This window comes from Synechococcus sp. CCY 9618 (assembly GCF_019038415.1).
Classification (GTDB): Bacteria; Cyanobacteriota; Cyanobacteriia; order PCC-6307; family Cyanobiaceae; genus Cyanobium.
In genome coordinates, this window is record NZ_JAFKRG010000040.1 from 1 (window position 1) to 55,221 (window position 55,221).

Genomic DNA, 55,221 nt, shown 5'->3' on the forward strand with positions numbered 1-55,221 from the left:
CCAGAGCAGCCGCCTCCAGGGGCTGGAGCCCCTGGCGGCGGCGCTTCTCCTGCAGCGCCAGCACCTGCTGGTGCAGGTCCCAGAGGGGACGGGGAATGCGCACCATCGGCTGGCGGTCCCGCCGTTCCCGCCGCATGGCGCCCTGGATGTACGGCACCGCAAAACTGCTGAGACTGACGTTGCGGGCGGTGTCGAAGGCCTCCACGGCCCGGATCAGTCCAAGGCTGCCCACCTGGGCCAGATCCTCGAAGCCCAGGCCGGCCTCGCGGCTCTGGCGGCCGGCGATGGCGAAGACCAGCGGCAGGTTGTCCTCCACCAGGAGATTGCGCCAGCGCAGCCGGGTCTCGGGATCGGGGGCATCGGCATAGGCCCGCAGCCGGCGCCGGTTGCGCAGGCGCCGATCGACCACCGCCTCCGGATTCGTTTCGCAGTCCTGGCAACGTTCCGGCAGAGCAGGGCTCCGGTGGGTCACCAGGGGCGGGGGTGCGGGGGGAGGGGGCGGAGGGCGATCCACGGCATCCATTCCTGTGGGGTGCGTTCTTTCAGGCTCGACCCATCCAGCCCCAGGGGGATCACTCCTTCGAAGGAGAGAGCTTCACCCCATCGGGTGATCCGATCGACGCTCTGACGTGGCAGCGACCGCTTCAGGGGGCCAGGGATACGGCGGCATGGGGCTCGAGTTCAGCCCAGTGGAGCAGCGCCGGCCACTGGCGCAGGCGCCCATAAACCTGGCCGTGGCCGTCGCCGTTGAGATGCAGGCCATCGCTGCAGAGCCAGTGCAGCCAGTGGGTGTCGGCCAGCAGATCATCGAGCAGCGGCAGAAAGGGCAGATCGGCCTCCATGCAGGCCTCCTCCAGCAGGCCCTCGTAGCGGCGCACGGTGGCCAGGTCGTACCAGAGCATGTCGGCGAAGGGCATCACGGCCTCATCCACCGGCGTGAGGCCCAGCACCAGCACCGGGGCGATGGCCTGAAGCCGTGGCAGCAGCTGCTGCAGACCGAACAGGAAGGCCTCAGGGGCCAGCTGGTGGCGTCCGTCGGGGCGACCCACCCGGGCTGTGTCGTTGAGACCGATCGACAGGAGAATCCCCTGGGGTCTGGCGCGGCGCAGTTCCCCGCGGCAGACCACTTCCGCTTCGCAGCGGGCCGCCAGCCGCTCCAGGCCGTCGCCCCGCACCCCGAGGCCATAGAGCACAGGCCCCTGGGGCAGGGCCATCCAGTGGCGTCGCAGCCGCTCGCACCAGCCCCCCTGGTCCGGATCTCCCGAGCCGTAGACCCCGCTGTCGCCCAGCACGACCAGCTTCTTGGCAACCTGCATGGGCGGGATCGGGATGCAGCGATCTTCCCCCACCGGCCGAATGTGGCACCAGGGCCGGGGAATCAGAGGCTCTGGCCGAAACGCCGCAGCCGAGCCAGCCCGTCATCGATCGTGGCAGGGGAAGCGGCACAGGAGAGGCGGATGCAGCGGTCGTCACCGAAGGCGACCCCGGGCACCACCGCCAGACCCACCTCCTCCAGCAGGCGGTGGCAGAGGGTCATCGAATCCAGTCCCCAGGCACTCACGTCCGGGAAGGCGTAGAAAGCCCCCTCCGGAGCCAGCAGTTCGAGCCCGGGAACGGCCATCAACCCGTCGGTGAGACGCGCACGGCGGCGGCTGAACTCCGCCGCCATCTCCCGCACGCAGTCCCGCGGGCCGCTGACGGCCGCCAGGGCGCCGTACTGGGCGAAGCTGCAGACATTGCTGGTGCTCTGGCTCTGCAGGGCGCTGGCGGCGGCCACCACGTGCCGGGCCCCCGCCAGCCAGCCGATGCGCCAACCCGTCATCGCCCAGCCCTTGGCGAACCCATTGACGATAAAGATCCTCTCCGCCAGGTCCGGCGCCACCGCCGCCAGGCTGTGGTGGACATGGCCCGGGGAGAGCAGCATCTCGTAGATCTCGTCGCACACCACCGACAGGTCGGGATGGCGGCGCAGCACGGTGGCGATCGCCTCCAGCTCGGTGCGGCTGAGCACCATGCCGGTGGGATTGGAGGGGCTGTTGAGCACCAGCAGTCGGCTGGCCGGCGTGATCGCCGCCTCCAGCTGCTCAGGGCTGAAGCGGAAGCCACCGCTGGCGTCGGTGGGGAGACGGCGCACAACCGCACCGGCCAGATGGGCCATTTCCGGATAGCTCAGCCAGTAGGGCGCCGGCAGCAGCACCTCATCACCCGGATCGAGCAGAACCTGAAACAGGTTGTAGAGAGCCTGCTTGCCGCCGTTGGTGACCAGCACCTGATCGGCCCTGGTGGCGACGCCGTTCTCCTGGCCCAGCTTGGCGGCGATCGCCTCACGCAGCTCCGGTTCACCGGCCACCGGCCCGTAGCGGGTGTGGCCCTCCTCCAGGGCCCGGGTGGCCGCCTCCCGGATGAAGGCCGGCGTATCGAAATCGGGCTCTCCGGCGCTCAGGCTGCAGATGTCCCTGCCCTGGCGGCGCAGCTCGCGGGCCTGGGCGGTGATGGCGAGCGTGAGCGATGGCTGCAGCGCCTGCGCCCGGGCGGAGAGCGTCAACAGGGCCGGCATGGGGGGGGCGGGCACCAGCGGGAGGGGCCTTGGGCAATTCCGACATCTTGCCCCATGCCCCTGCAGCTTCGGTGCACCCGGGGGCCATCGGCACCGGTTGATGCACTGCTGTCGGCGGAGCCGCCATCCGCATGGCCGAGGATGGGGGGATGGCCGGTGATTCCCCGCAAGCGTCCCTGTTCGCCACGCCGGAGCCGACCGCCGACCTGGTCGGCCTGCGGCAGCAGTGCGAGGCCTGTCGCCGCTGCGGTCTGGCGGCCGCTCGCCAGCAGGTGGTGATCAGCCGCGGCGACCCGAAGGCCCGCCTGATGGTGATCGGCGAAGGGCCCGGCGCCCAGGAGGACGCCACGGGCCTGCCCTTCGTGGGCCGGGCCGGCCAGCTGCTCGACCAGATGCTCGCCAGCGTGGGGCTGGACAGCAATGCCGATGCCTACATCTGCAATGTGGTGAAGTGCCGGCCGCCGGACAACCGCAAGCCGACGGCCCAGGAGATGCAGGCCTGCGCACCCTGGCTGGCCACCCAGATCGCGGCGGTGAATCCCGCCGTCGTGCTGCTGGCGGGGGCGACGGCCCTGGAGGGGGTGCTGGGCATCCGGGGCGGCATCTCCAGGCTGCGGGGCCAGTGGCATCCCTGGGAGGGCCGCTGGATGATGCCGGTGTTCCATCCCTCTTACCTGCTGCGCAATCCCTCCCGGCAGCAGGGAAGCCCCAAATGGCTCACCTGGCAGGACCTCCAGGAGGTGCACCGCAGACTCGAGGCCATCGCCACGGGGGCGGAAGCGCTGCCCGGCTGAGCGGGCGTCCGGCGGCCCGGAGGGCGGGTGTGCCAAGGTTTGGCCAGATCAGCAGTGCCGCCGCGATGACCGCCGCCCAGGCCCCCAGTGCCCCTTTGGCCCCCGGCGCCGGCCAGGTTCTCCCCCCGGACTGGGCCAGCGATCCCCGCTTCGACACGGTGATCCGACGCCGCCCGACCCGCAGCGTCCGCGTCGGCGAAGTGTGGGTGGGCAGCGAGCACCCGGTGGTGGTGCAGTCCATGATCAACGAGGACACCCTCGACGTGGAGGGGGCCACCGCCGGCATCCGCCGCCTGCATGAGGCGGGCTGCGAGATCGTGCGGCTCACGGTGCCGAGCCTGGCCCACGCCAAGGCGGTCAAGGAGATCCGCCAGCGGCTGGAGGACAGCTACCGGCCGGTGCCCCTGGTGGCCGACGTGCACCACAACGGCATGAAGATCGCCCTGGAGGTGGCCCAGCACGTCGACAAGGTGCGGATCAACCCCGGCCTCTATGTCTTCGACAAGCCGGACCCGAACCGCACCGGCTTCAGCGAGGAGGAGGTGGCGGCGATCGGCGAGCGCATCCAGGCCACCCTCGAACCGCTGGTGAGCCTGTTGCGGGAGCAGGACAAGGGGCTGCGTATCGGCGTCAACCACGGCTCCCTGGCGGAGCGGATGCTGTTCACCTACGGCGACACCCCCCTGGGGATGGTGGAGTCGGCGATGGAATTCATCCGCATCTGCGACCGTCTCGACTTCCACAACATCGTCGTGTCGATGAAGGCCTCGCGGGCCCCGGTGATGCTGGCGGCCTACCGGATGATGGCTTTCCGGATGGATGCCGAGGGCTTCCCCTACCCCCTGCACCTGGGGGTGACCGAAGCGGGCGACGGCGACTACGGCCGCATCAAGAGCACCGCCGGCATCGCCACCCTGCTGGCCGAAGGACTGGGTGACACGATCCGGGTGTCGCTCACCGAGGCGCCGGAGAAGGAGATCCCGGTCTGCTACTCGATCCTGCAGGCCATGGGGCTGCGCAAGACGATGGTGGAGTACGTGGCCTGCCCGAGCTGCGGCCGCACCCTGTTCAACCTGGAGGAGGTGCTGCACACGGTGCGCGACGCCACCGCCCACCTCACCGGCCTGGACATCGCCGTGATGGGCTGCATCGTCAACGGCCCCGGCGAGATGGCCGACGCCGACTACGGCTACGTGGGCAAGACCCCGGGCACCATCTCCCTCTACCGGGGCCGGGAGGAGATCCGTCGGGTGCCTGAGGCCGAAGGGGTGGAGGCGCTGATCGCCCTGATCAAGGAGGACGGTCGCTGGGTCGACCCCTGAACGGGGAACCGAACCGATCCATGGGCGCTACGTTGGAACGACGTTCCTGACTCCTCGAGGATCCCCGTCCATGGGAAGAGGTCGCGCCACCATCGTGGTGCTTGTTGGTCTTGGTGCCTGTGCCGCCACGGCGGTCATGGCCCGGGAAATGGCGCTGTCCCCCACCGGAAGCGTGACGATCAGCGACAGCCCCAAGGAGGTGATGGACCAGGCCTGGCAGATCGTCTTCCGGGACTATCTGGACACCACCGGCAAGTACACCCCGGACCAGTGGCGCAAGCTGCGACGCAGCGTGCTGGCCAAGAGCTACTCCACCCCCAAGGATGCCTACGAGGGCATCCGGGGCATGCTGGGCACCCTCGACGACCCCTACACCCGCTTCCTGGATCCGCGGGAATTCAAGGAGATGCAGATCGACACCTCCGGGGAGCTCTCCGGGGTGGGCATCCAGCTGAGCGTCGACAAGGAGACCAAGGAGCTGGTGGTCGTCTCGCCGATCGAAGGCTCACCCGCCTCCCGGGCCGGGGTGCAGCCGAAGGACGTGATCCTTTCGATCGACGGCAAGAGCACCAAGGGGATGAGCACGGAGGATGCGGTCAAGCTGATCCGCGGCAAGGCCGGCACCACCGTGACCCTGGTGCTGCGACGCAAGGACCAGAACATCGACACCCCCCTCACCCGGGAGCTGATCGAGATCCACGCGGTCAACCATCAGGTCAACACCGCCCCCGACGGAACCAAGGTCGGCTATATCCGCCTCAAGCAGTTCAGCGCCACCGCCACCAAGGACATGCGGGCCGCGGTGAAGGATCTGGAGGCCCAGGGGGTCAAGGGCTACGTGCTCGACCTGCGCAGCAATCCCGGTGGATTGCTGGTGGCGAGCGTGGAGATTGCCCGTCAGTGGATCAACGAGGGGATCATCGTCTCCACCAAGACCCGCGACGGCATCCAGGACGTGAAGCGGGCCACGGGCCAGGCCCTCACCACCAAGCCCATGGTGGTGCTGGTCAATGAAGGTTCGGCGAGCGCCAGCGAGATTCTTTCCGGTGCCCTTCAGGACAACAACCGGGCTGTGCTGGTGGGCCAGAAGACCTTCGGCAAGGGGCTGGTGCAGTCCGTGCGCGGCCTGTCCGACGGGTCCGGCATGACGGTCACCATTGCCAAGTACCTCACTCCCCGCAACCGGGACATCCACAAGCACGGCATCGATCCGGACGTGCCGGTGAAGATGACCGAGCTGGAGGTTCAGCGGCTCAAGCTCGAGGACATCGGCACCAACCGGGACAGCCAGTACCGGGTGGCCGAATCCACCCTGCGCAAGCAGCTCCAGGCTGCGGCCGTTGTGCAGAAAGCCTTCCAACCCGCCACCACCAACCTGCCGGCAGCCCTTGCCAAGCCCTGAAGCCAGCGGAGAGGATGCCGGCGCTCCGGGAACGGGTTCAGTCTGGAATCAGAAGCCCTGGTGGTGCCAGCCATGGAGCATCCTGCTCACCGGTCTGGGCGTCATCGGAACAAGTTGGTGGATGTTCCACCTCTGGTGGATCAGCGCTGGTGTCACCGTGGTGATCACCGCCTGGTGGCTGCTGTTCCTGGTGCTGATGCCGGCGGCCTGGCAGGCCCAGCAAGCTGCTGATCAAAGGGCACTGCACTGACTGGACCGGAGGCGTCGCTTCAGGCCACCGGTTGCATCAGCCCACCGCCGGGAGAGGAGTCGTCATCGTCGTTGTTGCCTGCATCCCCCTGAAGCAGGGCGAAGCAGCCGATGCCGAGGACGCTGAGCAGGGCTGGGAGCAGCATGGGGTTCTGTACGGCACCCGACACCTCGATCAGCTCACCCATGGCGTCTCGTTACGAAAGATGTAGCTACCTTAACGAAAATTCTCATGGTTGGGGCCCGGTCCCATGAAGGGCGCTCCGACTCAGTCAAAAACGTGGCCGTGCTCGTAGCGCTCCTCAAGGCCCGCAGCTTCGGTGAGGGCGGCCACGTTCTGTCGCGTGAAGAAGCCGTCGTAGCCCATGCAGCGCTCCACGTATTCGGTGATCAGCAGGGAGTAAGGAGAACTCTTCGAGAAGATCTGACGCAGGTTCGGCTGGTCACCGCACTCCCCCACGATGTCCGCCAGGAAGGAAACCCCCAGCTGACGGAGCGTCTTCACCACCACATCCACATTCTTTTCGCCGTTCACGTCACCGTCGGCCACCTCGTAGGCGATGTGATGCATGCGCCGCCCGAAGTTGCGCACGAAGTCTTCGGTGGGCATGGGCAGATTGAAGAGGGAATTCAGGTAGGACGGGGTGTTGTTGGCAGTGAACACCCGGGCCGGTGAGAGCTTGTCATCGCTCACCGTGGGATGGCGGGTGACGTTGGTCGAGGAATTCATCTCGACAATGTCGTAGGAGCCCCAGTAGTAGTAAGGAACCATCGTCAGATACTCGAGAATCGCGTCCTCCCGCTCCCCGGCCAGCACACGGGTGGCCAGATGGTCGATGCCGAGGATCCTGCCCTCCAGCCCGTGGTCGCGGTAGCGCTGGGCAGCGTCGTGAAGGGGCTGGAGGGCCTCCTCATCCAGGAGAATCCGGTCGCCCAGGTCGAGCGTCGCCAGGCCGTCCAGCGGCCGCTCGACATATCCGACCCGGTTGTAGGTGTAGTCGGAGAGGAAGGTGAAGCAGAGGTGCTCCGAGGCATAGAAAGGATTGACGGTTTCGCCCGGGTAGGCGAAGCGGATGTTCTGGGGTTCGAGGATCGCCCGCAGATCGGCACAGGAGCTCACCTGGTAAACCTCACCGATGTAACGGGCATTGGGCTTGTCGATGGAGAGGGGATACATCGCGTTCCAGCGGGTGATCTCATCCTCGAAATCGAGCGAGAGCGGTTCCAGCACGATCAGCCGCGGGAAGGCCTCGGCACCCTTGAGCAGATAGATCCGATGGGTGGCGTTGAGCCAGCACTCCTGGTAGCGGTAGGGGGTGGTGAGGCAGAGCTCGGCCAGGTAGGGCAGGGCGTTGCCGTGGTCCACCTGGATCACGATGGCCGCCATCGGACCCACCACCTGCTCGAGCCCCGAGCGGACCCGCCGTTCGTAGATGCGAGGCAGGAACTCCTCGAAGAAGGCGCTGTTGCGCTTGTCGCCCTTCGGCCGGTAGCTGGAGAGATCGACGGCCATGGGAGGAAGGGGTGAAACCATCTCCTAGCAGGATCCGGACAGCTCAGACCGCGAGCACGGCGGCGTCGCGGTTCCGCTGCTCAGCCTCCCGTTCGCCGGCGCTCCGCCCGTCGGCCTCCGGCAGCTGGGCGGCCATGGCCGTCAGCCATTCGCTCAGCTGCTCCACCTGCTGGGCAGGGCTGAGGGCCCCCAGCCCCCGTGCCAGCACCTTCGCCGTGCTGCCTGAGCCGCCCTGATACACCAGCCTGCCGTGCAGGTGCTGGGGCAGGCCCTGGCGCAGGCGCCGGAAGGCGGGCTCCTCCATGGGCGTCTCCAGGGCGATGTTGGGCTTCTCCGGCTTGATGCGCGAGAAGCCGCAGCGGCGCGCCAGCAGCTTCAGTTCCATCAGCTGCAGCAGACTCTGCACCGGGGCGGGGATGGGGCCGTAGCGATCGGTCCAACCGGCGGCCAGCTCCACCAGGGCACCCTTGCCGTCGCAGTCGGCGGCGGCCCGGTAGGCGGCCATCTTCTCGTCGGCCTCGGTGATCCAGTCGGCAGGAATGAAGGCCGTGACCGGCAGATCGATCTGGGTCTCGTCCACCGCCGGGATGTCCTGGCCCTGGATCTCCGCCAGGCACTCCTGCAGCATCTCCATGTAGAGGTCGAAGCCGATGGCCTCCATCTGGCCGCTCTGCTCCACCCCCAGCAGGTTGCCCACACCGCGGATCTCCATGTCGCGCATGGCCAGCTGGTAGCCGGAGCCCAGCTGGGCGAACTCCTGGATCGCCCGCAGCCGCTGGCGGGCCGCCTCGCTCAGGGAGGCATCGCCGGGATAGAAGAGCCAGGCGTGGGCCTGGATGCCGCTGCGGCCCACCCGACCCCGCAGCTGGTAGAGCTGGGCCAGGCCGAAGCGGTGGGCATCCTCCACCAGGATCGTGTTCACCCGTGGGATGTCGAGGCCCGATTCGATGATGGTGGTGCAGAGCATCACGTCGGCCTCACCGGCGTTGAAGGCCACCATGGCGCTCTCCAGCTCCCCCTCCGGCATCTGGCCGTGGGCCACCTGCAGCTTCAGCCCCGGCAGCATGGCCCGCAGCTGGCCCGCCACTTCCTCGATCCCCTCCACCCGCGGCACCACGTAGAACACCTGGCCGCCGCGGTCGAGCTCCTGGCGGATGGCGCTGCGCACCGCCTCCTCATCGAGGCTGGCCAGGTGGGTCTTGATCGGCCGCCGCAGCGGCGGCGGTGTGGTGATCAGGCTCATCTCCCGCACCCCCGAGAGGCTCATGTACAGGGTGCGGGGGATGGGCGTTGCCGAGAGGGTCAGGACGTCCACATCCTTCCTGAGCGCCTTGATCTTCTCCTTCTGATTCACCCCGAAACGCTGTTCCTCGTCCACCACCAGCAGCCCAAGGTCGCGGAAGCCGGTGCCCTTGCCCAGCAGCTGGTGGGTGCCCACCACCACGTCGGTGGCACCGCTGGCCAGCCCCTCAAGGATCGCCCTGCGCTCACTGGCGGTGCGGAAGCGGTTGAGCAGGGCCACCTTGAGCGGATAGGGGGCGAAGCGCTCGCTGAGGGTGCGCCAGTGCTGCTGGGCCAGCACGGTGGTGGGGGCCAGCAGGGCACATTGGCGGCCGGCCGTGACGGCCTTGAAGATGGCCCGGATCGCCACCTCGGTCTTGCCGAAGCCCACGTCGCCGCAGACCAGCCGGTCCATGGGCTGGGACCGCTCCATATCACGCTTCACCTCCACGATCGCCTTGAGCTGGTCGGGGGTGGGGTCGTAGGGGAAGGAATCCTCCAGTTCGCTCTGCCAGGGGCCATCTGGGGGAAAGGCAAAGCCCGGGGCCTGGTGGCGCTCGGCGTAGAGCTTGACCAGATCGGTGGCTACCTTCGCCACCGCCTTGCGGGCCCGCTCCTTGGCCTTGGTCCAGGCCGTGCCGCCCATGCGGTTGAGCTCCGGCGGGCTGTCGCTGCTGGCCCGGTAACGGCCCAGGCTGCCCAGCTGGTCGGCGGCCACCCGCAGCAGGCCATCGGCGTACTGCACCACCAGGTAATCGCGGGACTCACCGCCGAGGGCCAGCTTCTCCAGTTTCAGGAAGCGGCCGATGCCGTGGTTGCGGTGCACCACGAAATCACCGGGCAGCATCTTGCCCGGATCCACCGTGCGGCTGGCCGCCTTGCGGCGACGGCGGACGTAGCCGCTGGACGCCAGGCTGTGCTGACCGAAGATCTCCCGGTCGGTGAACAGCACCAGCTTCCAGGCCGGCAGCTGGAACCCCTCCAGCTCGGCGGTGCCGCGCAACTTCAGGGCCACCGGGGTGGCCTGCTCCACCAGCCGCTCAATGGCCGGAAAATCGCGGGCATTGGGCACGAAACGGGTGACGCAGTCGTGCTCCTCCAGCAACGCCACCGCCCGCGAGGGCTGGGCGGACACGATCCAGAGCTTGGCCTTCTCGCGCAGATGCCCCTTGATCTGATCGGCCAGGCGGCCGAACTGGTTGGGATGGGCCGGCACCGGCCGGCTGGCCAGGTCGAGGGCGTTGGGATGGCTGTCGCTCTCGTGCAGCTCCTCCAGATCGAAGCCGGTGAAGGCTTCCACCTCCGCCAGGGCCTTGGCGATGGGCCGGTGCAGCAGCCCCGGCAGGGGAAGAGGCGCAGCAGCGCCCTCGGCAGGGGCATTCACCACGTCGCGGTGATGCTCAGCCGCATGGTCGAACCACTGCTGGCCATGGGCGAGGCACTGGCGCCGCCCGTCGACCGCCACCAGGGTGCCGCCGGGCAGGTAATCGAGCAGGGAGGCCGGCCGTTCCCAGGCCAGGCCCATCAGCCGCCGCATGCCCTCGGGGGTGCCGCCCTCCAGCAGGAGGTCAAGGGCGTCAGGCTCCAGCAGCCGCTCCAGCCCATCGGGTATCCGCTGCCGCAGGGCCTCGGCCACCAGCGGCCCATAGCTGGTGGGGGTGAGGCGCACCTTCTCCACCACGTCGAGGGAGCGCTGGCTGGCGGGATCGAACTCCCGCAGCTTCTCCAGATCCTCGCCGAACAGCTCCAGCCGCACCGGCAGTTCGGCGCTGACCGGGAAGACATCGACGATGTCGCCCCGGCGACTCCAGGTGCCCTCCTGCTCGATCGTCGGCACCCGCTCGTAGCCCAGTCCCGCCAGGGTGAGGGCCAGATCCTCGAGGTCGATCCGATCCCCCTTGCGGAGGGTGAGGCAGCGTTCGGCCAGCACAGGGGGCGGTGGCAGGTGGGGCTGCAGGGCCCGTTCGGTGGCCACCACGGCGAAGCGGCCAGGGGATCCAATCGCGCCATCTCCGGCTCCCTCCACCAGCTCAGCGAGCACCTGAAGCTGGCCCCAGGTGATCTCCGTGGTGGGGTCGAAGGGCTCGTAGGGGGAGCCCTCGCTGGTGGGGTAGAGCTGGCAGAGGGGCCAGCCCATCAGCTCCAGCAGGGAAGCCCAGCGTCCCGCTTCCTCCAGGCTGGGCACGATCACCAGCAGAGGGGCCTCGTCGACGCCCGCCAGGGCACTGGCCACCAGTGCCCTGGCGGGCCGCCCCGCTCCGCTCAGCCGCAGACGCTCGGGCCGCAAGCAGCGCGCCCTCACCTCTGCGGTGAGGGTGGCGGCCTGCAGCTGGCGCACCAGGGCGTGGAGGGGCATCGGGACGCAGGAATGAACGGGAAGCGATCCTCGCAACCGCCGGAGCCGGTTGCGGATCCGCCGACGATTCGAGCCGCCTGCGGGACCCCCGGCTGTCCATCGGCCGACGGAAGCCTTCATGCTGGGGTCAGGTTCGTTCGTCGATGGCCCGCTTCCGCTGCACCACCTGCCGAGGTCTGCCCCTGCGGCTGCACCAGCCCTTCACGGGTCTGCCCCGCTGCGGGCGCTGCGGGGGCCTGCTGGACAGCGAGCGCCGCCGGCGCACCCCCTGGGGCCTGGCCGCCGGCGTTTCCGCCCTGGTGCTGGGCCTGGCGGCCTTCCCGGGGCTGCTGGATCGGGCAGGTTCCCTGCCCCGCCAGGCGCCGCTGGTCACCAGCCGGATCCTGGATCACTTCGAAGCGCCACCCGATCCCCGGCTGCGGCCGATGGCCCTGCTGGAGGGGGGGCTGATCGAGAGCCTCCAGGAGGCCGACCGTCAGTGGATTCCCACCACTGAACCTCTGCCGGGAGGCGGCATCCGTTTTCTCTATCGGCGCCGGGCCGGGGATCCCGAGCTCACGGTGCCCCAGCTGCAGGCCCTGATCCAGAACCCGCCGGATCACGACAGGGAGCGTCGGGCCATCAGCGACCTGCTGCGCACCTTGGAGCAGGCCGGGGTCCAGGTTCAGATGGTGGAACCCAGAAAAACCGGCGCGGCCGGGGAATGGGACCACGGAGCCCGCACCCTGCGGATCAAGCCGGCGGTGGTGGCGAAGGGCTCGGTGGACTTCGCCCAGGTGCTCAACCATGAGGCGATTCACGTGGCCCAGAGCTGCGCGGCCGGTGGCCTGCGCGCCGTTCCCAGAGAGCTGGGGCTGAGCCAGGCGGTGGCCCCCGAGCTGCGGATGCACCTGGATGACCCCCTCTACGCCGGAGCCTCCGCGACGGAGAAGACGCTGGAACGGGAGGCCTATGCCAACCAGCAGCAGCTCGAGATCGGCGCTTCCCTGGTGCGGGCCCACTGCCGGCTGCGCAGCCAGGGCTGAATCAGCGGCGACCCGGGGACGTGGGCGGCGCGGCTCAGACGGAGATGTGGCGGATCAGGTCGAGGCACTTGCTGGAGTAGCCCCATTCGTTGTCGTACCAGGCCACCACCTTGACGAAGGTGTCGGTGAGGGCGATGCCGGCGGAGGCATCGAAGACGGAGGTGCAGGTTTCACCCAGGAAATCTGTCGATACGACCGCGTCTTCGGTGTAGCCGAGGATGCCGGCCATCGGACCGGCGGCGGCGGCCCGCATGGCCGCCTTGATGGCGTCGTAGCTGGCGCCCCGCTCCAGGTTCACCGTGAGATCCACCACCGACACGTTGGGGGTGGGGACGCGGAAGGCCATGCCGGTGAGCTTGCCGCTGAGGGCGGGGATCACCTTGCCCACGGCCTTGGCGGCGCCGGTGGAGGAGGGAATGATGTTCTGGCCGGCGCCGCGACCGCCGCGCCAGTCCTTCACTGAAGGGCCATCCACCGTCTTCTGGGTGGCAGTGGTGGCGTGGACGGTGGTCATCAGACCGTCGCGGATGCCGAAATTGTCGTGGAGCACCTTGGCCAACGGCGCCAGGCAGTTGGTGGTGCAGGAGGCGTTGGAGACGATGTCCTGACCGGCATAGGTGCTGTGGTTCACCCCCATCACGAACATGGGCGTGTCGTCCTTGGAAGGAGCCGACAGCACCACCTTGCCGGCGCCGGCAGTGATGTGCGCACGAGCCCGTTCGTCGGTGAGGAACAGGCCGGTGGCTTCCAGCACCACATCAGCGCCCACATCCCCCCAGCGCAGGTTCGATGGGTCACGTTCGGCACTGATGCGGATGGAGCGGCCGTTCACCACCAGGGCGCCATCCTGGACCTCCACCTCACCGCTGAAGCGGCCATGGGTGGAGTCGTAGCGGAGCATGTAGGCGATGTAGTCGACATCGATCAGGTCGTTGATGCCCACCACCTCAATGTCCTCACGCCCGCAGGCGATGCGGAAGACCAGGCGGCCGATACGACCGAACCCATTGATGCCGATTCTGATGGTCACCGCCGCGACTCCTGAGGGAGAGAAAACCCAGGTTGCCACAGGGCATGGGCAGACCATGCGCTCCAGTGACAGCCATAGGGAACGCCCTAAAGCCGCCTTTGGTGCTGCCGATGCCTTCAGCCGGCGACGCAACCAGGGTGTCCAGCCAAAGGAAGCACCCCCACGAGCACAGGCAGGGGCCAGGAGAAACGCCCGAGGCGGGTGGGGTTGAAAGGTTTACCGTTGATCGCAGGCCTGCTGGAGGCACTGGTGCCGAAGGTGATGGGGGAGGTGTCGTTGTTATTGATGACGGTCAATGATCCATACAGATCGGCGTCATTGGCCATTGCGACGGTGCCGCGGCTGAATTGACTGCCCCTGTTGATTGCCCCTGTCATCACATTCCGGCGCGGTGTTGCTGTTCACGAGAAAAGTTGCCAGCACATTGACTCCACTGTTGAACGTCACCCCTTGGCCACTGCCTGTGAAATTCCAACCTATATTGGTGGCAACGTATGTATTCGAGATATTGAAGACAAAGAAATCGTTGGCCATACCGTTGAAATGAAGGGTCATGTCGTCTCCGAAGGAAGCGATCGCGTAGGAGTTCAGACCACCCATGCCGACGAGGTTCTGAAGGGAACTGCTGGCGAAGGAAAGGACACTTAATCTGCAGGAGACCAGAGTGATTTCAGCGCAGCCACCCTCAGCCGCGAACGTGCTGATATACACGCTGCGCGCAACAGCATCCGGGAGAGCCTCGGTTGCCCATGCATCGGCAACCTGCGTGGTGTTGTCCAGACCGTAGGACGTGCGGGTACCAATAGTGATAAAGAAAGCAGGACTCTACGGACCACCAGGAACCGTGTCGTTGCCAGTGCTTCGATAAAAGTGGGCATCGCCCCCCAGCAGCACATTCCCATCACCAAGCCTTGCAGGAGTGCTCCCGGACGAAGGTGGTGGACAGCAAGCGGTCACCGACTGGGAACTCGCACCATTGATCGTCAGACAGAGGAGATTCGTGGCCGGGTTGCCACCGCAGGAAGGCCGAACGTTGACCATGACACACCCGCCAGCACAACCCAGATAAAACCCGCCAGATGTTCAGCAGCGGCAAGGGTCGGGAGGGAGTTCTCCACGGCCAGGAGCAGGGTTCCGCCGAGAGAGCAGGCAGAACCCTCGAAAACTGAAGCCGGCGGAAGCGACGCATCCATCCCCCGGAGCTGCGACTCACAGTGCTTGTAAACACCTGAATCAACCCCTGAGCATGAGCACGGAAAGGATACTGACCCTTTTCAGCAGCAGTGCAGACAGCAGGCAAGAAGATGCAATGTCAGGGAGTTTCAAGGCAGGCGTATCAACCATACTTCTCTCTCACTTCAGCCTGGCAACGGCCAGAACAGCAAAGTAGCCAGGCACACTTAACTCAGTGGGAAACAAGGCTTCCGGCGGTCGTTAGTTGTGTAGTGCCACCAGGTTGCCGATAGATCGAATATGTTTCCACTGTTCACCGAAAAGTTTTTAAGACCAGTCTGCGGTTGTCTACAAGAGGGTTGGATCAACCTTCTAAAGGACACCTTGAGCCAGCACTGATCAGGCCCGTCAAAGGCCTATTGCCTGGGCGAGACCCTTTCGGTCGAGGCACGGGCGGGAATCGTCCCAACCGTTGTGATGCAAGGACACCACCGCACCCTCCGTGCGGCTGAGGGTGCAGGCCCTCGGTTAGATCGGGGCTGCGGCTGGGGGAGTCATGGTTTTACTGGAATCGGGGAGGGCCTCAAGGCCCATCGCCACCAATTGTGTGTCGTCACCTCAAAGGCCGGAAGCACCACCTTGCCTGCGCACTGTCACCTCACGGTCGCGACACCATAGGTGGATTCGCGGCGAAGCCAGGTAGCGAGGCAAGCGCCATTGATGAGATCGCTGTTGCCCACCACTTCAATAAGCTCGCTCCCATAGGAGATGCACAGGACCGAGAGGCCGACGGGGCAGAGGCCCTAGATGCCAATCCCGGTGGCCACCGCCACCACTCCTTGGGCGAAAGTGGCCACCAAACCGTTGTGTTCACCTGAAATGAACTGGTAGTGAATCAGTAGACAAGGCTGCTGAAATCAAACCGAAAAATAGAAATGATGCGATAGACTAAAAAAATAAAAAAGACAGTCCAGGGAAATAAAACTATAACGTTAGATCAGGAAGGGGTTTCTATTCGCATGTGTCAAGCAAGAAGCGATTGCTTCGACTGCTTCAAGCGTCTGCGCAGTCGCCGGCTCCATCCAAAAGCGGCCGCTCCACCAAGTAAGGGAACAGGGCCAGGAACCGGAACTCTGCGAAGGAGTGTGGGATTGAGGGGCTTGCCATTGATAACAGCATTAACTTGATTTTTACCGTTGCTGCTTCCAAAAGTAATGGCAGACCCGTTGTTGATAACGATCAGCGACCCCGTGATTCTGGAAGGATTATCATTCGCGCTTCGATTAAGTGTTGCCGTACCCCCACCCGTCAAGAGAAAAGTACCAAAAACATCAGATCCGGACAGGGCGAGATTTGACCCTGGTTGGGCGAAATTGAAAATGATCTTGGATGGATCCACATCTCCTTGTATACTCCAGTCCGTATTAGAAAGGTTCAGAGTCGAGGGCATGTTAAAGACATAATATTCTCTTGCTGAACCTTGAAAGTTAAGATCAACATTATTGCTTACACTGGAAACATTGTAAAAATTGATTCCACCAGTTAGCGGTAGGGCTCCACCAATATTAAGCGCGCCAGTCAGATTGATAGTTTTGTAACTGCAAGAAGTAAGAGCAGTACAATTGGTCGCATTAATTCCTGATATATAGCTAGCTACGCTTAAGGCATCGGCTTGAGCTTTGGTCGTCCAAGCATTGTCGATCTGGGTCGTTCCAGGTCCATTCGTGACAGTTGCTGAATCAGACCTGTAGATCTGGTTCGCCGTGACAGAACCAGCGTTAATGTTTGAACTTCCCCCGACAAGAACATTTCCATTCCCCGGCTGGGCAACCGTAGGAGTGCTCACACTGCAGCTTTGTGGAACGGAAGCCGTACTCCCGCCATTGATCTGGTTTGGTGAATTTGGGCTGGTGCCCAAGCTGGATACAACGGATGAGGATGTGATGTTCACCAATCCAAATCCCGCGGCGCAGCCCAGATTCAATCCATTGGCTTGCGCTTCATTCGCCCTTGCCGGGAGGGTCGTGGCCAGTGCCATCATCAAGGAACCACCAAGGCCGCAAGCAAGAGCGAAAGAAGTGCTCCAGCGATCAGACGACAAGCTGGGCCTGATGTCATGGGACCTGCCACAGGCCTGACCTTCTTGAGAGGTCGGAACCTGGATTGCGCTCGACCCTGCGCTCACCACAAAAACTCACTCATTTCCCAGAATCTTACCAGCCTCGACGGCTGTTGTCCCTCCACCCTTCAGCCACCTCCCCGGTCCGTCCCAGAAAGTCCCTGCAGCGGAGGGGTTCTGGGGCCTGGCAGGAGCAGAATTGCTGCAGAAAGACAAGTTCGCCAGGTTGTCAGCAGACGCTCATGGTTCCTTCCCCGGAGCCCCCGGCGGGGTTCCTGCATTCCTTTGACGGCTGATGGCCAACTCCGGAATGGCCTGAAGCCACCCTCACCCCGGGCAATCAGATGGCAAAAGCCGCCGGAGACCATTGCGCTGTTGCCGCGGGCAGCGGCCCCGGACCTTCCTGAGCAAGGAGAGGTTCAACGGGGCCCCGGCAGTCCTGGATCCTTGAACGGACTGGAGAGGTTTGCCGTTCTCAATCACGATCAGGGGGCCGGGGTTGTCAAGGTTGCTCAGGCCGCGGCCGCGCCATGGGTGACGAGAACCCTGCCGTAGGTGCAGGAACCTCCGAAGGCCTCAAACACATTGCCGATGCCGGCAGTCGCGCTGTTAGTGAAGAGGATGTGGGAAGGATGCACGTTCGCCTAACGGGTCCAGGATTGGTTCCTCGAGCGACCACTGGTCAGGTTGACGACGAGGTCGTCATAGGCGCTGCCATTGATGGTCATGGCAAGATTGTTCTGAACAACTGCGACCTGAAAGACATTCAGCCCTCCCTGGCCCGTGATCCTCTGGCTTCTCAGGGTGCCGATGGTGTTGCAGCAGCGGCTTTTGGACGCATTGCAGTTGTTGGCGGCGGTGCCGGCACTGCCATGGATCGACTTGTTTAGCTGGCAAGTCTGATGGCCTCCAGGCGGCCTGGGTGGTCCATTGATTATTGATGACAGCCAAAATCGGCGCACTGTTGCTGATGGCTTGCTGAACGCTTAGATCCCTATGGAACACAGGGTTGCCAGCCCCTGTTGCCCACATCCAAGGCGAACGAGACATTTCCCCACCACCAGCACACCTCCGTTGCCAGGCAGAGCCGCCACCGGATTGCTGACGCTGGAGTTGGCCAGCACGGCGGCGGCCAGTGGAGATCCAGTACAGAGTGAGGTTCGCGGACTGATCTGCCCTGAGGGCCCGGGCGCCGGCAAGCCTCAGTGCGGACGCGCCCCAGGGACAAGGGCTTCCAAGGCCCGGGGAAGGACAGAGGGCAGGAGAGAGCTCCGACGACTTCTCTGCTTCATCAGCGCAGTTCATGCAGGCATTAAGCTGCATTCAGCTTTTTTTCAACTTTCTCCCCAGCTCCTTTCAGGTCATCCAGCCGGATCCTGGCCGGAGCACGGATCGCCTGCTTGCTCAAGCGGCCCCTGCCCCACGGCAACAGACTGACCCAGCGAAGGTCGTCCCTCCCTGCCAAGCCTCCCCTATGAACCTGCATGAGCCGGAGCCCGGCCTGCGCCGGGTCAACACCGCCGATTTCCTCTCCCTGATCGCCCTGGCCCTGTTCGTCACCTATGGGGTGACGGTGCTGAACACGATCCTGCCGCTGGCGATCCTGCAGCCGGCCTGGCTGGTCACCCTGATCAGCGCCCTCCTCGACAGTTCTCCTCTGGCCCTGCTGGGCCTTGGACTGGTCCATCTGGTGGCCTATCTGGAGCCGGACGACGTCCAGGTTCAGGAGCGCCGTGATGCCGTGGCCCGCTGGGCCATCGCGGCCGTGGTCGGTTTTGTGCTGCTGCTGCCCCTGCAGACCGCTTCCGCCGTCCAGGGCTTCGATCTGGTGGCCCGCAGCCAGAGCAGCGCCCTGAAGGTGGCCACCGAACGGGCCGAGGAGTTCCGCCGGGCCATCGACGGTGCCAGCTCCGTGGCAGACCTTCAGGAAAGGATCGCCAGCCTGCAGGGCCCGGGACTCCGGCTGACGGAAAGCACCTCGCAGTCGCTGCCCGAGCTCAAGAAGGTGCTGGTCGAGCGCCTGGATGAGTCGGTGAGGAGCTCCACGGCGATCATCACCTCCCCCTGGAATCCCAACCTCTGGGCCATCGTCCAGCGCACCCTTCGCATCTTCATCCTCACGGTGATCTACGGCCTGGCCTTCGCCGCCGGCAGCCAGCGCCGGAACTCCGATCTCTCCCTGTTGAGGGAAAATCAGATGCGCTGGGACGTCCACTGGGCCCAGCGAGGCGAACGCCGCCGGGAGCGGCTCGAGAGCAGGCGGCGGCACCGGGAGCTTCAGGAGCAGGAGGAGATGGAGGCCCGCGCCCAGGCGATGCGGCAGGACAGCGCGGAGGCGGAGGAGGGCCCCGGTCTCAGGGTGCCTCCCCCGCGGGGTCTTCCCGCAGACATCGACTATTTCCACCAGCTGAGCGTGGAAGAAGAAGAGCGAAAGGATTGATCCGGACCCCCTTGGTCGGCTTCAGGTCTCTGCCCCGCCGGGCGACACCTGCAGGGTTTCCTCCTCCAGCAGCATGTTGAAGCGCAGCAGGTCCGTATCCCTGAGCTGCTGTCTGCTGCTCACTCCCAGATGCTGCTCCAGGAAGCGGCGCCCACGGCTGCCATCCCAGCCCAGCTGCTGGAGCAGCAGATCGCACTGGCGCAGCAGGTCGCTGCGGCGCAGGGGCACCGGTGCGGTGGCGGGATCGCATCCCGCCTCGAATCCCTCGAGCAACTGGAGATAGGCCATCAGATCCCCGTAGGCGGTGATGCGGTCACGGCTGGGGTGGCCGAAGCAGCGCTGCAGATAGAGGGCCTCCCGTTCCCGGTCCCAGCCGAGCCGACGGACCTGCAGATCGAGCCGGGTCAGTTCCGCACTCCAGTCCTGGGGTTCCTCCTCCGGCGGCGGTGAGGTGGCTGGGGCCGGAACAGGAGCAGGAGCAGGGGCAGGAGCCTGCGAAGGTGCCTGAAGCGCACCAGGAGACTGAGGCGCTGAAGGTGCCGGCGGCGGCGGCAATGGGGCTGGTGGCTGCGTTCCCACAGGGACTGGAACCGCCGGGCCCAGACGGGCCAGAAGACGGGCCCTGGCACGGTCCTCCGCCTCCTCGGCGTTGTCCGCTTCCCCCAGGGCACTGCCCAGGAAGCGCTCCCCCTCCCGGGCCGTGACCAGCACCACCCGGCGGCCACCATCGCAGTCGAGGAGACGGACCTGAAGTTGCATGGGAAAAGCTGGACGGGCAGGCGCTCTTCCTAGAGTGGCCCTTTGGCAGCACCACTGCCGGGCGAATCCAAGGGATGGAAGTGGAATCGGTGCAGAGCCTCACGCCCCTGCTGCAGCAGGCGGACCAGTGGGGGGAGGTGGTGCTGCTGTTGCCCCTTTTGGTGGGGCTGGAGGCGGTGCTGTCGGCGGACAACGCCATCGCCCTGGCGGCGATCTCCCGCCGCCTGCACGATCCGGTGCGCCAGCGCCAGGCCCTCAACCTCGGCCTGGTGCTGGCCCTGATCTTCCGGCTCTGCCTGATCGCCCTGGCCAGCTGGGTGCTCAATTTCTGGCCCCTGCAGCTGCTGGCCTCGGCCTATCTGCTGTGGCTCTGCGGCCGGCACCTGCTGGGTCAGGACGAGGCCGACGACGCAGAGGAAGCCAGCGAGGCGAAGGGCCTGGGGACCGGGGCCCAGGGTCAGTCGCCGGGGTCCCACGGCCACCATGACGATCACAACCAGGGCGCCTCGCTGGCGTCGATCGTGGCCACCCTGGCCCTCACCGACCTGGCCTTCTCCCTCGACAGTGTCTCGGCGGCCGTGGCGGTCACCGACCGATTGCCGCTGGTGATGGCAGGCGGCGTGATCGGCATCATCGCCCTGCGCCTCACGGCCGAGCTGTTCCTTCGCTGGCTGGAGATGTTCTCCCATCTGGAAACCGCCGGCTATCTGGCCGTGGGTCTGGTGGGCCTGAGGCTGCTGCTGCGGCTGGTGCTGCCGGCCCTGGATGTTCCCGAATGGGGACTGCTGCTGGTGGTGGCCGCCCTGTTCGCCTGGGGGTTCTCCCTGCGGGCCCAACCCGCCGCCCTGGGCGATCAGGGCAGCGGCGGTGAAGCCTGAGGCGGCCCGGGCGATGCGGATCGAACTGCGCCAGATCGACTCCGACCGGCTGATCACCACGATCGCCATCGAAGAACCCGGCGATGTTCCCCATCCCGGCCGCTGGCTCACCCTGGGAGAGCACAGCTACCTGGTGCTGCAGCGGCGCCATCGCTATCAGCTCCGGCAGGGACGCTACGAACTGGTGACCGTGGCGCTGCAGGTGAAACCGCAGCGGCAGCCTGCCGATGCCCTCTGGTGGGAGGGAGGCTGGGTGATCGGCGACCCCCAGTGCCGCTTCAACGCCCGCAGTCCCCTGCTGCGCTGCGCCGTGCTGCCGGAAGGCCCCTGCGACCGCTGCAGCCATCGCCATCCACGCTGAGGCCGGCCCTAGGTTGGGTCCAACTGAGCTCGCGCCCGATCGCCGTTCCTTCCTCCAGGCCTCCGGCCACCCCGAGCCGACGCCGAACCAGCGGCAACGGCACCGCCGTTCCTGACAGTGCGCAGCTCACCCCCAGCCGCAGCGCCACGGGCCTGAACCCTCCGGTGGCCGGGCTGGCCACGGATTTTGCCCTTCTGGGCCTGTCGGAGCCGATCCTCAAGGCCGTGGCCGCCAAGGGGTACAGCTCGCCTTCCCCGATTCAGCGGCAATGCATTCCAGCGGTGCTGGAGGGCCACGACGTGATGGCGGCCGCCCAGACAGGCACCGGCAAGACGGCGGGCTTCACCCTGCCGATGCTCGAACGGCTGCGCCACGGCCCCCATGCCCGCGCGGGGGTGGTGCGAGCCCTGGTGCTCACCCCCACCAGGGAATTGGCCGCCCAAGTGGCCGAAAGCGTCACCGCCTACGGCCGCTACCTTGACCTGCGCTCCGACGTGGTGTTCGGCGGCGTCAGCGCCAACCCCCAGATGCAGCGCCTGCGACGGGGCACCGACATCCTGGTGGCCACCCCCGGACGGCTGATGGACCTGCATCAGCAGAACGCCCTGCGCCTCGACCGGGTGGAGATCCTGGTGCTCGACGAGGCCGACCGGATGTTGGACATGGGCTTCATCCGCGACATCCGCCGGATCCTCACCCTGCTGCCGCCGAAGCGCCAGAACCTGCTGTTCTCGGCCACCTTCTCCACCGAGATCCGCCGCCTGGCCACCGGCCTGCTGCACCAGCCGGTGCAGCTGCAGGCCAGCCCGGAGAACCAGGCCGCTCCGCTGGTGGAGCAGGTGATCCATCCCTGCGACATGGACCGCAAGGGGGACCTGCTCAGTCACCTGATCCGCAGCAACGACTGGCGCCAGGTGCTGGTGTTCTCCCGCACCAAGCACGGAGCCAACCGCCTGGCGGAGCGTCTGCACAGGGAAGGTCTGGGAGCCGCCGCGATTCATGGCAACAAGAGCCAGGGGGCCCGCACCCGGGCGCTGGCGGAGTTCAAGAGCGGCGAGGTGCGGGTGCTGGTGGCCACCGACATCGCCGCCCGGGGCATCGACATCCACCAGTTGCCCCACGTGGTCAACCTGGATCTGCCCAACGTGGCCGAGGACTACGTGCACCGCATCGGCCGCACCGGGCGGGCGGGGCAGAACGGCCATGCCATCTCCCTGGTGGCCGCCGAGGAACACGAACTGCTGCGGGCGATCGAGCGGGTGATCGGCTCGCCCCTGCCCCGCCAGGAGGTGCCGGGCTTCGAACCCACCGTGCTCTCCGCTCCTCCCCTGGACCTGAGCGGCGGCAGGGGCCGCCGCAGCCAGGGCCCCCGCCAGGGCCAGGGGCACGAGCGGGGCCGGCGACGGGGAGGACGCTGAACCCGGCAAGCCGGGGTGGCGCGGGGTGAACAGCAGTGGTTGTGACAGCCTCCTGCGCCGCCCTACGGTGAACTGAGGATCAGCTTCCTTCCGTCATGCCCTACGAACCCGGATCCACCCAGTGCCGCGTGCTGATCGACTGCAAAGCCCAGATCGAGGGCATGCTCCTGTCCCTGGAGCGCATTGAGAACAGCCGCCACATCCGTGATCAGCTGGTGGCGGTGCACAACCAGCTCGAGGGGCTGCACGAGCTCCACCGGAGCCATCCCGAAGGCCTCACCTCCGGCAGCGGTGCCACAGGCTGAGCCGGCATCCGCCCCGGGGTTCAGGCGCTGGGATTCATTTGATGCCCGTTGCGGCGCTGCCCTGGGCACGCTGCTCCCACCCGTGGCAGGCCGCGTAGGCGCCGGCCAGGGTGGGAGTCATGGCCCGCTGCCCAGGGGACCGTTGATGGCTCACCACATAACAGCCGGACGTGTCCCGGAAGATCTCACAACCGGACCCCGTGCTGTTGACAAAGGAAAGATCGCTCCCCATGACATTCGCCCCGATCACTGGATGCTGTCTAATACCTGGACCAGACATCCAGGCCTGAGATTGGAGCAATAACACAAAACGTTAAGTCCTCTTGTCGGGGGCGGCACTCAGGAGGTATTAAGGCTGATCTGATCGCCCGGGGTCAGGCCCAGCTGCTGAATCAGGGCCTGGCCCTCGCTCCCACGCCGACCCGGCAACTGGGCCTGGCGCAGCAGCACCGGGCACCCCCCTGTGGCGATCACCAGGCCCACCCCCTCCAGCACCTCGAGCACCGTGCCGGGCTCCTCCCGGGGCCGTTCAGCCTCCTGGGTGCCTGCCCAGCGGGCAGCCAGGGCGGCACCCGCCGGCGTGAGCTGCCCGGCCAGGCGGTGCACCAGGGGTTCGGTGGCCAGTAATTTGAGCCGCTCCCCCCGCCAATCGCAGGCGGCCGCCGGGTGGAGACCCATCACCCGGCGATGGATGGCAAGGGCAGGGGCGTCCCAGGTCACCTGGGTATCCGCCTTGGTGAGCAGACGGGCATAGGTGGCGCCGGCCTCCGGCTGGGGCCGCACCCCGAGGCGGGTCAACCGTTCCGGCTCCGGGCCGGGGCCCGCCGCCGCGATCCTCGGCATGGCCTCCACCAGCAGTTCGCCGGTGAGTCGGGCCAGCCGTTCGCCCAGCTGGACGGCGTTCTGCAGCAGGGGGATGGGGAGCGCTCGCTCCAGCAGCACAGGCCCGGTATCCAGTCCCTCCTCCATCGCCATGATGCCCACCCCGGTCTCCGTGTCCCCTTCCAGCAGAGCCCACTGAATCGGCGCCGCTCCGCGCCAGCGGGGCAGCAGGGAGCCATGGCCGTTCCAGCAGCCCAGGGGGGGCTGGGCAAGCACCTCCGGCGGCAGGATCTGGCCGAAGGCCACCACTGCATACAGCTCTGCCCCCAGGGCGGCCAGGACCTGCTGACAGGCCGGGTCCCGTCGGATGCGTTCGGGGGTGAACACCGGCAGGCCCAGCTCCAGGGCCCGCTGTTTCACCGCCGAGGGCACCAGGGCCTTACCCCGGCCCCGGCGCCGGTCCGGCTGGCTGACCACCCCCACCAGCTCATGACCCGCCTCCACCAGGGCATCCAGGCTGGCCACCGCGTAGGTGGGGGTTCCCCAGAAGAGGATCCTCAAGCGTCGCCGGTGATCGAGAGGCCCTCCACCCACACGTGGGGGCAGAGCCCGTCGGGGGTGACCTTGGCCGGACCCTCGAAGCCGACGATGCCCTTGAGGACGGTGCGGATGTCGCCCGCCACCGTGGCCGCCTCGATGGAGCGGGGGCTGCCGTCCTCCACCAGCCAGCCGTCAAAGGGCAGGGAGAAGGAGCCCTGGCTCGCCTTGACGCCGGCGTGGAGGGCCGAAAGGGAATCGATCACCACCAGGCCGCGATCCTCACCCCGGGTTCCGCTGCCGAAGCGGTCGAGCCCGGTGGCGCCAGCATCGCTGCCGGGGGTGGGCCCGATTTCAAACCAGTCCGGACCCACCGACACCTTGGCCCCCATGCCCGCATGGCCGGTGGGGGGGACGCCGAAGGCCCGGGCGGTGGCCTCCGAATGCAGGAAGTGGCGCAGCACGCCACCCTCCAGCAGGCTGAGCCGGCGGGTGGGTGTACCTTCGCCGTCGAAGGCCGAGGCCCCCACATTGGCGGGATGGAGACCGTTGTCCGCAAGGGAGAGAAAAGGAACCGCCAGCTGTTCGCCCAGGGAGTCACGGCGGCTGAGGCTGACCCCATCGAGAACGGCCCGGGCGTTGAACATGCTGCTGAAGGCGCCGATCAGGTCGAGGAAGGCCTCGGGACTGAAGACGCAGGTGTAGCGGCCCGTGACGATGGGGGCGTAGTCGAGGTGGGAGATGGTGCGCTCGGCCGCCTCCTGCACGCAGCCGGCCACATCCAGGCCGGCGGCGCCGTAGGCCAGGCGCACGGCGCCGGCGCTGCGAGGCTTGCGGCCCGCCTCCTCGGCCCGGGCGTAGAGGTAGAGGGAAGCGGTGCTGAGGCGTTGCTGGCGGCAGGCCCCGTTGCTGTTGATGTAAAGCCGGTCGCTGCTGCGCTGGGCCAGGCCGTTGTAGGGGACCGTGCCGATGGCGGGATGGCGGCCCAGCAGATCGCGCTCAGCCTGCTTGAGGGTGTCGAGCAGGGTGAGGATGCTGAGTGGGGCGCTCAGGGGCTGGTCCAGCTGCGGCAGAGGGGCGGTGGCCAGGGGCGAGAAATCGGGAACCTCATCGACGTTGCCGTAGGCGCTGGCATCCCGGGCGCCGGCCAGGGCCCGGGCCAGGCCGTCATCGGAGAGATCGGAGGTGCTGGTGATGCCCACCAGGCCGTCCTCGTTCCAGACCCGCAGGGTGATGGCGCTGCGCTGGGCGCCTTTCATCTGCTTCGCTTCACCCCGGTCCACCTGGACGGAGGTGTCGGTGCTGCAGGAGGCGCCCAGATCCCAGCGGCGCACGCCTTCGCTGGCGGCGAGGGCCTCCAGGCGGCCGCGAAGGACCTCTGCGTCGAGCACGGCTTCGCCAGTGGAGGGGGCCGCGGCGGTGGTTGTGGTGTCCATGCTCAACGGCCCCCCACGGTGATGCTGTCGACCTTGATGTGGGGCTGGCCCACCGTCACGAAGATGCTGCCGCTGACGGAGCCGCAGAAGCCCGCCGCCAGCTCCAGGTCGTTGGCGCACATGGAGATGCGGGGCATCACTTCCTTGGCATCGCCGATCAGGGTGGCGCCCTTGACGGGCCTGGTGAGGGCTCCGTTCTCGATCAGATAGCCCTCTTCGACGGCGAAATTGAACTGGCCGGTGGGTCCGACGCTGCCGCCGCCCATCGATTTGCAGTAGAGGCCCTTGTCGACCGAGGCGATCAAGTCCTCGGGGCTGTGGGGGCCGGCGGCGATGTAGGTGTTGCGCATGCGGCTGGCGGCAGCGAAGGCGTGGCTCTGGCGCCGGCCGCTGCCGGTGCGGGCATGGCCGGTGCGGCGCTCGCCGGCCCGGTCGCTGAGGAAGCGCTGCAGGATGCCGTTCTCGATCAGCACCGTGCGCTGGGGCTCCATGCCCTCGTCATCCATGGAGAGGGAGCCGAAGGCCCCGTCGGTGAGGCCCTCATCGACGGCGGTGAGCGCCTCATGGGCAATGGGCTCGCCCACCATCGCGGCGAAGGGGGTGGTGCCCCGCTCCACCTGGGTGGTTTCCAGCAGGTGGCCGCAGGCTTCATGGAAGATCACGCCGCCGAAGCGGTTGGCCAGCACCACCGGCAACTGGCCCGCTTCCACGTAGTCGGCGTACAGCATCGTGGCCGCACTGGCGCAGACGTCGGCGGCGGAGGCCTCCGCATCCCAGCGACGCAGGTCGTCGGGGCTGTCGGAGGTGCCGTAGCGCCGGCCGAGGCTGGCCCGGTGGTCACCGTCGGCCGCCAGGACGTTGAGGCCCACCGACTGGTGCAACCGCACGTCGCGGGCGAAGGTGCCATCGCTGGCAGCCACCAGCACCTCCTGCCAGTCGCGGGCATAGCTGCCGCGGCGCACCTGCAGATGCTGGCCGTGGCGCTGCAGCCGGTCGGTGCCTTCCAGCAGCCGGCCGGTGGCCTCTCCGAGGGATGGACAGGCCCGGAGCCAGCCATCCTTGGCGGCAGCGAAATCGCGCAGGTTCGGCAGACCATCAAAGCCGCCGGCCCGCGCCGGCAGCAGCAGCCCGAGCATGCCGAGGGCCTGCTCCAGGGCCAGGCGCAACCCGGAAGGGCTCAGATCGTTGGTGGAGACGAAACCATCCCGCTCTCCCAGGAACACCCGGATGCCGGCCCCGGCCCCGAAGGAGGGGCTGACGCTGGTGATGGCGTCCTGCTCGGCCAGGAGACCGAGGTGGTCGGAGCGTTCCAGGAACACCTCCACAAGATCGGCCCCGGCCGAGCGGCCACCGGCCAGCAGGGGTTCGAGAACGGAACGCCAGGCCGGATCCCCCAGGGCGGCGGGGGAGGCGGACTTTGTCACGGCATCCGCGGCGCCGGAGGCGGCGGGAGGGGAGACGACCAAGTGGTGAACGGGAGAACTGACAGGATTCTGACGGTTCCGCTCAGCGCACGGCGGGCTGGAAGCGCTCGCTGCGGATGGGTGCCATCAGGAAGAGACGGGCCATCTGGACACCGTTGCCGATCCAGTGGGGCAGCTTGCGCAGGGCCCGCACCGGTGCCGGAGCGCCGGAGCGCTCGGCCCGATCCAGGGCGGCGTTGTTCCGCACCAGCTTCTCCAGCCGCTCGTAGAACTCGGGATGATCGACGTTGAGCACGACCGGGAAGACCCGGGCCGAGGTTTCGTTGGTCTTGGCGATCACGTACTTGTCGTACTCGCGGGCATCGAGGCCGAGGGCCTCGTAGAACTCCTTGCGGGCCACATCTCGCACGTACATGGTGGCGAACACGGCCAGCAGGAAGAAACGGCACCAGAGACGCGCCGTGAAGCCGCGCACCGTGTCCGGCTGGGCCTTCATGAGGGCATCAAAGAAATCGCCGTGGCGGTTTTCGTCCTGGCACCAGTTCTCGAAGAAGTTGAAGATCGGGAAGATCTTGCTCTCGGGGTGCTTCTGCAGATGGCGATAAATGGCGATGTAGCGCCAGTAGCCGATCTTCTCGGAGAGGTAGGTGGCGTAGAAGATGAATTTGGGCTGGAAGTGGGTATAGGCCTTGGTGGCGGTCAGGAAGCCCAGGTCCAGCTGCAGCCCGAAATCGGCCATGGACTTGTTGAGGAAACCGGCATGGCGGGCCTCGTCGCGGGCCATGTGGGCAAAGCACTCGGCCAGCAGGGGGTTGCGCTGCTTGATGCGGCGGCTGAGCTCCTTGTAGAGCAGGAAACCGGAGAATTCCGACGTGCAGCTCTGCTCCAGGAACTCCACGAACACCCGGCGGGTCTCGGGATCAAGCTTGTCGGCGGCACCCTCGAACTGGGCATCGCGGACGAAGTGGTGGCGGTTGTAGTCCTTGCGGAACTCCTCGCAGATCGCCTCCAGCTCCGCCTCGTTGGGCCGCAGATCCATCGCCGCCATGGCGTCGAAATCCGTGGTGTAGAAGCGCGGCGTCAGGATCGTGTCCCTGACCGGATCCTTGGTGACGGGGGCATCGGGGGTGCCCACCCGGGGGGCGGTGGGGACTTGGGTGGCGGGAGGCACCATCGCGCGGGCGTTCAGAGAACTCGGCAGTCATCGTAGGCACCGATCCGAACGCCGGGCCGGGATGTGAAGCCAGCGAAGGGTTTGAACAGCAGGAGCCGGCCCGTCTGGGTCAGTTGGGGCCCAGCCACTTCTGGCCGTTCAGCCGCTGCACCACCCGTGACACCAGCAGGGGCAGCGTCGTCTTCCTCTCGTCGATCATGAACGACTCCAGCAGGCTCGGCGTTCCTCGCCCTTCAGTGATGGCGATGGTCTTGGCGGAGCTGATGTCGGCCTCGGTGAAGCAGAGCCAGAAGCGCCGCTCACCGGGAAGGCTGCCGCGCACCATCCAGCAGTCGGCCCCCACCACGGGCATGGGGCCCTGCTCGAAGGCCAGTTCGGGGGCGGGGCCTCCATAGGTCTCGATCTCCCGGCTGAGAGCCGGCAACAGCTCCTCCGGAATGAAGGCCGCGAAAGGCTTGTCCTCCGGGGCCGGAGGCTTCGCCTTGGCGGCGGCAGGTTTGGCGCCGGAGGCAGGGGCGGGAGCGTTGCTGGGGGTCTCGGTCACCGGTGCGATCCCTGGGGCGCGATGGTGGGGGAACTTTAATCAGGGCCGGTGGAGCGCAGGTGTTCACGGAAACGGCCCTCACCACTCCTCGCTCTCCGGCTCACCCCAGTCCCCTTCCTCGTGGGCCACGGCCTGTCCCGGCCCGCTGACGGACGCTGGCGGCGGTGGGGGAGAGGAACGGGACTGGACCGTCTCCTGCGGGGCAGGGCGATGCAGCACCCGGAACGGCACCGACACGGTGGGGGTCGGATCCCCCGGGGCGCGGCTCGGACCCGCCGTGGCGGGGCTCACGGGGGGGGGGTCCGGTTCGGCGCGAGCGCTCCGGGGGGGCTCCCAGGCCTGCGGGTCCCACACCTCGCTGCGACGGACGGTGCGGCGCCGCGGCAGCCGGGCCCCCTGGCGCAGGGCGAGGGCAGTGGCAGCACCGCTCAGGGCCGCGCCACCGCCGGCCGCCAACGCCATCCACAGGCCGATCGGCAGCGGGGAGGTCTGCCAGGTGAGCAGGCGCAGCCTGACGGACGGACGGAGATTGATGGCCGCCACCAGCAGCGTCACCAGCAGCGGCGAGAGCAGGGGGAGCAGCAGCAGGCGGTGCAGCACGGTCCGGGAGGTCAGGGGATGGCGGCCCCGTCCGAAGCGGACCGGGCCGGGGGACCCTGCCAGCGGTTGAGGGACCCCAGCTGGAGCCCGAGGGTGTCGAAGACGCGGATCACCAGGAAGTCCACCATCTCACCGATCGTGCTGGGCTGGTGGTACCAGGCGGGCACCGGCGGCGCGATGCGGGCCCCCGCTTCGGCCAGACGGGTGAGATTGCGCAGGTGCACCAGATTCCAGGGCAGTTCCCGAGGGGCGATGACCAAGGGCCGGCCCTCCTTGAGATGCACGTCCGCGGCCCGTTCGATCAGATCGAGGGCCACGCCGGAGGCGATACGACCGACCGTGCCCATGCTCGCCGGCAGGATGACCATGCCGCGGGTGAGATGGCTGCCGCTGGCGATCGCGGCGGCCTGATCGTTCCAGCGGTGACAGATCAGCCGGCCGGAAGCGCAGCCGGTGCGCTGGCGCCAGAAGCTCGCCTGGGCCTCGGGATCGGAGGGCACCCGCAGCCCCATCTCCGCCTGCCAGACACCGATGGCTCCCCGGCTGGTGACCATCTCCACCGGCAGATCGGCCTCCAGGAGCAGCTGCAGGGCCCGTTCCGCCAGGGGCTGGGCGGAGGCACCGGACACCGCCAGGACCACGGGAAGCGACGGTGACGGCATCCTTTCGCTCAGCCCTCGGCCGCCGACAGGGCCGGGCTTTCACTGCTGTCTGGAGCATCGTCGCCGGAGCCGTCATCCTCGCCGGCCTGGTCAAAATTCTCTGGCTGGAGCACCACCAGGTCGATCTGGTGACGCAGGGCATCCACCTTCTGGATCTCCACGTCGACCCTGTCCCCCACCATGTAGGTGCGACGGAACTTGCGTCCCACCAGCCGGTTCTGCCTCGAGCGGTACTCGTACCAGTCGTCCTTGAGCGAACTGACGTGCACCAGACCCTCCACCTGGGAGGGGGGAACCTCGACGAAGAAACCGTAGCTCTGCACGCCGCTGATCACCCCGGGCAGGGTGCGGCCCACCAGGGGCTCGGTGTGCCGGGCCTGGGCCAGGGCCAGGGCGTCGGCCTTGAACTCCTGCAGGAAACGGCTGCGGCCATTGAGGCGCTGGGCCAGACCGTGCTCCAGGGCCTGCTGGTAGGGCGCCAGCTGACCCGGTGTCAGCAGGGGCCAGTCGGTGGTGCCGTGGCAGGTGTCGCTGGCCAGGTCGGCGCCGATCTTGTGGCGCACGCTGGGACGGTCCTTGCCATCGACCAGCAGGCTCACCAGCAGGTGCTGGTTCCAGAGGTCGGCGTAGTGGAGGCCGGGACAGCACCAAGGGGCGACGGCGGTCGGCTCACCCGCCACGGCATTGGATCCGGCGGTCGCGGTGAGCTGGACCGGGCACAGGGCCTCCCGCAGCTGCTGCTGGAGGGGCCGGCCCCTGTCGGTGGCGGCGAAGGCGGCGGCCAGTTCGGCGGCGCTGGCATTGCCGTCGGCACTGAGCTCCATGGGAATCTCCAGCGCCAGTGCGGCCTTGGCCACATCGTTGATCTCACTCGCCTCGGGCGCCGGATTCACGGCGTAGAGGGCCGGCAGTTCCAGGGCCAGCAGATGGCGTCCCAGGGCCCGCTGGGCCACCAGCACGGCCTCCCGCAGGATCGCCACCGGATCGCCTGTGGGCCGTTCCACCAGCCAGCCCTGGTGGGCGGCATCCGGCGAGGGAATCCGCAGGTCGCCCAGGCTGTCGATGGCGGGCATCGGCAGGTCGAGATCGATGGACCCTGCCGCCAGCCGTTGCTGGCGCAACAGACCGCTCAGCTGGACCAGCTGCTCCACCAGGGGCAGGTGCGCCTTGAGCGGTTTGAGGGCCGCAGGAACGGTGCGGGCCTTGGGCTTGCGTTCGGCCAGGGCCGCCATCGCCGCCTGGTCCACCCTGGCGTCAGGGGTGATCTGGCTGAGCGTGAAGCGAAAGTGCTCCAGGCTCCCCGCGGCGTCCAGGTCGAGGCAGACGGACAGGGCGCTCTGGGATTCACCGGCACGCAGACCGCAGGCCTTGGTGAGAGCCGCCGGCAGCAGGGGCAGCCAGCGACGACCCAGACAGATCGCCTCCCCCTGCTCCCGCAGCCAGGTGTCCAGGCTGTTGCCCATGCCGATGCGCTCCGCCACTGCGGGGCTGTGCACCCACAGCCGCCAGCCCCCCTCCCGCTCCTCCAGGGACAGGGCCGGCAGCACCGGGGCTTCGGCGGTCTCCCAGATGTCGAAGATCAGGGTCGGCAGGGCCGTCAGATCCGCACGGCCCTTGGCGACCGGCTGTTTCAGGGTGGCCCGGGGGGAGGCGGGGCGTTCATGCAACCGATGCTTGGCCTGGAGCAGGTCGGTGTCGGCGGTCTCACCGCCGTGCACCGGCAGACTGCGGACCACATGGCCGGTCGGACCGAACTGGGCGACGGGGAAGCGGTCGATCGTCACCTCCACCACCGCCTCTTCCGACGGCTCCAGGTGGGTCGCATCCGATTCGGGCAGGGCCACGGTGGTCAGCAGCCGGTCATCGAGGGGAACGGCCACGAGCTGTCCGTCCTGGCGTTCCACCTGGGCCAGCAGGCTGGGGGTGTGGCGCTCCAGGATGCACTGGACACCACCCTCAGGTGACCGGCGACGGCCCCCTTCCCGGGTGATCTTGACCAGGACCCGGTCGCCGTTCCAGGCGTGATTGAGCTGGTGGTCACGGATGTAGATGTCCTCGCCGCCGTCTTCCCGCAGAGCGAAGCAGAAGCCCTTGCTGGAGCACCGCAGCCGGGCGGCGATCCGGTCGGAGGAGTCCAGCGAGCGGAGACCCTCGCCTTCTTCCTCCACCAACCCGAGCCTCGCGAGGGCGTCGAGGCCGATGCGCAGTTGCTGCTTGCAGGCCTTGGTGGTGAGCCCCAGGGACTTCTCCAGCTTGGCGAGGGCCACCGTGTCGGTCGTGGAGAGGTGATCGAGCAGATCGGCGACCGTGAACTTCATCAGGTGGGGGTGGCGCAGAGGATGGCGCTGGACGGGCAGCGCGGTGGCGGGGGTGGGGCGGACACCGTCGCGACGGACGGAACCCGGCGACTCTAAGGAGCGGTGGTCTCGCCGGCCTCCCCGGCAACGGTGGGGGAACCGCCCGATGCCCCTGCCTCGGCCACCGCCGGCTCCTGCCGGGAGCGCAGGATCAGACGGGTGCCGATGATCAGAAAGCCGCCGGCGGCGGCCAGCTGGAGGGCGTCGGTGGGAACCACGCTCGAAAGCGATCCCCCCGCTGCCGCTCCCACCAGGCTGGCCAGCACCAGGGCGAAGGCACTGCCGGCGAACACTGCCCCGGGGCGGCTGGTGGTGCCGCTGATGCTGACGATGGCCAGCTGGGTCTTGTCGCCCAGTTCCGCCAGGAAGACGGTGGCGAAGGTGGAGGCGAGCAGGGCGAGCTGCATGGAGGTCAGGGGTTGGGCAGGGAGAGGGGCGCCAGATGCAGCACGGCCTGGCGACCGAGCCACAGGCCCAGGGCGACCATCAGCAGGCCAGCCGCCCGCTCCAGCTGATGGGCGGGCATGACGGTGGAGAGCCAGCGGCCCAGCAGCACGCCCACCAGGCTGGAGCAGATCAGGGCGAGGGACGCCCCGAGGAACACGGTCACGGGTTGACCGGACTGGGCCGAGAGCAGCAGGGCGGCCAGCTGGGTCTTGTCCCCCAGTTCGGCCAGGAAGACGGTGGTGGCCGTGGTGAGAAAGACGCTGACCCAGCCGCTGGGGGCCGGCTGGGGGGGCGACGGTTCCAGGGCCTCAGGCGCACTGCTCATGGCTGAAGACGGATCGTGCGCAGGAAACGGTGCATCACCTTGTCACGACCGCCCAGCTCGGCACGGATCTGCTGCTTGCAGGAGGCGATCGCCAGCACATCGGGATCGTCGCCGGGATGGCCGAACAGGTTCACCAGCTGGTCGACCCGGCAGAAGTCGGGCCGGTCGTCATAAACGCGGCAACGGCGGGAGCCCGTGTCGAAGTGGATGCACCAGCCGTCAGCTCCCACCATGGCGAGGTAGCGCTGCCGCTGGTCGGCATCGAGAGCCTCGATCGCGTCGCCGCGCAGGGCCGGATCGAGGCGGCAGCACGAACCGCAGCCGCTGATGCACTGCCAGTGCTCGGAACGGGGCAAGGGGGGGACGGCGTTCCTCTCCATTCACTCACACCCCCCGCCATCACAACCGATCACAGGAGCTGGGCCGACCCCCCCACAGCGGACCTACACTCCATCCCGATCGTCCCTTTCCCCGGCAGCCGCATCATGGGTATCGACTTCCATCTCATCTCCAACTTCGGCGCCCTGGCCCTGATCACCCTGGCCGGACCGGCGGTGATCTTCATCCTCTTCTACCGCCGCGGCGCCCTCTGACTGATCCGCCGCCAGGAGGTCGGCCAGGGCGTGGTACACGGGCCGCTGCTGCACCTTCTGGCCCACATAGGTGGCGATCGCCGCTGTCGCCACCAGCCCCGCCATCATCTGCTGGTCCCCGGCCATGCGGACGGCGAAGGCGATCGTCATCACCGGGAGCTGGGTTGCCCCGGCCAGACCGGCGGCCATTCCCAGGGTCAGACCCAGGTGGGGATCGCCCGCCAAGGCCCGGACCACACCGGCCCCGAAGACCCCGCCAAGGGCGAAGGACGGATCGATCAACCCCCCGGGCACCCCGGCCGACAGGGCGAGCACCGGCCCGATCAGCCTTGAGCCCACCACGCCGAGCCAGGTCCAGTTGATCGCTGTGTCTGCGTCCTGCCTGAGGATCATTTCCATCAGCCGCTCCCCGTCCCCGCCGCTGGCGCCGCCGGTGATCAGGGCCAGCAGGGACAGCCCGAGGCCTGCCGCCAGCCCCACCTGCAGGGGCCGGAGGCGGGCCAGAGGGGTCAGCCAGCGGGTGGCCAGCACCAGCAGCCGGGCGAAGCTGGCTCCCAGCAGACCGCCGCCCAGGCCGATCGGGATGGCCCAGAGGAGCTGTTCGGTCTCCGACACGGGGCTGATGTTGATCCCCAGGGCAAACATCGGCTGGCCACCCAGGTTGCTCACCAGGGCGGCACCGCTGGCCATCAGCAGGGCGGGCCACACCAGCCGTTCCTGGAAGCTGCGGGTGAGTTCCTCCACCACGAACAGCATGCCCATCAATGGCGTGTTGAAGCCACCGGCCAGGCCGGCCCCGGCCGCCCCCGCCAGCAGGTGACGATGGCTGGTGTGGCGCAGCACGGCGGGCCAGCGACGCAGCACGGCCTGACCGACCGCCGCCCCCAGCTCGACCACCGGACCCTCCCGGCCCAGGGGCAGGAGGGCCAGACTCGCCGCCCCCCAGAGACCCACCCGCTCCAGGGTGGGCGGGGCGGTGAGCAGTCTGGAGGCCCGATGCGGGTTCTCCAGGCAGAGCATCACCTGGGGGATGCCCGAGCCGACGCCGCGGCGCAGGGGGCCGTGCTGAAACCAGAGCAGCAACGGCATGAACAGGGTCGGCGCCAGGATCAGCACCAGGCCGGCGCCCGTCCAGGATCCGCCGTGGAACGCGGGAAGCAGCGACAGCAGCCGGTCCTGCAGCAGGTCGATGCGGTTGAGGGGCCAGCAGGCGGCGCCCACCAGGCCCCCCAGCAGGACCAGCAGGATCAGGGAGCGGCGCGAGCCGGTGAGATGGAGACTCATCGGCCCTCCATGCCCAGGGCCATGGCGGCATCCCGCAGCAGGGACTGGACGTAGGGATGGGACGCCCCAGGATCAACGCCATCCCCATCCACCCCATCGGGATCCCCCCGGGAGCCGGAGATGACGGAACGCAGCTCCTCGCCGGCGGCGTTGCGGATCACCAGGGTGTCGCCCTGACGACGGCACCAGTAGGTGCGATCCCGCCGCTGCAGCACCACCCCATCGCCGCCGCTGCTGCGGATCGCCTCCAGTTCCAGCTGGAGACGCTCCACCCCCTGCCATTCGTCGCGGCGCAGCCGGTAGGCCACATCCACCTCACCGATCCAGTGGCTGGGCCCCTGCCAGCGCCAGGCGATCGCCCGCAGCCGGGCCTCCCCCTGGGCAAGCAGCAGCTGCAGGTGGCCGCCCCGCAGCAGTTTCTGCTCCACCACCCGGCAGCGGCTGCTCCAGAACAGGGGCGTGGGATGGCCGATGCCGAAGGGCGCCAGCCGCTGCAGCTGCTGCCAGAAGGCCCGGTCGATGCGCTCCAGCCGCAGCAGGGCCTCGGGCTCCACCGCCAGGCCGTCGCCCGTCCCCTCCAGCCAGCCGCGGGCCCGGGCGTCGAGCCGCTCCTGCAGGGCGCTGACGTTCTCGGCCCGGACGGTGAAGCCGCCGGCGGCTGGGTGGCCGCCGTGGCGCTCCAGCAGATCGGCACAGGCCGTCAGGGCTTCGTCCACAGCAAACCCCTTCGGAGCCCGCACCGAGGCCCGCAGCCGGCCGCCGCCTTCACCAGCCAGCAGGGCCACGGGACGACCGAAACGCTCCACAAGCCGGGAGGCGACAATGCCGATCACCCCGTGGTGCCAGTGGCCCTGGGCCAGCAACAGAAAGGCGGGCCGCTGGGGACCGTCGGCCTCCAGCAGGGCCAGGGCCTCCGCTTCGATGGCACTGCACAGTTCGCGGCGCTGGCGGTTGAGCGCTTCGCAGGAGCGGGCCAGCTCCAGGGCCCGCTCAGGATCCTCGGTGGTGAGCAGATCCACCACCAGCTGGGGATCCCCCAGACGGCCCACGGCATTGATCCGGGGGGCCAGCTGGAACCCCACAGCCTCGGCGTCCACCCGCTGCTTCTCCAGTCCGGCCAGCTGCTGCAGAGCCTGCAGACCGGGCAAGGGGCTGTGGCCCAGCAGGGGCAGGCCATCGAGCAGCCAGCGCCGGTTCACCCCCGCAAGGGGCGCCATGTCGGCGATGGTGCCGATGCAGAACAGGTTCAGGGCAATCTCCAGCCCGTGGCGGTGCCGAAGCCGCCGGCAGAGGGCCGTGGCCAGCACGTGGGCCAGCCCCACCCCGGCCAGGCCGCGGTAGGGAGAGCCCTCGGGGGTGACCGAAGGGTGCAGCAGGGCCAGGTGCGCCGGCAGCCGGGGCGGCAGGGTGTGGTGGTCGGTGAGGATCACCTCCACGGCGAGGGCCTCCGCCCGCTCCAGCGCCTCGATGGCGGCCACACCGTTGTCCACGGTGATCAGCAGGCGGACCCCATCGCCTGCCAGCCGCTCCACCATGGCGGCGTTGAGGCCGTAGCCGTCCTCCATGCGGCTCGGAATGGCGGCCCTGGGCCGGGCGCCGAGGCGCTGCAGCACACCCACCAGCAGGGCGGTGCTGGTCATGCCGTCGGCGTCGTAGTCGCCGCAGATGGCGACCGTCTCCTGGCCCTCGCAGGCCTGCACCAGCCGCTCGACCGCGGCGCTCAGGTCGGGGAAATGGGGCCCCGGATCCGGGGCGGCGGGTGGGTCGAGCAGCTCACGGATGGCATCGGGCGTCCCCTGGCCGCGGCGGTGCAGCAGCGCCAGCAGTTCCTCCGGCAGGTCAACGCCGGGAGCCTCTGAAGGGGCGGGGGATTCCGTGCCCAGAGGGGAGGGCAGCAGCCAGCGTCGCTCGTCGTGGGCAGGGAGCAACGGGTGGTCGGCAGGGCCCTCGCATTGTGGGGGGCGGGACTGCGGCGTGCACCCCTCTAGCCTGCGCCCGGGAGCGAGGAGATGACCGATGGCCGTGGCCCTGTCGGCCCTGCTCTGGGATGTGGACGGCACCCTGGCCGAAACGGAGTTCGAAGGGCACCGGGTGGCCTTCAACCGCTGCTTCGCGGCTGCCGGTCTGCCCTGGCGATGGGACCGCTCCACCTATGGCCGCCTGCTGGCCGTGAGCGGCGGGCGGGAACGGATCACCGCCTTCCTGCGCCGCATGGAAGGCCGGGAGCCTGATCCTCGGCGGGTGGAGGAACTGCAGGAGCACAAGCAGGCGATCTATGGGGAGCTGGTGCGGCAGGGCGGCCTGGCCCTGCGGCCGGGGGTGGAGCGGCTGGTGAGGGAGGCGGCGGCGGCGGGCCTGCGCCAGGGGATCGTCACCACCAGCGGCCGCAGTGCGGTGGAGGCCCTGCTGGAGGGTGCGCCGCAGTCGGTGACCCGGGCCTTCGGCTTCCGGATCTGCGGCGACGACGTGAAGCGCAAGAAACCCAACCCCGAGGCCTACCGACTGGCGCTGCAGCAGCTGGACCTCGCTCCCCGGACCGTGCTGGTGCTGGAGGATTCCCGGGCCGGCCTGGCGGCCGCCAGCGGGGCCTCGCTGCCCTGCCTTGTCTGCCTCAGCGACGCCACCCGCAGCGATCCGGCTGCCGCCTTCGCTGCCGCCCGGGCCGTGATCGACAACCTGGAGGAGCGGCGGGGCGAGATCGTCGTTCACCGGGGACCACCTTGCCCCGGCCCCCAGGTGACGCTGTCGTGGCTGGAGCGCCTGCTGGACTCACCATGACCCGCCTTCCCGTGCAGCGCACCCGCTTCCAGGGCCTGCTGAACCGGCTGGGCTCCGCCCTGGCGGGCCAGGTGCGGCGCAGCTGGCGGGCCGGCAGCCTGTCGGTCCTGGCCCTGCTGATCGGATTCTTCGCCGGCCAGAACCTCACCAGCCTGCTGCTGTTCACCGCACCGGGCGGCCGGCCGGCCGTGGTGCTGGCCTTCCTGCTTCTGGTGGAGGTGATGGTGCGGCTGCGCAGCCGGCTGGTGGTCGGCGACCCCTCCCTGGCCTGGGTGATCCTCGACAACCTGCGCATCGGCGCGACCTACTCCGTCGTGCTGGAGGCCTTCAAGCTTGGGACCTGAACCGGCGGGGGATCTCTGGGAACAGCGGCTGGCGCATGCCACGGACCTTCCCCCGCTCCATCCCAGCCTGCTGCAGACGGTGGCGTTGCCGATGCTGCGACGCCTGGAGCGAGCCCTGCGGGACCCTGCAACCCCGAGGCCTCCCCTGCTGGCCCTGAACGGGCCGGTCGGAGCCGGCAAGACCAGCCTGGGCCGTGTCCTGGAGAGGCTGGCCGCCCTGGGGGGCCTGAGGATAACGGTGGCCTCGATCGACGATGTCTATCTGCCGGCCGCCCAGCGGCACGCGGTCCTGGCCGGCAATCCCTTCGGGGTCAGCCGGGTGCCGCCCGGCAGCCACGACCTGCCCCTGCTGCTGACGGCACTGGAGGACTGGCGGGCCGGGGGGCCGCTGCGACTGCCCCATTTCGACAAGACCCTGGCCGGGGGGGAGGGGGACCGGACCGGCTGGAGCGAGGCCCCCGCGGACGCCTTGGTGCTGGAAGGTTGGCTGATGGGCTGCCGGTCCCTGGGTCCGTTGGCCCTGCAGGAGCGGCTGCGCAGCGGCGTTGGGCTGGAGGAGCTCACGCCCCTGGAGCTGGAGTGGCTGCCTCGCTGGGACCGGAACCTGCAGGCCTACGAGGCGGTCTGGGGCGCCTGCGACGGCCTGTGGCTGCTGCGGCCGGAACGCTGGAGCCTGCCCAGGCGCTGGCGCTTTCAGGCCGAAGCCCGGCAACGCCGCCGTGGAGGGGGCTGGCTGGGAGCGAAGCAACTGGAGGCCCTGGTGCGCTCCAGCCTCCACTCCCTACCGCCCGCTCTCTACCAGGACCCACTGATGGAGCGGCAAGAGCAACTGGAGGGTGGGGGAATTCTGGACGGACAGCGACGCTGCCACCCCCTGCCGGTTCAGGTCTCGGCGTCGGCCTCGGCCTCCTCGGCGATCGGGTAGACGAAGCCCTGGGCTCGCCCGCTCAGCACCGCCTTTCCAAGCGACATCGCCTTGCGGGCCGCGTCCCCGGCCTTGGCCTTCCAGTGGGCGTGGCGCTGGTTGCGCTTGCCTTTGGAGGTCTTCTTCTTGGGAACAGCCATCCCGCTATCTCACTGCCAAACCACGATCCTCCGCCGCCGACTCGACTTTCGTCAAATCGCTACAGTCTTTTTCTGCAAGGGACGCCTGTGAGCAGCAGTTCTCCTCCGGACCCGGCCGCCACGACCGCTCCCGGTGCCGGCAACACCGGCCCATCCTCCAGCGCTCCGGCGCCGGAGGTGCGCCCGGCCTTCAGTTTGGGAGGCCAACAGGGCACGCCCTCCTACAGCCAGTTGCTGCAGGACATCAAGACCGGCCGCGTCGAGAGTCTGGAGCTGTCTCCCGGCCAACGGCTGGTCACCGCCACCTTCAAGGACGGCAAGACCCGCCAGGTGCCGATCTTCAGCGACAACCAGCAGTTGCTGCGCACGGCGGAGCAGGCCAAGGTGCCCCTGTCGGTGCGCGACGAGCGTCGCGACGATGCCATGGCCGGCCTGGTCACCAATGGTCTGCTGGTGATCCTGCTGATCGCAGGCCTGACCCTGCTGGTGCGTCGTTCCGCCCAGGTGGCGAACAAGGCTCTGGGCTTCGGCCGCAGCCAGCCCCGGCTGCAGGAGGAGGGGGCGATCGCCGTGCGCTTCGAGGATGTGGCCGGCATCACGGAAGCCAAGGAGGAGCTCCAGGAGGTGGTGACCTTCCTCAGGACCCCCGAACGCTTCACCTCCATCGGCGCCAGGATCCCCAAGGGGGTGCTGCTGGTGGGCCCCCCGGGCACCGGCAAGACCCTGCTGGCCCGGGCGATCGCCGGCGAGGCCGGCGTTCCTTTCTTCTCGATGGCGGCCACGGAGTTCGTGGAGATGTTCGTGGGGGTGGGCGCCAGCCGGGTGCGGGATCTGTTCCGCAAGGCGAAGGCCAAGGCCCCCTGCATCATCTTCATCGACGAGATCGATGCCGTGGGACGCCAGCGGGGCGCCGGCATCGGCGGCGGCAACGACGAACGGGAGCAGACCCTCAACCAGCTGCTCACTGAAATGGACGGCTTCGAGGACAACTCGGGGGTGATCCTGCTGGCGGCCACCAACCGACTGGACGTGCTCGACACGGCCCTGCTGCGGCCGGGCCGGTTCGACCGCCGCATCAGCGTCGACCTGCCCGATCGCGCCGGTCGGGAGGAAATCCTCTCGGTCCACGCCCGCACCCGGCCCCTGGCGGCGGAGGTCTCCCTCGCTGACTGGGCCCGCCGCACCCCCGGCTTTTCCGGCGCCGATCTGGCCAACCTGCTCAACGAGGCGGCCATCCTCACCGCCCGGCGTCAGAAGAGCCAGGTTGACGACCAGGCGATCGGCGACGCTCTCGAGCGCATCACCATGGGGCTGGCCGCAGCGCCGCTGCAGGACAGCGCCAAGAAACGGCTGATCGCGTACCACGAGATCGGCCACGCCCTGCTCACCACCCTGGTGCCCCATGCCGACAAGCTCGACAAGGTGACCCTGCTGCCCCGGGCCGGGGGGGTGGGCGGCTTCGCCCGCACCATGCCCGACGAGGACATCCTCGATTCCGGCCTGATCAGCAAGGCCTACCTGCGGGCTCGGCTGGTGGTGGCCCTGGGGGGGCGCGCCGCCGAAATCGTGGTGTTCGGCCCCAGTGAGGTGACCCAGGGAGCCAGCAGCGACCTGCAGCTGGTGCGTCGCATCTGCCGCGACATGGTGCTGCGCTACGGCTTCTCCAGCCTCGGACCCCTTGCCCTGGAGGAGGAAGGGGAGGAGGTGTTCCTGGGCCGCGACTGGATCCGCTCCAGTCCCCACACCTCGGTGCGCACCGGAAACCGCATCGACGAACAGGTGCGCAAGCTGGCCGTCGAGGCTCTGGAGAAAGCCGTGGCCGTGCTCACCCCCCGCCGCGAACTGATCGACGAACTGGTCAATCGGCTGATCGAGCTGGAAACCATCGATGGCGACAGTTTCCGCTCCCTGGTCGAGACCTACGAAGAGCGTGGTTCAGCTGTCGCCGCCCAGACCGGAGGCAAAGCGGATGTCGAGGCTGCGCAGGTAGGTGTGTAGGCCGGCGTCCTGAATCGGCAGCAGCCGGGCCGGGTGGCCGCTTTCGTTGACGTGGGAATGCCAGTGGCCCGGGGGTGTCACGAAGGCGGCGCCGGGCTCCCACTCCATCCGCACGGGGTTGCGGATCGTGCCGTCCGGGTTGAGGTCGGGCCCCGAAAGGGTGGCGCACCCCGGTTGGCAGTCGATCACCAGATCGAGCGCCACCGACTGATGGCGATGGGGCGGCTGGACAGCCCCGGCCGGCACCAGCCCGTACATGGCCCAGAGGGTGTGGGTCACGGTGCGGCTCGCCGGCAGCTCCCTGTTGGCCAGCAGCAGGCTGAGCCGGTTGCTGCGGGCGCTGGTGGGATCCGACGCCAGGGCGGCGAGCTCCCCATCCAGCCAGGCCGCCGGGTAGTGGCTCGGGGCGAAACGGGCGGTTTCGGCCCGCACCCCGAGAAAGGTGAGCAGGGGGCCGTCATGGACCCAGTAGAGAACGCTTTCCGCCGAAGCTTCGAGCCGTGGGGCGAGGCCGGCCGGCAGAACAAACAGATCGCCCGCGCTCCAGTTCAGAGGAAGGGGCTCACCCCCAGGGCTGGCCGGGCAGAAACAGCGGCCGTCCCCCCGAAGCACGTAGAACAGCGAGCTGGTGGCGTTGGCGGCCACCCCGATGGAGTCCCCCTCGAGAATCCGTACGAAATTGGCAGAGAGGGCGGGGCTGGTGGCCGGTGACGCACAGCCGAGCCGGGCACTGAGGTCGAGCGGCAGGATCGCCGTCGGGCCGGTGGCGTGCAGAGCGGGGCCCCAGCGACCTTCCGGAATCGGCTCGGTGAGGCCTGGACGGATCGGATTGGCGGCCTGGCGGTAATCGAAGAGCTGGGTGGCCGCCCGCCAGTCGTGGGATAGGCCAGCCCCGGCAGGTGCCGGGTGTGCATCGACGCCGGCGGGAACCGGGGGGCGGACGGCCTGGATCGGTTCCATGGAGATAAGGGTAGGGGTGGAGAGCCTATGGAATCCGCAGCACCGGCAGCGTGTGCGTGGCGACGGACCGCAGCTGCCCGAGGGGCTCAGCCGCCTGCCACCGCCGGCACGATGCTCACCTCGTCGCCGTCGCTGAGGGCGGTGGACTGGTTGTCGAGGAAACGGATGTCCTCGCTGTTCACATAGAGATTCAGGAATCGGCGCAGCTTGCCGTTCTCATCGCAGAGGCGGGCCTGGATACCCGGGAAACGGCCTTCCAGGGCCTGCAGCAGGCTGTCGATGCTGGTGGCCTCGAGGCTGACGCTGGCCTCGTCGTTGGTGAACTTCTGCAGGGGGGTGGGGATCAGAACCTGGATGGCCATGGAGACGAACGGTGGGACGGCGAAAAGGCAGAAGGGGGAAGGGTTCAGGCCGGGACGGCGGCAGCGCCGTGGGCGGCCTGGGCCTGCTGCCAGGCGGCATTGAAGCTGGCCAGCTGGGGCTCGATGGTGAGCGGTGCGCCGATGGAGGAGGCGATGGCCTCGGTGGTCTTGAGGCCGTTGCCGGTGATGTAGGCGACAGTGGTTTCGGAGGGATCGATCTTGCCCTGCTCCACCAGCTTCTTGAGCACGGCGATGGTGGTCCCGCCGGCGGTTTCGGTGAACACCCCCTCCATTTCGGCGAGCAGCTTGATGCCCTCGATGATCTCCTCGTCGGTGACGGAGGCGATGCTGCCACCGGTGCGGTTGGCGATGTCGATGGCGTAGGGGCCGTCGGCCGGGTTGCCGATGGCGATCGACTTGGCGATGGTGTTCGGCTTCACCGGCGTGATGAAGTCGCGGCCGGCGGCGAAGGCCTGGGCGATGGGGGAGCAGCCCTCGGCCTGGGCGCCGCTGAAGCGCACGGGCTTCTCCTCCACCAGACCCACCTTGATGAACTCGTCGAAGCCCTTGCGGATCTTGGTGAACAGGGAGCCGGAGGCCAGGGGCGCCACAATGTGGTCGGGCAGCTGCCAGCCGAGCTGCTCGATCACCTCGTAGCCCAGGGTCTTGGAACCTTCGGAGTAGTAGGGGCGCAGGTTGATGTTGACGAAGCCCCAGCCGTAGGTGTTGGCCACCTCTGAGCAGAGCCGGTTGACCTGGTCGTAGTTGCCCTTCACCGCCATCAGGGTGGGGTTGTAGACGAGGGTGCCCAGCACCTTGCCCAGCTCCAGGTCGCTGGGGATGAAGACACAGCACTCCAGGCCGGCGTGGGCGGCGATGGCGGCGGTGGAGTTGGCCAGGTTGCCGGTGGAGGCACAGCTGACGGTGGTGAAGCCGAGCTCCCGGGCGCGGGTGAGGGCCACCGACACCACCCGGTCCTTGAAGGACAGGGTGGGCATGTTGACCCCGTCGTTCTTGATGTACAGGGAGGACAGCCCCAGGCGCTTGGCCAGGCGGTCGGCTCTGAGCAGGGGCGTGAAGCCGGTGCCCACATCGATCGGATCCCCCTCGATAGGCAGGAATTCGCGGTAGCGCCAGATGGAGGTGGGACCGGCCTCGATGGTGGCGCGGCTGACCCGACTGCGGATGGCGTCGTAGTCATAGACGACCTCGAGGGGGCCGAAGCAGACGTCCTCACAGACGTGACGGGCTCCGGCTTCGTAGGGGTGACCGCATTCCTTGCAACGCAGGCCCGTGAAGGTGGAGCGGGAAAGGGTGGCGGTCAAGAAGGTCCCGGTCGCTGGGTCGTCAAGCTAACAGCGGCGACTGGAGCCTGCCCTGAATGCCGATCTCGCAGGTCGGGTATTGCACCATCCAATGGCGGCCCCGGTCGCGGCGCCCGGCCCGCCCACCGACGCCCCCCTTGTCGCCGGCAGGGATCTGCCTACGCTCCTGTCGTGCCCCTCCCCTTCCCTCCGCCGTCCCGTCGGATGCCGCGCCTGGCCATCGGCCTGGCGATCGCCACCGGAGTGCTGCTGGCGCTGTGGGCGGCGGCCCGGCTCTCGATCGAGTGGCTCTGGTTCGCCCAGTTCGACTTCCAGGGCGTCCTGTTGCGTCGCTGGATGCTGCAGATCGTCGCCTTCGCCCTGGTCTTCGGGCTGGGTTCGGCGCTGCAGCTGGCCCAGCTGCAGCGCTGCTGGCGGCTGCGGGAGCAGGGCGCCGAGGCTCCCCGGCCCAAGGAACCCCTGCTGCGGATGGGCAACGCCGCCCTGGTGGCGGTGCTGATCGGACTGGTGCTGGTGCTGGTGGGAGGGCTCAGCTACCTGATGGTGCAGGCCCGGGGGCTGATCGAGAACCCCTTCAGCGGCGATGTGATCACCGGCTTCTCCGTGCTGAGGGATCTGCCGCCCCTGCTGGTGGCGGCGCTGGCGGGGAGCCTGCTGCTGCCCCTGCTGCTGTGGCCCCTGACCAGCCTGCGCTTCACCCTGGCAGCGGCCCTGGCGGGATCGGCCACGGCGGTGGCAAGGGGGTGGAGCCTGTGGCTGCCGGCCCTGCTCGCCACCCCCTTTGGTGAAGGGGACCCGCTCACCGGCATTGATCTGTCCTTCACGGTGCTGCGCCTGCCGGCCCTGAGGCTGCTGCTGAGCGTGCTTTTCGCCCAGGGGGTGGTGGGACTGGCGGCCTGTCTGCTGCTCACCATCGGCAAGGGCCGCAGTCTCTCCGATCTGCGTTTCGACGGCCTCAGCCGGGCCCAGCAGCGGGTGCTGCAGCCCCAGGTGGCCGCCCTGGCGGTGGTGATGGCCCTCAGCAACGCCCTGGCTCCCTTTGATCTGATGGTGCAGGGCAGCGGTGTGGCAGCGGGGGCGGGCTTCGTGGATCTGCACGTGCGCCTGCCGTTGCGGCTGCTGTTCGCCGTGCTGCTGCTGCTCACCGCCCTGGCGCTGCTGGTGCCCCTGCCCCGGGGCTGGCTGCGCCGCGGCGCCCTGCTGCCCCTGGCCGGCACGGCCCTGCTGGTGCCGATCAGCGAGTGGGTGTTTTCGCCCCTGGCCCAGCGCTTCTGGGTGCAGCCGCGGGAGCTGGTGGTGGAAACCCCCTACCTGGCCCGCAGCATCCGGGCCACCCGTCGCGCCTTCGGCCTCGAGCGGGTGCGCACCCTCACCCTGGAGCCACGCCAGCGGATCACGACCGCGGATCTGGCCAAGGCCCCCGGCACCCTGGACAACATCCGTCTCTGGGACAGCCAGCCCCTGCTCGCCGCCAACCGCCAGCTGCAGCAGCTGCGCCTTTACTACACCTTTCCCTCGGCGGCGGTGGATCGCTACCCCCTGCAGGGCAAGACCAGCCGCGACGGCTCCCAGCAGGTGCTGATCGCGGCCCGGGAACTGGACACCGGCGCCCTGCCGCCTGGCTCACGCACCTGGCTGAACCGGCATCTGGTGTTCACCAACGGCCACGGTTTCACGGTTTCGCCGGTGAACGCCTTCGGTGCCGACGGACTGCCCCTGTTCTTTGTGAAGGACCTGGGCCGCAGCGGTCGCGTGCAGGGCATCCCCCAGCTGAGCATCAGCGACCGGGAGGCCCGCGAGGCCCTGCCGGTGGGCAGCCCGAGTCTCTACTTCGGCTCCGGCCCTTCCCCCTACGCCATCGCCCCCACCAAGGTCCAGGAGTTCTCGTATCCGGAGGGAGAGCTCAACGTCTACACCCACTACAACGGCACCCGGGGCATCTCCCTGGCCAGCGCCTGGCAGCGCCTGGGCGCGGCGATCTACCTGAAGGAGCCGCGGGTCCTGTTCACCGGCTCCCTCACCGACCAGTCACTGCTGCTGCTGCGGCGCCAGGTGAACCAGCGGCTGGCGGCCCTGGCCCCGTTCCTGCGCTTCGAGAGCCAGCCCTACCTGGTCACCGCGGAGGTGGCCGGCACGCCCGGATACCGGGCGGAGCAATACCAGTACTGGCTTCTGGATGGGTTCACCACCAGCCGCTCCTATCCCTACAGCGATCCCAACCCGGCAGGTCTGCGTTATTTCCGCAACCCCGTCAAGGCGGTGGTGGATGCCCACGACGGCCGGCTCTGGCTCTACGTCAACGATGCGAGCGATCCGGTGCTGCGCACCTGGATCCGGGCCTTCCCCGAACTGTTCCGGCCCCTCTCGGCCATGCCCCGCTCCCTGCTCAGCCACATCAGGGTGCCGAAGAGCCAGTTCGACATCCAGTCAGAACGGCTGCTGCGCTATCACGTCACCGACGTGCGCACCTTCTACAACGGCGACGACGTCTGGTCGGTGCCACTGGAGACCTACGGCGACAAGAGCGTGCCGGTGTCGCCGTACCACCTCACCCTGCAACTGCCCGGCGAGCAGCGCTCCGAGTTCGTGCTGCTGCTGCCGTTCACGCCCCTGCGGCGCTCGAACCTGGTGGGCTGGTTGGCGGCCCGCAACGATCCCCCCCATTACGGGGAGCTGCTGCTGGTGCGCTTCCCCCAGCAGCGGCTGCTGCTGGGCCCCCAGCAGATCACCGCCCTGATCGACCAGGACCCGACGATCAGCTTCCAGTTCGGTCTGTGGAACCGACTGGGTTCGCGCCTGTTCCGCGGCAACCTGCTGGTGCTGCCGGTGGGCGAGGGGCTGCTCTATGTGGAACCGATCTACCTGCAGTCGAAGAGCAACGACCTGCCCACCCTGGTGCGGGTGGTGGTGACCGACGGCAGGCGATTCGCGATGGAGAGGGACCTGCGGCAGGCCCTGCAGCGACTGGTGGAAGCCACTCCCACAGGCAGCTCCGGGGCTCCACCCCTGCCCCTGCCGGCCACTGCCCCGGCGGTCGTCCCCTGAACGGCCTCTGACCCTGGGGTCCATGAAAAAGGGCCCCGTGGGGCCCTGAGGGATGGAAGCCGAAGCGGCTCTCCGGGCCGATCAGGCGGCCACGGCGGTCTTGGGATCAAGGGCGCCCTTGGCGTAGAGGGTGGCGTAGTAGTTGATGTCGCGCTGCTTGATCTTGCTGGCGTTGCCGGCGGCCCAGAACTGCTGGTAGCGGTCGAGGCAGACCTTCTTCATGTAGGCCCTGGCGGGCTTGTTGAAGTGGCGGGGATCGAAGTTGGCGGGATCCTTGGCGGCGGCTTCCCGCACGGCGGCGGTGAAGGCCAGGCGGTTGTCGGTGTCGATGTTCACCTTGCGCACGCCGTTGCGGATGCCTTCCTGAATCTCCTCGACGGGGACGCCGTAGGTCTCGGGGATGGCACCGCCGTACTTGTTGATCATGTCCAGCCATTCCTGAGGAACGGAGCTGGAGCCGTGCATCACCAGGTGAGTGTTGGGGATGGCCTTGTGGATCTCGGCGATCCGGGAGATGGCCAGCACCTCACCGGTGGGCTTGCGGGTGAACTTGTAGGCGCCGTGGCTGGTGCCGATGGCAATGGCCAGGGCGTCGACCTTGGTCTTGGCGACGAAGTCAGCCGCCTCGGCGGGGTCGGTGAGCAGTTGGGAGTGGTCGAGGGCGCCCTCGAAACCGTGGCCGTCCTCCGCCTCCCCCTTGCCGGTCTCCAGGGAGCCCAGGCAGCCCAGTTCCCCTTCCACACTCACGCCGATGGCATGGGCCACGTCAACCACTTCCTTGGTGACCGCCACGTTGTAGTCGTAGCTGGCGGGGGTCTTGGCGTCGGCCTCCAGGGAGCCGTCCATCATCACGGAGGTGAAGCCGTTGGCCGCGGCGCCGTAGCAGGTGGCGGGGCTGTTGCCGTGGTCCTGGTGCATGACCACCGGGATATCGGGATAGGTCTCGACCGCGGCCAGGATCAGGTGGCGCAGGAAGCTTTCGCCGGCGTACTGGCGGGCCCCACGGGAGGCCTGCAGGATCACCGGGCTGTCGGTCTCGTAGGCAGCCTCCATGATCGACTGCACCTGCTCCAGGTTGTTGACGTTGAAGGCAGGGATGCCATAGCCGTTCTCAGCGGCATGGTCGAGCAGCAGCCGAAGCGGTACGAGCGCCATGGGAAATCTCGCGGTATGGGGGTGGAGACGGTTGCGGTGAACCGTGTTCGAGGGACGGCGGACGGGGTCGTCCCGCCGGGTCTGGGGGGGAGTCTAGGGGATGCCCCCCAGGGTTCCTGCTCCGGAGAGGGCCCAGTCGCAGCAACGCTGGCTGGTGACCGCCTCGGCCAGGCCGGGCACCATCGGACGACGCTGCCGCACCGCCTCCGACCACCAGCCCAGCAGCCGGCGCACCGGCGCGATGCGGCCGTCTTCCCAGGTGCGAGCGAAGGCCAGGGCGGGATCGGCCGGCAGGGGGCGAAGGGCTTCGCCGGGGCGGGCCATCCACAGCTGCATGCCGTGGACGTAATCAGCCTGGTTGCTGGAGCCCAGCACCAGGGTGGCGTCGCTGCCGTAGAGCTCGATCCAGTAGCCCCGGCCCCCGCGGGCCACCGAAGAGAGGGTGAGCTGGGCGGGCACGGGCCGGCCGCCTCGGTCCTCCAGCTCCAGCTGGACCAGAGCGCTGTCCGGCGCGTCCACCGGCGCGGTGGCTGTGGAGCCGGGAAGGGGCCTCTCGCTGATGGCGGTGCTGAGCCTGGCGCTGAGGCTTTGGCTGGGACCGATCAGCCAGTGCAGGGTGTCAAAGGCATGGGTGCCGAAGGCGCCGAGAACGCCGCCTCCGGCGGCGGCCTGGGAATACCAGCTCCAGGGCCGGCTGGGATCGGCGCGGCTGCCCATCAGCCAGTCGAACGTCACCAGCCAGGGATCCCCCAGCACCCCCGCCTCCAGCAGAGCGGCCAGCTGCTGGAGGTGGGGCACGGCCCGGTATTCGAAATCCACCGCCACGGTCAGGTCCCGGTGGAGGGCCAGGCGCTGCAGGTCCTCCACCTGGCCGGCGTTGAGCGCCACGGGCTTTTCCAGCAACAGGTGCTTGCCCGCCTCCAGGGCGGCCCGGGCCAGGCCGAAGCGGGGCTCGGGGGGCGTGGCGATCACCACGGCCTCCACGGCGGGGTCGGCCAGCAGGGCGTCGAACTCGTGGTGGCTGGGGAGCTCCGCTGATCGGCCGGCCTGCTCGGCGCGCTCCGGCCGGGGGTGCCAGAGGGCCACCGGTTCGGTGGCAGGGCAATCCCGCAGGGCGGGCAGGATCACCTTCTCGCCGAAACCGAGGCCCGCGACAGCCACCCGCAGGGGAGGGTCAGCCCGTTGCATCGGTGGCCCCATCGGGATTCGCTTCGGAACGGGCGGCGGCGCAGGCGGCCTGCAGCACCCGGGTGGTGAGATCGTCTGCGGCGGCCGCCTGCCAGCTCGCGCCCCAGCGGGGCAGGCCGTTGACGGCGGTGTCGCGGTAGAGCGCCTCGTCGCAGTCCAGCTGCATCACGTAGAGCTGGCCCACCGGCGGCCGTTCGTCGTCGGCGGCATCGGCGGCCGGCTGGAAGCGGCTCAGCACCGAAAGCCGGCCCTCCCGATCGAAGCGCAGGCTGCCCGAGTCCCACCACTGGCGGCCGTCGGCGCTCGCCTCCACCTCCTGCCAGTCGACCGGGCCGGCCCAGACGGCGGCAGGGCCGGTCAGCCAGAGGACGAGGCTCAGCAGGGCCGCGAGCAGAGGGAGAGAAAAGCGCCGGGATCCCATGGCCCTCACGAGGATGCGGCGGCCGCAGCGCGCACGGTGCCGTGCAGCCGCAGCAGGGTGGCCAGGGTGCTGCGCAGCTGGGGCCGGGGCACGATCGTGTCGACGAAACCGTGGTCCTGCAGGTATTCGGCGGTCTGGAAGCCTTCAGGCAGCTTCTCGCCCAGGGTCTGCTCGATCACTCTCCGGCCGGCGAAGCCGATCAGGGCCTTCGGTTCGGCCAGGATGAGATCCCCCAGCATGGCGAAGCTGGCGGTGACGCCGCCGGTGGTGGGATGGGTGAGCAGGGGCAGGTAGAGCAGTTCGGCGCTGCGGTGGCGTTCCAGGGCGCCGGACACCTTGGCCATCTGCATCAGGCTGAGCATCCCCTCCTGCATGCGGGCCCCACCCGAGGCGCAGACGATCAGCAGCGGGTAGCGGCGGGCGGTGGCCAGTTCCACCAGACGGGTGAGCTTCTCGCCCACCACCGAGCCCATGGAGCCTCCCATGAACCGGAAGTCCATCACCCCCAGGGCCAGGGGCATGCCCTCCAGGCGGCAGAGGCCGGTGACCACCGCATCCCGCAGGCCCGTGGCCCGCTGGCTGTCCCGCAGGCGGTCGGCGTAGCTGCGCCGGTCCTTGAAAGCGAGGGGATCGGTGGGGGCGAGATCAACATCGATGGGCTCGAAGCTGCCCTCGTCGGCGATCAGGCGGATGCGCTCGGCGCTGTCGATGCGGTGGTGATGGCCACAGCCCTTGCAGACGCTGGCGTTGGCCACCAGATCCTTGCGGTACACCACCAGGCCGCATTCGGCGCACTTGCTCCAGAGCCCGTCGCCCTCATCGGCCTCCGGACCTTTGCTGGCCTTCACGGCCGGAGCGTTCTTGCGGCGATCGGCGAACCAGTCGAACAGGGACATGGGGCGTCGGAAGCAAGGGGGGGCGCAGGCCTGAGGCCATTAAAGACCCAGGCCCCACAGGGCCAGCCAGGGCCGGTGGCCGCCGATCCACACCGCCAGGGCACCGGCGGCGAGGAAGGGACCGAAGGGGAAGGGCTGCTGGCGGCCCAGGCGGCCGGTGAGGCGACCGATCCCCCCCACCACGGCGCCGCCGAGCACGGCCAGGCTCACCGCCAGCCCCAGACCCAGGGGCCCCAGCCAGGCCCCCATCAGGGCGGCCAGCTTGGCGTCGCCGAGCCCCAGGGCCGGCCGGCCCATCGCCTTCTGGGCCAGGGCGCTGAGGGCCTCGAAGCCCAGCAGCCCGGCGGCCACGGCGAGCAGGTGGGAGAACAGCAGCTCCCGGCCCACCGCCGCCCCCTGGGGGAAGCCCAGGGTGGCGGTGACCGCCAGCCCCAGCAGCACCCCCCAGCGGCAGAGGGGTTCGGGCAGCCAGAGGCTGTCGAGATCGATCAGGGCCAGGGGCAGCAGCCAGCTGGCCAGCAGCCAGCCGGCAGCGAGCAGCAGCCAGGGGCTGGGATCGGGGCCCATGGCCTGCGGGCGGGCGAAGAGCATGGCCACCCAGAGCCCGGCGCAGAGGAGCTCCACCAGGGGGTAGCGCACGGGGATGGGGGCGTGGCAGTGGCGACAGCGGCCCCGCAGCAGCAGCCAGCTCAGCAGCGGCAGGTTCTCGAACCAGGCCAGGGAGGCCCCGCAGCGGGGGCAGTGACTGCCTGGGAAGACGAGCGACTCCTCCCGGGGAAACCGCCAGACGACGACATTGAGGAAGCTGCCGATACAGGCCCCGACCAGGGCCACCAGGGGCGCCAGCAGGTCGGGCGGGAGCACCATGGTGAAAATGAGGTCGGTGCTCATGGCAGGGGGCGGCTGGCCGGCACCCGATTGCCCCGGTTCCGGGCCGGACGGGGGCGCAGCAGCTCCATCGGCACGAAGTGTTCTTCAGGCAGCAGGATCGGGGCCTCGAACACCACCCGCCCCTGGGGGCCATCACCCAGCACAACGCCCATCGGGTCGGGAGCGGTGGGACAGGATTCGAGGAAGCGGAAATAGATGCGCCTTGAGCGTCGCAGCAGGTCGGCGCTGTTGATCCGGTCGAGGCGCAGAGATGCCGACGGATGGGCTCCCTGCTGGAGTGCCGAGGAGGACTCTCCACCCCGGATCCGGAACGAAGGACCGCTGGATGCCGGTGAATTGGCGTCTGTGGGTTGGACGCCGGGCGGATGGACGTTGGGGGGTTGGGCGGTGATGGGATTCACCGATTCCGTTCGTCCGATCTTAGGGCCGAACGGAAGATCAAGAGGTCGATCTTCAGCTGAGTTTCTTCTGTTCCTGGATCAACCTGTGGATGATCGGCGTGAGGATGATCTCCATCGCGAAGCCCATCTTGCCGCCGTTCACCACGATGCTGGTGGGGCTCGACATGAAGGAATCGTGGATCATGCGAAGCAGGTAGGAGAAGTCGATCCCCCACTTCTCGCGAGCCCCTTTGCGGAAGTGAATGATGACGAAGCTCTCGTCGGGGCTGGGGATGTTGCGGCAGATGAAGGGGTTGGAGGTGTCCACCGTCGGCACCCGCTGGAAGTTGATGTCGGTGCGGCTGAACTGGGGGCAGATATGGTTGATGTAGTCGGGCATGCGGCGCAGGATCGTGTCCACGATCGCTTCGGCCGAATAGCCCCGCTCGGCGTTGTCGCGTGAGATCTTCTGGATCCACTCCAGGTTGGCGATCGGCACCACACCGATCAGCAGGTCCACCAGGGCGGCCACGTTGTAGCCCTCGCCCTTCACGCCGCCGTGCAGCCCCTCATAGAAGAGGAGGTGGGTGTCCTCGGGAATCGGCTCCCATGGGGTGAACTGGCCCGGTTCCAGGCTGGTGCCGAGGCGGGCGTTGTGTTCGGCCGCCTCTTCCACCGAGTGGAGGTAGTAGCGCCGGTCGCCGCCGCCGGTTGCGCTGTAGGTGCGGAACAGTTCCTCGAGCTTGTCGAAGATGTTGGCTTCGGGGCCGAAGTGGGAGAAGTTATCGCCGCGGGCCTGGGCCTCGGCCATGGCCTGCTTCATCGGGCCCCGCTCGAAGCGGTGGAAGCTGTCGCCCTCCACCACCGCCGGGATGATGCCCTCCCGGGAGAAGATGTGCTCGAAGGCCCGCTTCACGGTGCTGGTTCCCGCTCCCGAGGAACCGGTGACAGCCACGACCGGGTGACGCTTCGACATCGACGCAGGGGGGTTGGGAGGGTGTGAGTTTGGCAGGTCGCCGGTCCGCACCCACCTGGAGCGTTACCCGTGGAAGCAGTCTGGAGCCTGCCCTCAGGCGCCCAGAGCTTCCAGCAGGTGGTCGCCCATGGCCCGGCAACCCACCCGGGTGCAGCCCTCGCCCATGAGCAGATCGCCGGTGCGGCAGCCCGCCGCCAGCACCCGGTCCACCGCCGTCTCCAGAGCGGTGGCGGCAGACTCCTGCTGCAGGCCCACCCGCAGCAGCATGGCGGCGGAGAGCACCATGGCGATCGGATTGGCCAGATCCTGTCCGGCGATGTCGGGGGCCGACCCGTGCACCGGCTCGAACAGGCCCGGGCCCTGGGACCCCAGCGAAGCCGAGGGGAGCATGCCGATCGAGCCGGTGAGCATGGCGGCCTCATCGGAGAGGATGTCGCCGAACAGGTTGCCCGTGAGCAGCACATCGAACTGGCGGGGCTCCCGCACCAGCTGCATGGCGGCGTTGTCGACGTACATGTGACTCAGTTCAACGGCGGGGAATTCGCTGTGGATCGCCTCCACCCGATCGCGCCACAGCTGGCTGACATCCAGCACGTTGGCCTTGTCCACCGAGCAGAGGCGGCCGCGGCGCTCGGCCGCCAGCCGGAAGCCCACCCGAGCGATCCGATCCACCTCCTCATCGCTGTAGACCATCGTGTTGAAGGCCCGCTCGCGCCCGTCGATCTGCACGCGCCCCTTGGGGGTGCCGAAGTAGATACCGCCGATCAGCTCACGCACCACCAGCAGGTCGACCCCTTCGATCACCTCGGGCCGCAGGCTGCTGGCGGCGGCCAGGGCGGGGATGATCTTCACCGGCCGCAGGTTGGCGAACAGCCCCAGGCCGGAACGCAGGGCCAGCAGGCCGCTCTCGGGCCTCTGCTCCCGGGGCAGGCCATCGAAGCGGGGCGAACCGATGGCCGCCAGCAGCACCGCATCGGCAGCCCGGCAGGCGGCCAGGGTGCTCTCGGGCAGGGGAACGCCGGTGGTATCGATGGCCGCGCCGCCCACGGGCTGCTCGTCGAAGCTGAGCGTGAAGCCATGGCTGGCGCTGACCGTCTCCAGCAGGGCACGGGCCACGGCGGTGATCTCCGGACCGATGCCGTCCCCCGCGAGCAGGGTGATCCTGTAGCTGGTCATCGCTGGGTGGGGCCGGGCAGCAGGCGAGGCTACTTCTGCAGCTGTCGCAGGGTGCGGGCCATCTCGGGCAGCTTGTTGAACACCGCCGAGCAGCGCAGCCAGAGCCGGTTGGGAATGGCCGGATAGCCGCTGACCACCTCACCGGCCGCCACTTCGCCGTGGATGCCGGACTTGGAGGAGGCGATGGCCCGATCACCGATCACGGCCCGGTTGGCCACCCCCACCTGGCCCGCCAGGATGACGCCATTGCCGAGCACGGCGCCGCCGGCGATGCCCACCTGGGCGGCAAGGGCGCAGCCTTTCCCTGTGACCACCCCATGGCCCACGTGCACCAGGTTGTCGATCTTGGTGCCGGCGCCGATGCGGGTCTCACCCACCGAGGGCCGATCGATGGTGGAGCCGCAGCCCACCTCCACCCCGTCCTCCAGCACCACCCGGCCGGTCTGGGGCATCTTCACCCAACCGGTGGCGGTGGGCACGAAGCCGAAGCCCTCGGCGCCGATCACCGCGTTCGACTGGACCACGCAGCCCGCCCCGAGGCGGCTGCCGGGGTGGAGCACGGCGTTGGCGTGGATCTCGCAGCCCTCGCCCAGGTGCACGTCGTCGTAGAGCACCACACCGGGATGGAGGGTGCAGCCCCGGGGCACGACGCAGGCGGCGCCGATCACGCTGTGGGCGCCGACATGCGCCTCAGCCGCCACCGCAGCGCTGGCATCCACCACGGCGCTGGGATGGATCCCCGGGGGCCTGGGCGTGGGGGGGTGGAGCGCCGCCAGGGCCTCGGCGAAGCCCAGGCGGGGATTCTTCACGGCCACCCAGGCCAGTCCGCGCTCGCTGGCCAGCTGCTGCAGCTCTTCGTCGAGGGGCAGCAGCAGGGCGGCGGCGCCGCTGGCGGCCAGGGCGGCGGCCAGGGCGTTGCCGGCTTCCAGAAAGGCCAGCTGGCCGGCACCGGCGCGGTCGAGGGCTTCGGCGCCGCTGATCTCCGGGTCGGCTCCGAGGTGGCGGGGGCTGTCCACCTGCACGGCGCTGATCCGATCGAGCAGGCTGCTGAAGCGCATTCCCCAGGGGGCGGAC

At 68.5% G+C, this 55,221-nt stretch carries 54 protein-coding genes and 1 pseudogene; 17 read left to right on the forward strand and 38 right to left on the reverse strand.

Going from position 1 to position 55,221, the window contains the following annotated elements:
* The 3 genes from KUG41_RS09190 to KUG41_RS09200 form a co-directional block, all read right to left on the reverse strand.
* On the reverse strand, positions 1 to 514 hold a 514-nt coding region (locus KUG41_RS09190), incomplete at its 3' end, for a sigma factor (RefSeq protein WP_371734098.1).
* 130 nt (positions 515 to 644) lie between these two features.
* Positions 645 to 1,316 (reverse strand): GDSL-type esterase/lipase family protein, encoded by a 672-nt coding sequence (locus KUG41_RS09195; RefSeq protein ID WP_216903442.1) that lies wholly within the window; start codon positions 1,314 to 1,316, stop codon positions 645 to 647.
* A 62-nt stretch (positions 1,317 to 1,378) separates the two neighbouring features.
* A complete protein-coding gene (locus tag KUG41_RS09200) occupies positions 1,379 to 2,557 on the reverse strand; it encodes a pyridoxal phosphate-dependent aminotransferase (RefSeq protein ID WP_216903639.1) in 1,179 nt (392 codons plus the stop codon).
* 149 nt (positions 2,558 to 2,706) lie between these two features.
* Here KUG41_RS09200 and KUG41_RS09205 point away from each other — a divergent pair, with 149 nt between their 5' ends.
* The 4 genes from KUG41_RS09205 to KUG41_RS09220 all read left to right on the forward strand — a co-directional run bounded on the left by KUG41_RS09205 (position 2,707) and on the right by KUG41_RS09220 (position 6,325).
* The gene (locus KUG41_RS09205; protein ID WP_216903444.1) at positions 2,707 to 3,351 is read left to right on the forward strand and encodes a uracil-DNA glycosylase family protein; all 645 of its coding nucleotides are present in this window, start codon (positions 2,707 to 2,709) and stop codon (positions 3,349 to 3,351) included.
* A gap of 65 nt (positions 3,352 to 3,416) precedes the next feature.
* Positions 3,417 to 4,673, forward strand: a complete 1,257-nt coding sequence (ispG, locus tag KUG41_RS09210; protein WP_254217065.1) for a (E)-4-hydroxy-3-methylbut-2-enyl-diphosphate synthase — start codon at positions 3,417 to 3,419, stop codon at positions 4,671 to 4,673.
* A gap of 70 nt (positions 4,674 to 4,743) precedes the next feature.
* Entirely contained in the window at positions 4,744 to 6,075 is a 1,332-nt protein-coding gene (locus KUG41_RS09215) for a S41 family peptidase (RefSeq protein ID WP_216903446.1), read from the forward strand.
* Positions 6,062 to 6,325 (forward strand): DUF6737 family protein, encoded by a 264-nt coding sequence (locus KUG41_RS09220; RefSeq protein WP_216903448.1) that lies wholly within the window; start codon positions 6,062 to 6,064, stop codon positions 6,323 to 6,325. The genes KUG41_RS09215 and KUG41_RS09220 overlap by 14 nt, the downstream gene beginning before the upstream one ends.
* Positions 6,326 to 6,344: 19 nt before the next feature.
* Here KUG41_RS09220 and KUG41_RS09225 read toward each other — a convergent pair whose 3' ends face one another.
* From KUG41_RS09225 to mfd, 3 genes are all read right to left on the reverse strand, one after another.
* Complete coding sequence (locus tag KUG41_RS09225) at positions 6,345 to 6,512, reverse strand: hypothetical protein (RefSeq protein WP_216903450.1); 168 nt, start codon at positions 6,510 to 6,512, stop codon at positions 6,345 to 6,347.
* 80 nt (positions 6,513 to 6,592) lie between these two features.
* Complete coding sequence (locus KUG41_RS09230) at positions 6,593 to 7,837, reverse strand: hypothetical protein (RefSeq protein WP_216903452.1); 1,245 nt, start codon at positions 7,835 to 7,837, stop codon at positions 6,593 to 6,595.
* Positions 7,838 to 7,880: 43 nt separating this feature from the next.
* Positions 7,881 to 11,474 (reverse strand): transcription-repair coupling factor, encoded by a 3,594-nt coding sequence (gene mfd, locus KUG41_RS09235; protein WP_216903454.1) that lies wholly within the window; start codon positions 11,472 to 11,474, stop codon positions 7,881 to 7,883.
* Between the two features lie 143 nt (positions 11,475 to 11,617).
* Here mfd and KUG41_RS09240 point away from each other — a divergent pair, with 143 nt between their 5' ends.
* Positions 11,618 to 12,499 (forward strand): hypothetical protein, encoded by an 882-nt coding sequence (locus KUG41_RS09240; RefSeq protein ID WP_216903456.1) that lies wholly within the window; start codon positions 11,618 to 11,620, stop codon positions 12,497 to 12,499.
* 34 nt (positions 12,500 to 12,533) lie between these two features.
* Here the strand turns inward: KUG41_RS09240 and gap are convergent, their stop codons facing one another.
* The 4 genes from gap to KUG41_RS09260 form a co-directional block, all read right to left on the reverse strand.
* Complete coding sequence (gene gap, locus KUG41_RS09245) at positions 12,534 to 13,529, reverse strand: type I glyceraldehyde-3-phosphate dehydrogenase (protein WP_216903459.1); 996 nt, start codon at positions 13,527 to 13,529, stop codon at positions 12,534 to 12,536.
* 116 nt (positions 13,530 to 13,645) lie between these two features.
* Positions 13,646 to 13,855 carry a hypothetical protein gene (locus tag KUG41_RS09250; protein ID WP_216903461.1) on the reverse strand — a complete coding sequence of 70 codons (210 nt, stop codon included), beginning with the start codon at positions 13,853 to 13,855 and terminating at the stop codon, positions 13,646 to 13,648.
* The gene (locus tag KUG41_RS09255; RefSeq protein WP_216903463.1) at positions 13,845 to 14,240 is read right to left on the reverse strand and encodes a hypothetical protein; all 396 of its coding nucleotides are present in this window, start codon (positions 14,238 to 14,240) and stop codon (positions 13,845 to 13,847) included. Before KUG41_RS09255 ends, KUG41_RS09250 begins: the two co-directional genes overlap by 11 nt.
* A gap of 1,486 nt (positions 14,241 to 15,726) precedes the next feature.
* Entirely contained in the window at positions 15,727 to 16,740 is a 1,014-nt protein-coding gene (locus KUG41_RS09260; protein WP_216903465.1) for a hypothetical protein, read from the reverse strand.
* 611 nt (positions 16,741 to 17,351) lie between these two features.
* Here KUG41_RS09260 and KUG41_RS09265 point away from each other — a divergent pair.
* Entirely contained in the window at positions 17,352 to 17,711 is a 360-nt protein-coding gene (locus KUG41_RS09265; RefSeq protein ID WP_216903467.1) for a hypothetical protein, read from the forward strand.
* A 584-nt stretch (positions 17,712 to 18,295) separates the two neighbouring features.
* Positions 18,296 to 19,261, forward strand: a complete 966-nt coding sequence (locus KUG41_RS09270) for a hypothetical protein (RefSeq protein WP_216903469.1) — start codon at positions 18,296 to 18,298, stop codon at positions 19,259 to 19,261.
* A 21-nt stretch (positions 19,262 to 19,282) separates the two neighbouring features.
* Here the strand turns inward: KUG41_RS09270 and KUG41_RS09275 are convergent, their stop codons facing one another.
* Positions 19,283 to 20,020, reverse strand: a complete 738-nt coding sequence (locus KUG41_RS09275; protein WP_216903471.1) for a hypothetical protein — start codon at positions 20,018 to 20,020, stop codon at positions 19,283 to 19,285.
* A 74-nt stretch (positions 20,021 to 20,094) separates the two neighbouring features.
* On the opposite strand from KUG41_RS09275, the gene KUG41_RS09280 reads away from it, so the two are divergent.
* The 4 genes from KUG41_RS09280 (at position 20,095) to KUG41_RS09295 (ending at position 22,982) form a co-directional block, all read left to right on the forward strand.
* Complete coding sequence (locus tag KUG41_RS09280) at positions 20,095 to 20,898, forward strand: TerC family protein (RefSeq protein WP_216903473.1); 804 nt, start codon at positions 20,095 to 20,097, stop codon at positions 20,896 to 20,898.
* Positions 20,899 to 20,911: 13 nt separating this feature from the next.
* Positions 20,912 to 21,259 carry a DUF6464 family protein gene (locus tag KUG41_RS09285; RefSeq protein ID WP_216903643.1) on the forward strand — a complete coding sequence of 116 codons (348 nt, stop codon included), beginning with the start codon at positions 20,912 to 20,914 and terminating at the stop codon, positions 21,257 to 21,259.
* Positions 21,260 to 21,423: 164 nt separating this feature from the next.
* Positions 21,424 to 22,677, forward strand: a complete 1,254-nt coding sequence (locus tag KUG41_RS09290; protein WP_216903475.1) for a DEAD/DEAH box helicase — start codon at positions 21,424 to 21,426, stop codon at positions 22,675 to 22,677.
* Between the two features lie 95 nt (positions 22,678 to 22,772).
* Complete coding sequence (locus KUG41_RS09295; protein ID WP_216903477.1) at positions 22,773 to 22,982, forward strand: hypothetical protein; 210 nt, start codon at positions 22,773 to 22,775, stop codon at positions 22,980 to 22,982.
* A 34-nt stretch (positions 22,983 to 23,016) separates the two neighbouring features.
* Here the strand turns inward: KUG41_RS09295 and KUG41_RS09300 are convergent, their stop codons facing one another.
* The 12 genes from KUG41_RS09300 to KUG41_RS09355 form a co-directional block, all read right to left on the reverse strand.
* Entirely contained in the window at positions 23,017 to 23,214 is a 198-nt protein-coding gene (locus KUG41_RS09300; protein ID WP_216903479.1) for a hypothetical protein, read from the reverse strand.
* 107 nt (positions 23,215 to 23,321) lie between these two features.
* Positions 23,322 to 24,365 (reverse strand): methionyl-tRNA formyltransferase, encoded by a 1,044-nt coding sequence (fmt, locus tag KUG41_RS09305; protein WP_216903481.1) that lies wholly within the window; start codon positions 24,363 to 24,365, stop codon positions 23,322 to 23,324.
* Complete coding sequence (locus KUG41_RS09310; protein ID WP_216903483.1) at positions 24,362 to 25,777, reverse strand: TldD/PmbA family protein; 1,416 nt, start codon at positions 25,775 to 25,777, stop codon at positions 24,362 to 24,364. Before KUG41_RS09310 ends, fmt begins: the two co-directional genes overlap by 4 nt.
* Positions 25,778 to 25,779: 2 nt before the next feature.
* Positions 25,780 to 27,201, reverse strand: a complete 1,422-nt coding sequence (locus tag KUG41_RS09315; protein WP_216903645.1) for a TldD/PmbA family protein — start codon at positions 27,199 to 27,201, stop codon at positions 25,780 to 25,782.
* A gap of 82 nt (positions 27,202 to 27,283) precedes the next feature.
* Complete coding sequence (gene acsF / locus KUG41_RS09320) at positions 27,284 to 28,375, reverse strand: magnesium-protoporphyrin IX monomethyl ester (oxidative) cyclase (RefSeq protein WP_216903485.1); 1,092 nt, start codon at positions 28,373 to 28,375, stop codon at positions 27,284 to 27,286.
* 109 nt (positions 28,376 to 28,484) lie between these two features.
* Positions 28,485 to 28,919, reverse strand: a complete 435-nt coding sequence (locus tag KUG41_RS09325; protein WP_216903487.1) for a DUF2996 domain-containing protein — start codon at positions 28,917 to 28,919, stop codon at positions 28,485 to 28,487.
* A 78-nt stretch (positions 28,920 to 28,997) separates the two neighbouring features.
* Positions 28,998 to 29,519, reverse strand: a complete 522-nt coding sequence (locus KUG41_RS09330; RefSeq protein WP_216903488.1) for a hypothetical protein — start codon at positions 29,517 to 29,519, stop codon at positions 28,998 to 29,000.
* A gap of 11 nt (positions 29,520 to 29,530) precedes the next feature.
* Positions 29,531 to 30,181, reverse strand: coding sequence for a flavin prenyltransferase UbiX (locus KUG41_RS09335; protein WP_216903490.1), 651 nt, complete (start codon positions 30,179 to 30,181; stop codon positions 29,531 to 29,533).
* Between the two features lie 8 nt (positions 30,182 to 30,189).
* On the reverse strand, positions 30,190 to 32,499 hold the full coding sequence (locus tag KUG41_RS09340) for an RNB domain-containing ribonuclease (protein ID WP_216903492.1): 2,310 nt from the start codon (positions 32,497 to 32,499) through the stop codon (positions 30,190 to 30,192).
* Positions 32,500 to 32,591: 92 nt separating this feature from the next.
* On the reverse strand, positions 32,592 to 32,945 hold the full coding sequence (locus tag KUG41_RS09345; RefSeq protein WP_254217066.1) for a TMEM165/GDT1 family protein: 354 nt from the start codon (positions 32,943 to 32,945) through the stop codon (positions 32,592 to 32,594).
* A 5-nt stretch (positions 32,946 to 32,950) separates the two neighbouring features.
* Entirely contained in the window at positions 32,951 to 33,310 is a 360-nt protein-coding gene (locus KUG41_RS09350; RefSeq protein ID WP_216903493.1) for a TMEM165/GDT1 family protein, read from the reverse strand.
* Positions 33,307 to 33,690 (reverse strand): YkgJ family cysteine cluster protein, encoded by a 384-nt coding sequence (locus KUG41_RS09355; protein ID WP_216903495.1) that lies wholly within the window; start codon positions 33,688 to 33,690, stop codon positions 33,307 to 33,309. Before KUG41_RS09355 ends, KUG41_RS09350 begins: the two co-directional genes overlap by 4 nt.
* Between KUG41_RS09355 and KUG41_RS16125 the strand changes: the two are divergent.
* Positions 33,649 to 33,855 (forward strand): annotated as a pseudogene (locus KUG41_RS16125) (hypothetical protein); the annotation flags it as partial. The gene KUG41_RS09355 and the pseudogene KUG41_RS16125 overlap by 42 nt on opposite strands.
* On the opposite strand, the gene KUG41_RS09365 reads toward KUG41_RS16125, so the two are convergent.
* A complete protein-coding gene (locus KUG41_RS09365; RefSeq protein WP_371734099.1) occupies positions 33,754 to 35,187 on the reverse strand; it encodes a chloride channel protein in 1,434 nt (477 codons plus the stop codon). The pseudogene KUG41_RS16125 and the gene KUG41_RS09365 overlap by 102 nt on opposite strands.
* Positions 35,184 to 37,115, reverse strand: a complete 1,932-nt coding sequence (gene recJ / locus KUG41_RS09370) for a single-stranded-DNA-specific exonuclease RecJ (RefSeq protein ID WP_216903497.1) — start codon at positions 37,113 to 37,115, stop codon at positions 35,184 to 35,186. Before recJ ends, KUG41_RS09365 begins: the two co-directional genes overlap by 4 nt.
* A gap of 88 nt (positions 37,116 to 37,203) precedes the next feature.
* On the opposite strand from recJ, the gene KUG41_RS09375 reads away from it, so the two are divergent.
* Genes KUG41_RS09375 through KUG41_RS09385 form a run of 3 tightly spaced genes read left to right on the forward strand, consistent with a single transcriptional unit; the run spans position 37,204 to position 39,234 of the window.
* Entirely contained in the window at positions 37,204 to 37,965 is a 762-nt protein-coding gene (locus tag KUG41_RS09375; RefSeq protein ID WP_216903499.1) for an HAD-IA family hydrolase, read from the forward strand.
* Positions 37,962 to 38,309 carry a DUF565 domain-containing protein gene (locus tag KUG41_RS09380; RefSeq protein ID WP_216903501.1) on the forward strand — a complete coding sequence of 116 codons (348 nt, stop codon included), beginning with the start codon at positions 37,962 to 37,964 and terminating at the stop codon, positions 38,307 to 38,309. The genes KUG41_RS09375 and KUG41_RS09380 overlap by 4 nt, the downstream gene beginning before the upstream one ends.
* Positions 38,299 to 39,234: a phosphoribulokinase gene (locus tag KUG41_RS09385; protein WP_216903502.1), complete on the forward strand. Its 936-nt coding sequence runs from the start codon at positions 38,299 to 38,301 to the stop codon at positions 39,232 to 39,234. Before KUG41_RS09380 ends, KUG41_RS09385 begins: the two co-directional genes overlap by 11 nt.
* On the opposite strand, the gene rpmF is transcribed toward KUG41_RS09385, so the two are convergent.
* A complete protein-coding gene (gene rpmF / locus KUG41_RS09390) occupies positions 39,192 to 39,374 on the reverse strand; it encodes a 50S ribosomal protein L32 (RefSeq protein WP_216903504.1) in 183 nt (60 codons plus the stop codon). The genes KUG41_RS09385 and rpmF overlap by 43 nt on opposite strands.
* Before the next feature lie 87 nt (positions 39,375 to 39,461).
* Here rpmF and ftsH point away from each other — a divergent pair, with 87 nt between their 5' ends.
* Positions 39,462 to 41,372 carry an ATP-dependent zinc metalloprotease FtsH gene (gene ftsH / locus KUG41_RS09395; protein WP_216903506.1) on the forward strand — a complete coding sequence of 637 codons (1,911 nt, stop codon included), beginning with the start codon at positions 39,462 to 39,464 and terminating at the stop codon, positions 41,370 to 41,372.
* Here the strand turns inward: ftsH and KUG41_RS09400 are convergent.
* The 3 genes from KUG41_RS09400 to thrC all read right to left on the reverse strand — a co-directional run bounded on the left by KUG41_RS09400 (position 41,310) and on the right by thrC (position 44,019).
* Positions 41,310 to 42,332 carry a cupin domain-containing protein gene (locus KUG41_RS09400; RefSeq protein ID WP_216903508.1) on the reverse strand — a complete coding sequence of 341 codons (1,023 nt, stop codon included), beginning with the start codon at positions 42,330 to 42,332 and terminating at the stop codon, positions 41,310 to 41,312. The genes ftsH and KUG41_RS09400 overlap by 63 nt on opposite strands.
* Before the next feature lie 86 nt (positions 42,333 to 42,418).
* Positions 42,419 to 42,694 (reverse strand): MoaD/ThiS family protein, encoded by a 276-nt coding sequence (locus KUG41_RS09405; RefSeq protein WP_216903510.1) that lies wholly within the window; start codon positions 42,692 to 42,694, stop codon positions 42,419 to 42,421.
* 44 nt (positions 42,695 to 42,738) lie between these two features.
* Positions 42,739 to 44,019 carry a threonine synthase gene (thrC, locus tag KUG41_RS09410; RefSeq protein WP_216903512.1) on the reverse strand — a complete coding sequence of 427 codons (1,281 nt, stop codon included), beginning with the start codon at positions 44,017 to 44,019 and terminating at the stop codon, positions 42,739 to 42,741.
* A gap of 171 nt (positions 44,020 to 44,190) precedes the next feature.
* On the opposite strand from thrC, the gene KUG41_RS09415 reads away from it, so the two are divergent.
* Entirely contained in the window at positions 44,191 to 47,064 is a 2,874-nt protein-coding gene (locus KUG41_RS09415) for a UPF0182 family protein (RefSeq protein ID WP_371734100.1), read from the forward strand.
* Positions 47,065 to 47,145: 81 nt separating this feature from the next.
* Here KUG41_RS09415 and fba read toward each other — a convergent pair whose 3' ends face one another.
* The 9 genes from fba to lpxD all read right to left on the reverse strand — a co-directional run bounded on the left by fba (position 47,146) and on the right by lpxD (position 55,205).
* Positions 47,146 to 48,219: a class II fructose-bisphosphate aldolase gene (fba, locus tag KUG41_RS09420; RefSeq protein WP_216903514.1), complete on the reverse strand. Its 1,074-nt coding sequence runs from the start codon at positions 48,217 to 48,219 to the stop codon at positions 47,146 to 47,148.
* Between the two features lie 93 nt (positions 48,220 to 48,312).
* Positions 48,313 to 49,407: a Gfo/Idh/MocA family protein gene (locus KUG41_RS09425; RefSeq protein WP_216903516.1), complete on the reverse strand. Its 1,095-nt coding sequence runs from the start codon at positions 49,405 to 49,407 to the stop codon at positions 48,313 to 48,315.
* Entirely contained in the window at positions 49,394 to 49,828 is a 435-nt protein-coding gene (locus KUG41_RS09430; RefSeq protein ID WP_216903518.1) for a hypothetical protein, read from the reverse strand. The genes KUG41_RS09425 and KUG41_RS09430 overlap by 14 nt, the downstream gene beginning before the upstream one ends.
* Before the next feature lie 5 nt (positions 49,829 to 49,833).
* The gene (gene accD / locus KUG41_RS09435; protein ID WP_216903520.1) at positions 49,834 to 50,724 is read right to left on the reverse strand and encodes an acetyl-CoA carboxylase, carboxyltransferase subunit beta; all 891 of its coding nucleotides are present in this window, start codon (positions 50,722 to 50,724) and stop codon (positions 49,834 to 49,836) included.
* 39 nt (positions 50,725 to 50,763) lie between these two features.
* The gene (locus tag KUG41_RS09440) at positions 50,764 to 51,615 is read right to left on the reverse strand and encodes an A24 family peptidase (RefSeq protein ID WP_216903522.1); all 852 of its coding nucleotides are present in this window, start codon (positions 51,613 to 51,615) and stop codon (positions 50,764 to 50,766) included.
* A complete protein-coding gene (locus KUG41_RS15610; RefSeq protein ID WP_254217068.1) occupies positions 51,612 to 52,016 on the reverse strand; it encodes a hypothetical protein in 405 nt (134 codons plus the stop codon). The genes KUG41_RS09440 and KUG41_RS15610 overlap by 4 nt, the downstream gene beginning before the upstream one ends.
* A gap of 52 nt (positions 52,017 to 52,068) precedes the next feature.
* Positions 52,069 to 52,971, reverse strand: a complete 903-nt coding sequence (locus KUG41_RS09450; protein WP_216903524.1) for a phosphoribulokinase — start codon at positions 52,969 to 52,971, stop codon at positions 52,069 to 52,071.
* 93 nt (positions 52,972 to 53,064) lie between these two features.
* On the reverse strand, positions 53,065 to 54,147 hold the full coding sequence (gene leuB, locus KUG41_RS09455) for a 3-isopropylmalate dehydrogenase (RefSeq protein WP_216903526.1): 1,083 nt from the start codon (positions 54,145 to 54,147) through the stop codon (positions 53,065 to 53,067).
* 29 nt (positions 54,148 to 54,176) lie between these two features.
* Positions 54,177 to 55,205 carry a UDP-3-O-(3-hydroxymyristoyl)glucosamine N-acyltransferase gene (lpxD, locus tag KUG41_RS09460; RefSeq protein WP_216903528.1) on the reverse strand — a complete coding sequence of 343 codons (1,029 nt, stop codon included), beginning with the start codon at positions 55,203 to 55,205 and terminating at the stop codon, positions 54,177 to 54,179.
* Positions 55,206 to 55,221: the final 16 nt, after the last annotated feature.

What these genes read in the sequence shown, in the direction of transcription:
- KUG41_RS09195 (WP_216903442.1), bottom strand. Translation starts at nt 1,316, where the DNA reads ATGCAGGTTGCCAAGAAGCTGGTCGTGCTGGGCGACAGCGGGGTCTAC.
- KUG41_RS09200 (WP_216903639.1), bottom strand. Translation starts at nt 2,557, where the DNA reads ATGCCGGCCCTGTTGACGCTCTCCGCCCGGGCGCAGGCGCTGCAGCCA.
- KUG41_RS09205 (WP_216903444.1), top strand. Translation starts at nt 2,707, where the DNA reads ATGGCCGGTGATTCCCCGCAAGCGTCCCTGTTCGCCACGCCGGAGCCG.
- ispG (WP_254217065.1), top strand. Translation starts at nt 3,417, where the DNA reads ATGACCGCCGCCCAGGCCCCCAGTGCCCCTTTGGCCCCCGGCGCCGGC.
- KUG41_RS09215 (WP_216903446.1), top strand. Translation starts at nt 4,744, where the DNA reads ATGGGAAGAGGTCGCGCCACCATCGTGGTGCTTGTTGGTCTTGGTGCC.
- KUG41_RS09225 (WP_216903450.1), bottom strand. Translation starts at nt 6,512, where the DNA reads ATGGGTGAGCTGATCGAGGTGTCGGGTGCCGTACAGAACCCCATGCTG.
- KUG41_RS09230 (WP_216903452.1), bottom strand. Translation starts at nt 7,837, where the DNA reads ATGGCCGTCGATCTCTCCAGCTACCGGCCGAAGGGCGACAAGCGCAAC.
- mfd (WP_216903454.1), bottom strand. Translation starts at nt 11,474, where the DNA reads ATGCCCCTCCACGCCCTGGTGCGCCAGCTGCAGGCCGCCACCCTCACC.
- KUG41_RS09240 (WP_216903456.1), top strand. Translation starts at nt 11,618, where the DNA reads ATGGCCCGCTTCCGCTGCACCACCTGCCGAGGTCTGCCCCTGCGGCTG.
- KUG41_RS09250 (WP_216903461.1), bottom strand. Translation starts at nt 13,855, where the DNA reads ATGGCCAATGACGCCGATCTGTATGGATCATTGACCGTCATCAATAAC.
- KUG41_RS09260 (WP_216903465.1), bottom strand. Translation starts at nt 16,740, where the DNA reads ATGGCACTGGCCACGACCCTCCCGGCAAGGGCGAATGAAGCGCAAGCC.
- KUG41_RS09265 (WP_216903467.1), top strand. Translation starts at nt 17,352, where the DNA reads ATGGGTGACGAGAACCCTGCCGTAGGTGCAGGAACCTCCGAAGGCCTC.
- KUG41_RS09270 (WP_216903469.1), top strand. Translation starts at nt 18,296, where the DNA reads ATGAACCTGCATGAGCCGGAGCCCGGCCTGCGCCGGGTCAACACCGCC.
- KUG41_RS09275 (WP_216903471.1), bottom strand. Translation starts at nt 20,020, where the DNA reads ATGCAACTTCAGGTCCGTCTCCTCGACTGCGATGGTGGCCGCCGGGTG.
- KUG41_RS09280 (WP_216903473.1), top strand. Translation starts at nt 20,095, where the DNA reads ATGGAAGTGGAATCGGTGCAGAGCCTCACGCCCCTGCTGCAGCAGGCG.
- KUG41_RS09285 (WP_216903643.1), top strand. Translation starts at nt 20,912, where the DNA reads ATGCGGATCGAACTGCGCCAGATCGACTCCGACCGGCTGATCACCACG.
- KUG41_RS09295 (WP_216903477.1), top strand. Translation starts at nt 22,773, where the DNA reads ATGCCCTACGAACCCGGATCCACCCAGTGCCGCGTGCTGATCGACTGC.
- KUG41_RS09300 (WP_216903479.1), bottom strand. Translation starts at nt 23,214, where the DNA reads ATGGGGAGCGATCTTTCCTTTGTCAACAGCACGGGGTCCGGTTGTGAG.
- KUG41_RS09310 (WP_216903483.1), bottom strand. Translation starts at nt 25,777, where the DNA reads ATGGACACCACAACCACCGCCGCGGCCCCCTCCACTGGCGAAGCCGTG.
- acsF (WP_216903485.1), bottom strand. Translation starts at nt 28,375, where the DNA reads ATGGTGCCTCCCGCCACCCAAGTCCCCACCGCCCCCCGGGTGGGCACC.
- KUG41_RS09335 (WP_216903490.1), bottom strand. Translation starts at nt 30,181, where the DNA reads ATGCCGTCACCGTCGCTTCCCGTGGTCCTGGCGGTGTCCGGTGCCTCC.
- KUG41_RS09340 (WP_216903492.1), bottom strand. Translation starts at nt 32,499, where the DNA reads ATGAAGTTCACGGTCGCCGATCTGCTCGATCACCTCTCCACGACCGAC.
- KUG41_RS09345 (WP_254217066.1), bottom strand. Translation starts at nt 32,945, where the DNA reads ATGCAGCTCGCCCTGCTCGCCTCCACCTTCGCCACCGTCTTCCTGGCG.
- KUG41_RS09350 (WP_216903493.1), bottom strand. Translation starts at nt 33,310, where the DNA reads ATGAGCAGTGCGCCTGAGGCCCTGGAACCGTCGCCCCCCCAGCCGGCC.
- KUG41_RS09355 (WP_216903495.1), bottom strand. Translation starts at nt 33,690, where the DNA reads ATGGAGAGGAACGCCGTCCCCCCCTTGCCCCGTTCCGAGCACTGGCAG.
- KUG41_RS09365 (WP_371734099.1), bottom strand. Translation starts at nt 35,187, where the DNA reads ATGAGTCTCCATCTCACCGGCTCGCGCCGCTCCCTGATCCTGCTGGTC.
- KUG41_RS09375 (WP_216903499.1), top strand. Translation starts at nt 37,204, where the DNA reads ATGGCCGTGGCCCTGTCGGCCCTGCTCTGGGATGTGGACGGCACCCTG.
- KUG41_RS09380 (WP_216903501.1), top strand. Translation starts at nt 37,962, where the DNA reads ATGACCCGCCTTCCCGTGCAGCGCACCCGCTTCCAGGGCCTGCTGAAC.
- rpmF (WP_216903504.1), bottom strand. Translation starts at nt 39,374, where the DNA reads ATGGCTGTTCCCAAGAAGAAGACCTCCAAAGGCAAGCGCAACCAGCGC.
- KUG41_RS09400 (WP_216903508.1), bottom strand. Translation starts at nt 42,332, where the DNA reads ATGGAACCGATCCAGGCCGTCCGCCCCCCGGTTCCCGCCGGCGTCGAT.
- KUG41_RS09405 (WP_216903510.1), bottom strand. Translation starts at nt 42,694, where the DNA reads ATGGCCATCCAGGTTCTGATCCCCACCCCCCTGCAGAAGTTCACCAAC.
- fba (WP_216903514.1), bottom strand. Translation starts at nt 48,219, where the DNA reads ATGGCGCTCGTACCGCTTCGGCTGCTGCTCGACCATGCCGCTGAGAAC.
- KUG41_RS09425 (WP_216903516.1), bottom strand. Translation starts at nt 49,407, where the DNA reads ATGCAACGGGCTGACCCTCCCCTGCGGGTGGCTGTCGCGGGCCTCGGT.
- KUG41_RS09430 (WP_216903518.1), bottom strand. Translation starts at nt 49,828, where the DNA reads ATGGGATCCCGGCGCTTTTCTCTCCCTCTGCTCGCGGCCCTGCTGAGC.
- accD (WP_216903520.1), bottom strand. Translation starts at nt 50,724, where the DNA reads ATGTCCCTGTTCGACTGGTTCGCCGATCGCCGCAAGAACGCTCCGGCC.
- KUG41_RS09440 (WP_216903522.1), bottom strand. Translation starts at nt 51,615, where the DNA reads ATGAGCACCGACCTCATTTTCACCATGGTGCTCCCGCCCGACCTGCTG.
- KUG41_RS09450 (WP_216903524.1), bottom strand. Translation starts at nt 52,971, where the DNA reads ATGTCGAAGCGTCACCCGGTCGTGGCTGTCACCGGTTCCTCGGGAGCG.
- leuB (WP_216903526.1), bottom strand. Translation starts at nt 54,147, where the DNA reads ATGACCAGCTACAGGATCACCCTGCTCGCGGGGGACGGCATCGGTCCG.
- lpxD (WP_216903528.1), bottom strand. Translation starts at nt 55,205, where the DNA reads ATGCGCTTCAGCAGCCTGCTCGATCGGATCAGCGCCGTGCAGGTGGAC.